Source organism: Aureibaculum koreense, from assembly GCF_034296135.1.
In the GTDB taxonomy this organism is placed as follows: domain Bacteria; phylum Bacteroidota; class Bacteroidia; order Flavobacteriales; family Flavobacteriaceae; genus Aureibaculum.
Map to the genome: position 1 here is coordinate 1 of NZ_JAXKVV010000006.1, position 57,671 is coordinate 57,671.

General features: G+C 32.9%; 57 protein-coding genes and 1 tRNA gene (1 of these 58 running past the window's edge). 19 read left to right on the plus strand and 39 right to left on the minus strand.

From position 1 onward, the window contains the following. The 5 genes from UMM65_RS07105 to UMM65_RS07125 all read right to left on the minus strand — a co-directional run. On the minus strand, positions 1–282 hold a 282-nt coding region (locus tag UMM65_RS07105; protein ID WP_321975802.1), incomplete at its 3' end, for a twin-arginine translocation signal domain-containing protein. Between the two features lie 103 nt (positions 283–385). Next, positions 386–1,312: a phosphodiester glycosidase family protein gene (locus UMM65_RS07110; RefSeq protein ID WP_321975803.1), complete on the minus strand. Its 927-nt coding sequence runs from the start codon at positions 1,310–1,312 to the stop codon at positions 386–388. Between the two features lie 2 nt (positions 1,313–1,314). Then, complete coding sequence (locus UMM65_RS07115; protein WP_321975804.1) at positions 1,315–2,562, minus strand: Gfo/Idh/MocA family protein; 1,248 nt, start codon at positions 2,560–2,562, stop codon at positions 1,315–1,317. Between the two features lie 597 nt (positions 2,563–3,159). Next, the gene (locus tag UMM65_RS07120) at positions 3,160–4,740 is read right to left on the minus strand and encodes a RagB/SusD family nutrient uptake outer membrane protein (RefSeq protein ID WP_321975805.1); all 1,581 of its coding nucleotides are present in this window, start codon (positions 4,738–4,740) and stop codon (positions 3,160–3,162) included. 10 nt (positions 4,741–4,750) lie between these two features. Beyond that, positions 4,751–7,831, minus strand: a complete 3,081-nt coding sequence (locus UMM65_RS07125; RefSeq protein WP_321975806.1) for a SusC/RagA family TonB-linked outer membrane protein — start codon at positions 7,829–7,831, stop codon at positions 4,751–4,753. A 180-nt stretch (positions 7,832–8,011) separates the two neighbouring features. On the opposite strand from UMM65_RS07125, the gene UMM65_RS07130 reads away from it, so the two are divergent. After that, positions 8,012–12,121: a hybrid sensor histidine kinase/response regulator transcription factor gene (locus UMM65_RS07130; RefSeq protein ID WP_321975807.1), complete on the plus strand. Its 4,110-nt coding sequence runs from the start codon at positions 8,012–8,014 to the stop codon at positions 12,119–12,121. A 182-nt stretch (positions 12,122–12,303) separates the two neighbouring features. On the opposite strand, the gene UMM65_RS07135 is transcribed toward UMM65_RS07130, so the two are convergent. The 3 genes from UMM65_RS07135 to UMM65_RS07145 form a co-directional block, all read right to left on the minus strand. After that, positions 12,304–12,633 (minus strand): YegP family protein, encoded by a 330-nt coding sequence (locus tag UMM65_RS07135; RefSeq protein ID WP_321975808.1) that lies wholly within the window; start codon positions 12,631–12,633, stop codon positions 12,304–12,306. Positions 12,634–12,842: 209 nt separating this feature from the next. Next, the gene (locus tag UMM65_RS07140) at positions 12,843–14,054 is read right to left on the minus strand and encodes a site-specific integrase (protein ID WP_321975809.1); all 1,212 of its coding nucleotides are present in this window, start codon (positions 14,052–14,054) and stop codon (positions 12,843–12,845) included. Between the two features lie 272 nt (positions 14,055–14,326). Beyond that, positions 14,327–14,411, minus strand: a tRNA-Ser gene (locus UMM65_RS07145). A gap of 109 nt (positions 14,412–14,520) precedes the next feature. On the opposite strand from UMM65_RS07145, the gene aroC reads away from it, so the two are divergent. The 5 genes from aroC to UMM65_RS07170 all read left to right on the plus strand — a co-directional run bounded on the left by aroC (position 14,521) and on the right by UMM65_RS07170 (position 19,479). Further along, the gene (gene aroC, locus UMM65_RS07150; protein ID WP_321975810.1) at positions 14,521–15,582 is read left to right on the plus strand and encodes a chorismate synthase; all 1,062 of its coding nucleotides are present in this window, start codon (positions 14,521–14,523) and stop codon (positions 15,580–15,582) included. A gap of 55 nt (positions 15,583–15,637) precedes the next feature. Beyond that, positions 15,638–16,711: a PA0069 family radical SAM protein gene (locus UMM65_RS07155; protein ID WP_321975986.1), complete on the plus strand. Its 1,074-nt coding sequence runs from the start codon at positions 15,638–15,640 to the stop codon at positions 16,709–16,711. A gap of 250 nt (positions 16,712–16,961) precedes the next feature. Further along, entirely contained in the window at positions 16,962–17,783 is an 822-nt protein-coding gene (locus tag UMM65_RS07160; protein ID WP_321975811.1) for a T9SS type A sorting domain-containing protein, read from the plus strand. A 108-nt stretch (positions 17,784–17,891) separates the two neighbouring features. Next, the gene (locus UMM65_RS07165) at positions 17,892–18,824 is read left to right on the plus strand and encodes a peptidylprolyl isomerase (RefSeq protein WP_321975812.1); all 933 of its coding nucleotides are present in this window, start codon (positions 17,892–17,894) and stop codon (positions 18,822–18,824) included. Positions 18,825–18,933: 109 nt separating this feature from the next. Then, entirely contained in the window at positions 18,934–19,479 is a 546-nt protein-coding gene (locus UMM65_RS07170; RefSeq protein WP_321975813.1) for a YfiT family bacillithiol transferase, read from the plus strand. Between the two features lie 71 nt (positions 19,480–19,550). Here the strand turns inward: UMM65_RS07170 and UMM65_RS07175 are convergent, their stop codons facing one another. From UMM65_RS07175 to UMM65_RS07235, 13 genes are all read right to left on the minus strand, one after another. Next, on the minus strand, positions 19,551–21,020 hold the full coding sequence (locus UMM65_RS07175) for a M14 family metallopeptidase (protein ID WP_321975814.1): 1,470 nt from the start codon (positions 21,018–21,020) through the stop codon (positions 19,551–19,553). Positions 21,021–21,030: 10 nt separating this feature from the next. After that, positions 21,031–21,687 carry a peptidoglycan recognition protein family protein gene (locus UMM65_RS07180; RefSeq protein ID WP_321975815.1) on the minus strand — a complete coding sequence of 219 codons (657 nt, stop codon included), beginning with the start codon at positions 21,685–21,687 and terminating at the stop codon, positions 21,031–21,033. Between the two features lie 288 nt (positions 21,688–21,975). Then, positions 21,976–22,581 (minus strand): hypothetical protein, encoded by a 606-nt coding sequence (locus UMM65_RS07185; RefSeq protein ID WP_321975816.1) that lies wholly within the window; start codon positions 22,579–22,581, stop codon positions 21,976–21,978. Between the two features lies 1 nt (position 22,582). After that, on the minus strand, positions 22,583–23,068 hold the full coding sequence (locus UMM65_RS07190) for an RNA polymerase sigma factor (protein ID WP_321975817.1): 486 nt from the start codon (positions 23,066–23,068) through the stop codon (positions 22,583–22,585). Positions 23,069–23,125: 57 nt separating this feature from the next. Continuing rightward, positions 23,126–23,539, minus strand: a complete 414-nt coding sequence (locus UMM65_RS07195; RefSeq protein WP_321975818.1) for a 3D domain-containing protein — start codon at positions 23,537–23,539, stop codon at positions 23,126–23,128. 98 nt (positions 23,540–23,637) lie between these two features. Then, positions 23,638–24,759, minus strand: coding sequence for a DEAD/DEAH box helicase (locus UMM65_RS07200; protein WP_321975819.1), 1,122 nt, complete (start codon positions 24,757–24,759; stop codon positions 23,638–23,640). Between the two features lie 154 nt (positions 24,760–24,913). Further along, the gene (locus UMM65_RS07205) at positions 24,914–26,227 is read right to left on the minus strand and encodes a carboxypeptidase-like regulatory domain-containing protein (RefSeq protein WP_321975820.1); all 1,314 of its coding nucleotides are present in this window, start codon (positions 26,225–26,227) and stop codon (positions 24,914–24,916) included. Positions 26,228–26,325: 98 nt separating this feature from the next. After that, positions 26,326–27,843: an alpha-isopropylmalate synthase regulatory domain-containing protein gene (locus UMM65_RS07210; protein ID WP_321975821.1), complete on the minus strand. Its 1,518-nt coding sequence runs from the start codon at positions 27,841–27,843 to the stop codon at positions 26,326–26,328. 89 nt (positions 27,844–27,932) lie between these two features. Then, positions 27,933–28,529: a 3-isopropylmalate dehydratase small subunit gene (leuD, locus tag UMM65_RS07215; protein WP_321975822.1), complete on the minus strand. Its 597-nt coding sequence runs from the start codon at positions 28,527–28,529 to the stop codon at positions 27,933–27,935. 29 nt (positions 28,530–28,558) lie between these two features. Further along, entirely contained in the window at positions 28,559–29,956 is a 1,398-nt protein-coding gene (leuC, locus tag UMM65_RS07220; protein ID WP_321975823.1) for a 3-isopropylmalate dehydratase large subunit, read from the minus strand. Between the two features lie 331 nt (positions 29,957–30,287). Then, entirely contained in the window at positions 30,288–30,707 is a 420-nt protein-coding gene (locus tag UMM65_RS07225; protein ID WP_321975824.1) for a DUF1801 domain-containing protein, read from the minus strand. A 64-nt stretch (positions 30,708–30,771) separates the two neighbouring features. Then, positions 30,772–31,002 (minus strand): hypothetical protein, encoded by a 231-nt coding sequence (locus UMM65_RS07230; protein ID WP_321975825.1) that lies wholly within the window; start codon positions 31,000–31,002, stop codon positions 30,772–30,774. 75 nt (positions 31,003–31,077) lie between these two features. Next, positions 31,078–31,449 (minus strand): hypothetical protein, encoded by a 372-nt coding sequence (locus UMM65_RS07235; protein WP_321975826.1) that lies wholly within the window; start codon positions 31,447–31,449, stop codon positions 31,078–31,080. A 317-nt stretch (positions 31,450–31,766) separates the two neighbouring features. Between UMM65_RS07235 and UMM65_RS07240 the strand changes: the two genes are divergently transcribed. Continuing rightward, entirely contained in the window at positions 31,767–32,933 is a 1,167-nt protein-coding gene (locus UMM65_RS07240; RefSeq protein ID WP_321975827.1) for a dipeptidase, read from the plus strand. On the opposite strand, the gene UMM65_RS07245 is transcribed toward UMM65_RS07240, so the two are convergent. Beyond that, a complete protein-coding gene (locus tag UMM65_RS07245) occupies positions 32,930–33,346 on the minus strand; it encodes an acyl-CoA thioesterase (protein ID WP_321975828.1) in 417 nt (138 codons plus the stop codon). The genes UMM65_RS07240 and UMM65_RS07245 overlap by 4 nt on opposite strands. Positions 33,347–33,450: 104 nt before the next feature. Here UMM65_RS07245 and UMM65_RS07250 point away from each other — a divergent pair, with 104 nt between their 5' ends. Then, on the plus strand, positions 33,451–34,713 hold the full coding sequence (locus tag UMM65_RS07250; protein WP_321975829.1) for a mechanosensitive ion channel family protein: 1,263 nt from the start codon (positions 33,451–33,453) through the stop codon (positions 34,711–34,713). 2 nt (positions 34,714–34,715) lie between these two features. Here UMM65_RS07250 and UMM65_RS07255 read toward each other — a convergent pair whose 3' ends face one another. Genes UMM65_RS07255 through UMM65_RS07270 form a run of 4 tightly spaced genes read right to left on the minus strand, consistent with a single transcriptional unit; the run spans position 34,716 to position 37,387 of the window. After that, positions 34,716–35,108 (minus strand): acyl-CoA thioesterase, encoded by a 393-nt coding sequence (locus tag UMM65_RS07255; RefSeq protein ID WP_321975830.1) that lies wholly within the window; start codon positions 35,106–35,108, stop codon positions 34,716–34,718. Position 35,109: 1 nt separating this feature from the next. Then, positions 35,110–36,000 carry a DUF72 domain-containing protein gene (locus UMM65_RS07260; protein ID WP_321975831.1) on the minus strand — a complete coding sequence of 297 codons (891 nt, stop codon included), beginning with the start codon at positions 35,998–36,000 and terminating at the stop codon, positions 35,110–35,112. 3 nt (positions 36,001–36,003) lie between these two features. After that, positions 36,004–36,732 (minus strand): DUF3307 domain-containing protein, encoded by a 729-nt coding sequence (locus tag UMM65_RS07265; protein ID WP_321975832.1) that lies wholly within the window; start codon positions 36,730–36,732, stop codon positions 36,004–36,006. Position 36,733: 1 nt separating this feature from the next. Next, positions 36,734–37,387: a SatD family protein gene (locus UMM65_RS07270; protein WP_321975833.1), complete on the minus strand. Its 654-nt coding sequence runs from the start codon at positions 37,385–37,387 to the stop codon at positions 36,734–36,736. A 554-nt stretch (positions 37,388–37,941) separates the two neighbouring features. Between UMM65_RS07270 and UMM65_RS07275 the strand changes: the two genes are divergently transcribed. Further along, positions 37,942–38,292, plus strand: a complete 351-nt coding sequence (locus UMM65_RS07275; RefSeq protein WP_321975834.1) for a GIY-YIG nuclease family protein — start codon at positions 37,942–37,944, stop codon at positions 38,290–38,292. 88 nt (positions 38,293–38,380) lie between these two features. Here UMM65_RS07275 and UMM65_RS07280 read toward each other — a convergent pair whose 3' ends face one another. Beyond that, positions 38,381–39,058: a DUF2461 domain-containing protein gene (locus UMM65_RS07280; RefSeq protein WP_321975835.1), complete on the minus strand. Its 678-nt coding sequence runs from the start codon at positions 39,056–39,058 to the stop codon at positions 38,381–38,383. 136 nt (positions 39,059–39,194) lie between these two features. Here UMM65_RS07280 and UMM65_RS07285 point away from each other — a divergent pair, with 136 nt between their 5' ends. Beyond that, a complete protein-coding gene (locus UMM65_RS07285; protein ID WP_321975836.1) occupies positions 39,195–39,611 on the plus strand; it encodes a hypothetical protein in 417 nt (138 codons plus the stop codon). A 128-nt stretch (positions 39,612–39,739) separates the two neighbouring features. Here UMM65_RS07285 and UMM65_RS07290 read toward each other — a convergent pair whose 3' ends face one another. The 10 genes from UMM65_RS07290 to UMM65_RS07335 form a co-directional block, all read right to left on the minus strand. Further along, the gene (locus tag UMM65_RS07290; RefSeq protein WP_321975837.1) at positions 39,740–41,203 is read right to left on the minus strand and encodes a magnesium chelatase; all 1,464 of its coding nucleotides are present in this window, start codon (positions 41,201–41,203) and stop codon (positions 39,740–39,742) included. Between the two features lie 40 nt (positions 41,204–41,243). Beyond that, a complete protein-coding gene (locus UMM65_RS07295; RefSeq protein WP_321975838.1) occupies positions 41,244–42,365 on the minus strand; it encodes a vWA domain-containing protein in 1,122 nt (373 codons plus the stop codon). 45 nt (positions 42,366–42,410) lie between these two features. Beyond that, positions 42,411–43,010: a bifunctional phosphoribosyl-AMP cyclohydrolase/phosphoribosyl-ATP diphosphatase HisIE gene (gene hisIE, locus UMM65_RS07300; RefSeq protein ID WP_321975839.1), complete on the minus strand. Its 600-nt coding sequence runs from the start codon at positions 43,008–43,010 to the stop codon at positions 42,411–42,413. 43 nt (positions 43,011–43,053) lie between these two features. Next, positions 43,054–43,809, minus strand: a complete 756-nt coding sequence (gene hisF / locus UMM65_RS07305) for an imidazole glycerol phosphate synthase subunit HisF (RefSeq protein WP_321975840.1) — start codon at positions 43,807–43,809, stop codon at positions 43,054–43,056. 187 nt (positions 43,810–43,996) lie between these two features. Next, positions 43,997–44,776 (minus strand): 1-(5-phosphoribosyl)-5-[(5-phosphoribosylamino)methylideneamino]imidazole-4-carboxamide isomerase, encoded by a 780-nt coding sequence (hisA, locus tag UMM65_RS07310; RefSeq protein ID WP_321975841.1) that lies wholly within the window; start codon positions 44,774–44,776, stop codon positions 43,997–43,999. A gap of 233 nt (positions 44,777–45,009) precedes the next feature. Then, a complete protein-coding gene (locus UMM65_RS07315) occupies positions 45,010–46,014 on the minus strand; it encodes an AAA family ATPase (protein ID WP_321975842.1) in 1,005 nt (334 codons plus the stop codon). Positions 46,015–46,016: 2 nt separating this feature from the next. After that, the gene (locus UMM65_RS07320) at positions 46,017–47,210 is read right to left on the minus strand and encodes a DUF4350 domain-containing protein (RefSeq protein ID WP_321975843.1); all 1,194 of its coding nucleotides are present in this window, start codon (positions 47,208–47,210) and stop codon (positions 46,017–46,019) included. A 1-nt stretch (position 47,211) separates the two neighbouring features. After that, complete coding sequence (locus tag UMM65_RS07325) at positions 47,212–47,937, minus strand: DUF4129 domain-containing protein (protein ID WP_321975844.1); 726 nt, start codon at positions 47,935–47,937, stop codon at positions 47,212–47,214. Next, complete coding sequence (locus UMM65_RS07330; protein WP_321975845.1) at positions 47,934–48,629, minus strand: glycerophosphoryl diester phosphodiesterase membrane domain-containing protein; 696 nt, start codon at positions 48,627–48,629, stop codon at positions 47,934–47,936. Before UMM65_RS07330 ends, UMM65_RS07325 begins: the two co-directional genes overlap by 4 nt. 169 nt (positions 48,630–48,798) lie before the next feature. Then, positions 48,799–49,770, minus strand: coding sequence for a stage II sporulation protein M (locus UMM65_RS07335; RefSeq protein ID WP_321975846.1), 972 nt, complete (start codon positions 49,768–49,770; stop codon positions 48,799–48,801). 104 nt (positions 49,771–49,874) lie between these two features. On the opposite strand from UMM65_RS07335, the gene UMM65_RS07340 reads away from it, so the two are divergent. The 6 genes from UMM65_RS07340 (at position 49,875) to UMM65_RS07365 (ending at position 53,348) form a co-directional block, all read left to right on the plus strand. Further along, the gene (locus UMM65_RS07340) at positions 49,875–50,591 is read left to right on the plus strand and encodes an RDD family protein (protein ID WP_321975847.1); all 717 of its coding nucleotides are present in this window, start codon (positions 49,875–49,877) and stop codon (positions 50,589–50,591) included. 140 nt (positions 50,592–50,731) lie between these two features. Continuing rightward, a complete protein-coding gene (locus UMM65_RS07345; protein ID WP_321975987.1) occupies positions 50,732–51,334 on the plus strand; it encodes a trimeric intracellular cation channel family protein in 603 nt (200 codons plus the stop codon). A 76-nt stretch (positions 51,335–51,410) separates the two neighbouring features. Beyond that, on the plus strand, positions 51,411–51,662 hold the full coding sequence (locus UMM65_RS07350) for a type II toxin-antitoxin system ParD family antitoxin (RefSeq protein ID WP_321975848.1): 252 nt from the start codon (positions 51,411–51,413) through the stop codon (positions 51,660–51,662). Beyond that, entirely contained in the window at positions 51,655–51,954 is a 300-nt protein-coding gene (locus UMM65_RS07355) for a type II toxin-antitoxin system RelE/ParE family toxin (RefSeq protein WP_321975849.1), read from the plus strand. Before UMM65_RS07350 ends, UMM65_RS07355 begins: the two co-directional genes overlap by 8 nt. A 176-nt stretch (positions 51,955–52,130) precedes the next feature. Then, positions 52,131–52,664, plus strand: coding sequence for a hypothetical protein (locus tag UMM65_RS07360; RefSeq protein ID WP_321975850.1), 534 nt, complete (start codon positions 52,131–52,133; stop codon positions 52,662–52,664). A gap of 63 nt (positions 52,665–52,727) precedes the next feature. Beyond that, complete coding sequence (locus UMM65_RS07365; RefSeq protein WP_321975851.1) at positions 52,728–53,348, plus strand: tetratricopeptide repeat protein; 621 nt, start codon at positions 52,728–52,730, stop codon at positions 53,346–53,348. A 235-nt stretch (positions 53,349–53,583) separates the two neighbouring features. On the opposite strand, the gene UMM65_RS07370 is transcribed toward UMM65_RS07365, so the two are convergent. Then, on the minus strand, positions 53,584–54,429 hold the full coding sequence (locus UMM65_RS07370; protein ID WP_321975852.1) for a transketolase: 846 nt from the start codon (positions 54,427–54,429) through the stop codon (positions 53,584–53,586). A gap of 237 nt (positions 54,430–54,666) precedes the next feature. Here UMM65_RS07370 and corA point away from each other — a divergent pair, with 237 nt between their 5' ends. The 3 genes from corA to UMM65_RS07385 all read left to right on the plus strand — a co-directional run bounded on the left by corA (position 54,667) and on the right by UMM65_RS07385 (position 56,716). Further along, positions 54,667–55,746, plus strand: a complete 1,080-nt coding sequence (corA, locus tag UMM65_RS07375) for a magnesium/cobalt transporter CorA (protein WP_321975853.1) — start codon at positions 54,667–54,669, stop codon at positions 55,744–55,746. A gap of 138 nt (positions 55,747–55,884) precedes the next feature. Next, the gene (locus tag UMM65_RS07380) at positions 55,885–56,256 is read left to right on the plus strand and encodes a hypothetical protein (RefSeq protein ID WP_321975854.1); all 372 of its coding nucleotides are present in this window, start codon (positions 55,885–55,887) and stop codon (positions 56,254–56,256) included. A gap of 43 nt (positions 56,257–56,299) precedes the next feature. Continuing rightward, positions 56,300–56,716 carry a hypothetical protein gene (locus UMM65_RS07385; RefSeq protein WP_321975855.1) on the plus strand — a complete coding sequence of 139 codons (417 nt, stop codon included), beginning with the start codon at positions 56,300–56,302 and terminating at the stop codon, positions 56,714–56,716. A 21-nt stretch (positions 56,717–56,737) separates the two neighbouring features. On the opposite strand, the gene UMM65_RS07390 is transcribed toward UMM65_RS07385, so the two are convergent. Beyond that, positions 56,738–57,671 carry the 3' portion of a sodium:solute symporter family protein gene (locus tag UMM65_RS07390; RefSeq protein ID WP_321975856.1) on the minus strand. 794 nt of this gene lie beyond the right edge of the window, so the window shows 934 of its 1,728 coding nt (coding positions 795–1,728); its start codon lies off the right edge, out of view; it ends in the stop codon at positions 56,738–56,740.

The window sequence follows — 57,671 nt, forward strand, 5'->3', positions numbered from 1 at the left end:
ATCGTTCTTGCCAAAAACCTGGGCTTTCGGGAAATTTTTGTCGCTGATATGCTTTTCCGCTATTTTAATCCTTGCAGGGTCTATGTCGCAAATGGCCGAGATTATAACATCCTCCCTATTCAAAAGGTTTGTCAGGTGGTTGGTACCTCTTAAACCAACACCAATCATACCTACTTTTAATTTATCTTTCATATTAGATATTCCAAATGTTAGGTTGGGTATCAGACTTATTCCTGCTCCGGCAATGGCAGATTTTTTGATGAAGTTTCTTCTAGAGTTCATATTGAAAAATTTTTATTTATACATTAAATTAATTACAGAGAAAGCTGTAATTGTTAAATTCATTTCGAATTTATTTTGTTAAGCTTAATGATTTTTAAGCTTGTCATATGTTTTTAGGTTTAATTATAAGTGCCATTGAAACACTTCTGGACCCATCATGATCAAACTTACCATTGTCTGTTGGGTAATTAACGACACCATTATAGGGCTGATCTTTAATCCACATCGTAGAAGATCCTCCTCCGTCTAAATTTATGCCCTTATAGCATTTTAATTCGTCAAATAATAAAGTTGTTATTTCTTGTGCATTCATCCCTTTTGCTTGTTCACTTCGACCATCAACCACCACCATGACCAGCAGATTGTCTTTAGTAATACCTATAGCTGTTCTTGGATGGCGAAAACCTTGATGTCGGTTTTGATCTTCATAATCTAATTTCTTTAATTCATTATCAGAATATTCATCTTCAATAAAATATTTTCCAATTGGTATACCTTCTTGAATTAGTACTGGTGACGAACTCATAATATATGGCATATCGAGATGCTCATACAACGCCTTATTTCCTAATCGAATATCTATTTCTCCTTGACTATTAATAGTAATACAGCCCTCAGTTTTCCAATACAAAGGATGATTTTTAGGATATTCTATTGTTTGATAAATAGAATCTTTTCGTTTAAAAAAACTACCCCATAGACCTTTACTATCTCTATCTGGATATGTGCCATTTATGGCTATCAAAGCACCTGAACCTTCAACTAATTTGTAAACAGGCATAAATTCATCTTTGGAGTTTACCCAATCAAACTCAAGTTTTGATTTTTTCAAATCAACAACAATAACATTGATGGTTTGATTTGAATTAAAAATTGGGTAATATCCCTGGTATTGTTTCCAAACTATTCCTTTCTCCAAATTCTGTTTAGAAATCCAACCATCCTTAAATTCAATTTTAAAATTTCTGTTTGAAGAACAAGATGTTAAAATTAGGAATACCAGTAGACAAAAAGATAGTTGTATTTTCATAATTAAACATTTTTTATTATTCCTAATTCTCTGTAATTTTTCCATTTACCTCTAGTGAAATCTGGAAATTTAACTGGAATACTCCCTAGTTCTACCGATATTTTTGATAATGGTCCTACAACTGACCAAGCAACTCCATCATATACATCTATATCTAAAGACCATCCTTTATTGAAACATTCTATCAATCGATATGCCATTACAAAATCCATACCTCCATGCCCTCCTTTATGCATATCTATTTTTTCTTGAAGCTGGTTCCAAATAGGATGACGGTATTTTGCACGCAATTCTTTGTACTCTGTTCTATTTAGAAAATGATGTCCTTTACCATCTAAAGAAATTTTACTTGGATATCCCTGATGATATGCCTTGGTACCAGCTAGGACATTTTTACGATCATAAGGTCGTGGTGTTACTACATCATGTTGAACTAAAATAGAACGCCCTTTATTGGTTTTAATTAAACTATTGTTCATATCGCCATGAGCAAAATTCGTTTTCCCATAAAACTCATTATCTTTATCTACTGTTTGAGCGTATTCTGATAGTGCTGCTTGAGAGCTACTCATAGAAACCAAAAAGTCAAATTTATCACTACGCTGAATATCCATATATTGAGCTACAGGACCCAAACCGTGCGTTGCATATAAATTACCATCTCTTTCTACATGATGCTTCATACGCCAGTTATTGAAGGTAGCTTTATTAAATAAGCCACTTCTTAAATCATGTATATAGGCTGCCTCTGCATAAGTTAATGTCCCAAAAACACCAGCCTGTGCCATATTTAGCAACCATAATTCCTCATCGCCATAACATACGTTTTCTAGCATCATACAATTACGTTGGGTTGCTTCTGCTGTATCAACTAATTTCCAGCAGTCCTCTAAGGTATATGCCGCAGGAACCTCGACTCCAACATGTTTTCCATGCTCCATGGCATATACGCTCATTGGCACATGGTCTTCCCAAGGTGTCGCTACAATAATTAAATCTAAGTCATCTCGTTCTACCATTTTTTTCCAAATCGTAAGGTTCCCTGTATATGTTTTGGGTTTTTCATTTCCGTTCTTTTTTAAATATTCCAAAGAACGATTTATCATATTTTCACGCACATCACATATCGCAGTTATTTCAGCCATTTCTGGACATAAAGCATTAAATTGGTATAATAATCCTAAACCCCTGTCACCACAGCCAATTAAACCTATCTTTACTTTTTCTATAGGAGCAACTTTTAAACCCATTACTGATTTATTAGTTGATGGTCTTACTTTAGAAATTTCCTCTTGCAAACTTTCCTCAGAACCTTTCGGGATTAAACTGCACGCTGATGCACCTATAAATGCACTTAAATATGCACTTTTTCTTAAAAATTTTCTTCTTGAATTATTTTCTTTCATTTTTTATGTTTTTATAAATTCTATAATTTTATTGTTTGAGCATTTATAAAAATATACACCAGAATCTAAGGACAATAATTCTTCTAACCGATAGATTGTGGAAGAATATAATTGTGCTGATGTCGTTTTTTTATAAATCTTTTTATTTGTCATTTTTTAATTTAAGTTGGTTACTTTTTACAAACCCTATAAATTTTACTTCAAAAAGTTTTGGATATCATTATTTCTTTTTCGCCCATAAATAGATATGGTTTTGAAGAAAAAAGAGTTAAAGGATTACTCCAATAACTCCTTTCTCAAACTAACTCAAATAATACTTACTCTAATAAACTAATTTTACAGTGATTAAAAACTCTTTATGTAGATTGTTTGTTTTGATAATTATATACTAATTCTCGACCTATTAATTGAATGGAGAGTCCATATCATTTTTAGAAATTTTCAATATCCAGGATTCTGATTAAGCACATCTGACCCTACTAAATCAATTTCTCGTTGAGGGATTGGCCATAAATAATGTTTGGACGCATCGAAACTTAGGTCTTTTATGAACCTATAATTACCTGTTCCATCTTTTGCACCGTTTAAATCACCGTTTAATACCGTTTCTGCTATACCCCATCTACGGATATCATTAAATCTAAAATCTCCATGCTCCATACCTAATTCAACACGACGTTCTCTTCTAATTATTTCACGAAGTTCACCTTGGTCTGTTGTTGTTATGGCTGGATAATTAGCAACATCAGCACGTGTTGTATCATATGCTCTTGCCCTAACATCATTTATTGCATCCAATACAGATTGATCAATTGAACCGTTTTCAATTTTTGCCTCTGCATAAATCAATAACACCTCTGCGTAACGCATTAATACAATATCCCTGTCATAGCGTCCCCAACCCACAAATTCAGGATCAATTAATTTACGAGCATAATATCCTGTATTGTTGGATGCATCAACAGTGCTTCCTGACAAAGGGTTACCTGAAAGTATATCGCCTTTTTTTAACACAGCCATATTTAATCTAGGATCTCGGTTATCAAACTCATTTAAAGGGTCAAAGATTGATGTAGCATCATCAATGGTTTTACCATCGGTAGTTTCGAAAGCATTTACAAATGATTGTGCTATTTTTACGCCACCATTTTCTCCACCAGGATGTGTATGATTAGGAGGATACACCCTAACTAAATAATAATGGAACGTATCTGGGTTGTTATATCTCACAGCAAAAATCACTTCTTCATTATCTTCATTTGGTTTTTGATGCACGTTTAAGTACCCTTCTCCAGCTGCATCTTGATAGAGACTATATCCTAATGCCATTACCTCTTGTGCTGCTATAGCAGCCTCAGCATAATTTCCAGCATATAATAATGTACGTGCTTTTAATGTTAGTGCTGCTCCTTTTGTAACTCTACCTAAATCATTTGCTCCATATGATGCAGGTAATACAGTGGCTGCATCAGTTAATTCTGACACAATAAATGCGGTTACATCGGCTGCTGAAGATCTTGAAACTTTTAATCCTGAGACATCTAAAGGTTCTTTTATTAGAGGTACACCACCCCAATTATTTCTCAATATTGAATAATAAAATGCTCTAATAAACCTTGCTTCTGCAACAAACCTTGTACGTAAATTTTCGTCCATTTCTGGCTTATCTATATTGGCTAAAAAAACATTACAAATTCTAATATTAGTATATAACTCTTTATAAAGAGCTACTACTACGCCGTCTGTAGGTCCTACTGACCCATCCTGAAAACTATTGTAAGTACCTTCTGCATCATCAGTCATAGTTCCAGCAGCAAAAAGGTATGTATTCCAAGTACTCCAAACACTTCCACGTTCTGCAAAAGTTGCATAGGCAGCCGTGAGAGCATCAAATGCCTCTCTTTCTGTTTTCCAGAATGATACATCTGTTAATTTATCTCCAGGAGCTACATCTAAAAAATCGTCATTACAACTCGTAATTCCTATAGCCAGTAATATATATATTATAATTATTTTTTTCATTTTTTTTGTTTTAAAAAGTTACATTAAACCCAAGAAGAAACTGTCTGTTTGTTGGATAGTTATTATTATTCCAAGCAAAACCATTACCATGTGCAAATTCAGGATCAATATCTTTTAACTTGGATATGTAAAATAAATTTTCGCCGGATACATAGATTCTAAATTTGTTAATTCCTAAAGAAGTTAAGGTGTTATGTGGTAACGTGTAACCAATTTGCATGTTTCTCAACTTCGCAAAATCCCCTTTATTAACCCAATAGGTACTGCTTTGGTAATTTCTTCCTTGATTTGCAAAACCTAACCTAGGAAAATCTGCATTTGTATTTGATGGTGTCCAAAAATTACCAACCATACTCTGGATTGGTGCAGAATTTCCACCCCAGAAAGGGCGTACTGTCGGTCCATTTGTTAATACCTTATGGCCTGCAAATCCTTGCCAAGCCATAGAAAAATCAAAACCTTTCCAGTCAAAACCTAGATTAACTCCAAAATTATATTTTGGAAAATAAGTTCCCAACGATTGTCTATCATTAGCATCGACAACACCATCTGGTTGTCCAGTTAATTCCCCATTAGCATCACGACCGTTAATATCTTTATATCTAATATCTCCTGGTTCTGGTGTACCTGCAATGTTATGTGTTGGTGCTGCATCAATTTCAGCTTGCGAATTAAACAACCCATCAGCTACATATCCAAATATGTTTTGTATGGGGTCTCCTATATCTTTTCCAGGACTTTCTGTACCTTTTAAATCAGTTATTTGGTTTTTCACATAACCAACATTTGCATTTACGTAATAACTAAAACTATCACTTGTTCCTCCATTATAACCCAAGTTAAATTCCCATCCTTTGTTCTCAACCGACCCTGCGTTTACAGTTGGTGGATTTGCCCCTAAAATATATGATTGATCTAGACCAAGCAGAATATCGTCTGTGGTTTTTATGAAGTACTCAGCGGTAAGGGATAATGCATTATTAAACAATCTAGCATCAATACCAAAATTAGTAATCGTAGTTGTTTCCCATAAAATATTGGCATTTGCCAAACGTGCATTTTCAAGCACCCCATTACTTGAATTACTTCCAAATGTATAATTGTAATTATTTCTTGGACCGAATGTGTTAAGGAATTGGTAGTTTCCAATTTCTTGATTTCCTAAGATTGCCCATGACCCCCTTAACAAAAGGTGATTTACCGTTTCTAAATTAAAGAAATCTTCGTTGGAAATTTTCCATCCCCCTGAAAATGATGGAAAATAATCAAACCTATTTTCTTTAGTAAATCTGGACGTTCCATCATATCTTAAAGTCCCTTGAATAAAGTAAGTATCTTTAAAATTATAATTAATTCGTCCAAAAGCAGATCGAAACTTAAACTCTGAAGAATTACCATTTGCACCATCTGAGGTATCAGCAACACCATCTATTTCTGACAATTCGTTACTAGATGAAAGACTAAACCTTCCAGCTTGACTATAAGACCATTTTTGATCTCGCTGCTCAAAACCTAATAATCCTTTTAAATTATGGTTGTTAAATGATTTTTCATAAGTTAAAAGTAGATTTGAAGTATAGTCCCAAACCGTTTCATTTCTTCTAATTAAATATCCGCTTGCTATATTACTGCCATTGTAGCTATCTGTTGCAGCGTCATATCTATGCCATTGTACTACATCTCTTTTTCTATTTTGAAGTCTATTGTCGTTTCTCGCAGAAAATTGTCCTCTCAATTTTAATTCAGGAGTAATTTTAAATTCTGCAAAAACACTACTCACATAATCATTATTTCTATCTACATCAGTTCCCAGAGGTAATTCTAAATACGCCAACATATTTCTTTGTCCAACACCAAACTCTCCCATATTTTTCCAAAGACCGTTTTCAAACTGATCCAGTTCTCCTGGAAATTCTCTATATGATTCTGTAATTATTTGACCTACTGACTGAATGTTTCCTAATGTTTTTCCAAAAGAACCTGCAAGTTTAACACCTACATCTAATTTATCATTTATCCTTTGATCTACATTTATACGGAAATTCTTTCTGTTATACCCAAATGTTTTTATTAAAGACCCTTCATCCAAATATCCAAATGATAAGCTATATTTTGTAAATTCTGTACCTCCAGAAATATTTACATTATGAAAGTGTTTTGTTGGGTTTCCACTTTTTAATAATTTTTTAAAATGATCTATGTTAGCGTGCGTTTGAGGGCTTGTACCATCTCTAAATTTATTTAAATCATCATCTGAAAATAAAGGAGATCCTCCATCATTTATTCTAGCTTGATTGTACATTCTGGCAAAATCATAAGAGTTAACCCTATTTGGCACTTTAAAAGCTTCTTGAGTACCTATACCTCCGTGATACATAATTACGGGAACTCCCAGTCGTCCTTTTTTTGTTGTAACCAAAATAACTCCATTGGCGGCTCTTACACCATAAATGGCAGCTGACCCGTCTTTCAATACAGATATATTTTCAATGTCGTTTACATCTACATCTTGTAAATCGGCTTCTATACCATCAACCAAAATTAAAGGATTGTTTTTAGCAGCATTTCCTAAAGTTCCAATTCCTCTAACTCTAAGCTGTCCAGCACTTTGACCTGGTCTACCAGATTGTTGTATAACCGACAGACCAGAAACTTGTCCTGCAAGTAATGATGAAACATTTGGTGCGGGTCTGTTTTCAATATCTTTGACACTTACTGACGATACAGCTCCAGTTAAATTAACTTTCTTTTGTGTACCGTAACCCACTACAACGACCTCATCTAATTTGGCGGCATCTTCTTGCAGTGTTATGGTAAAACTTGTTTGATTATTAACATTTACCTCTTGAGTTAAAAACCCTAAATAAGATATTACAAGTATAGCATCTCCGTTTGTAACGTTTAGAGAAAATTTACCATCAAAATCTGTTTGAGTTCCATTTTTGGTTCCCTTTTCTAAAATATTTGCACCTGGCAGTGGTTGACCAGACGCATCATTAACCGTTCCTTTAACTTCGTTTTGAGCTAATATACTTGTGGTAAAAAGTATAAGAATCAAAATCAAATTTGTTTTAAAATAATTTTTTTTCATAAATGTGAATATTAGATTAAGTTAATATTTTGTAAAACTATAGAATGAGTACTAAAAGGTAGTTTTGTTTTCTCGTCAATATATTTTAATTTTTCGTCAATGGTGTAGAATTCAGTATTTTGATAACAATCATAACCTACGTATTAATTATATTGCACAAATAAATTATCATTTAATAATATGTTTATAAAGCATTTTATATCAATTATAGTAACAAGTAGTATTCTATTTATACCTTCGATTGCCTCTTCTCAAAACCACAATTTAAAATTTGAAGAATTTGTTATTGAAGATGGTCTTGCTTCTGTAAATTGTATTTTAAAGGATAGTGAAGGCTTTATGTGGTTTGGTGGTACACATGGTCTTTATAGGTATGATGGTTACAAGTTTAAAATATTTAAGGCGAATACGAATAATCAATTTTCGCTTAGCACTAATAATATAGTATCTTTATATGAAGATAATGAAGGCTTTATATGGGTAGGAACAATGTATGGCGGTATAAATAAATACAATCCGAAAACAGAAACTTTTTTAAATTATAAAAACACCACCAATTCTATTTACAAAAGAAACTACATTACTTGTATTACTGGAACAACGGACAACGAAATTTGGATGGGCACTTTTGGTGATGGAATGTATGTTTTTGACAAAGACAATGACTCCTTTATTAAATATTCATACAATAAGAACGGAGAAAATTCAATTAGTAATGATTATGTATTCTCAATAGCTATTGACAACGACAACGTATGGATTGCCACTAGAGTTGGAATACTTGATAAATACAATAAAAAAACAAGCTCCTTCTTACACTATATATATAATAATGTTAATTACCAAAGTACAAGAACTGGGCAACGCATTTGCTTAGATGCATTAAAAAACCCTTGGATAGGAACAGAAAGTGACGGTCTCTATAAATTTGATTTAAAAACGGAATCTTTTAGACATCTTAAACGTAGTGATTCCCCAAATTCCATTAGCACAAATGCCATTACAGATATAAAACATTCACAATCTGGAGAAATCTGGATAACTACGTATAATGGATTAAATTCAATTAACACCAAGACCAATAATGTTACCATTTACCAAAAGGACAATTACAACCCGCACGGTATTACGTATAATTTATCTTACTCATTGTTTATAGATGACAATACTACAATCTGGTTAGGGATGAATGATGGAACGGTGAACAAAACGATTACTTCTCCTTTTGAAATTTATCAAACATCCATGTCCAAAAAATTAAGCAGTTTAAGTTTTAATGGGGTTACATCCTTATATATGGGAACCGATTATTTATGGATAGGCACGGGTGCAGAAGGTTTGGATAGGTTTGATCTAAGGACAAAGACATTTTATAACTATAAAAATAATCCAAACGATGACAAATCCATACCATCAAACATTGTCATGAATGTCTTTGAGGACAATGATAAAAATGTTTGGACAGGTAACTTTAAAAATAGTATAGTTGGTTATAAAAAAGAAAAATCGGATGATTTTTTAAAAGCCAAATTAGCAAATCCTTTTACGCAACATTTTAATGCATTATCTATATTTGCCATGCTTGAGGATGCTATCCATAATATATGGGTGGCTACTTACAACCATGGTTTGTTCAAGTACAATAAACAAACATTTAAATTTGAACATTTCACAAAGTCCAATACTAACAATCAATTAAGCTCAGACACTATTTTAAGTATTTTTGCCGATAGTTCAAACAATTTATGGATTGGTACTTTAGATAAAGGCATCCAGATTTACAATCAGGAAACCAATACATTTTACTCGTTATCAGATATTGGCATCACCTCTGAACCCAACCTTAACTTTCCAATAAAAGATATTTATGAAGATGGTAATGGCATTATTTGGATTGCAACAGAAGGTGGTGGTCTTTTTTACATTGACAAAAAAGAAAAATCTATAAAAAACTTAAATACGGAAAACGGTTTTCCAAGTAATTCTTTCTATGGTATTATACAAGATGATAATGAGATTTATTGGTTTAGCACCAACAAAGGTATTGTATCTTATAATTTAGAGAACAACAGAATATATACATATAATACAAACGATGGTTTACCTACCAATGATTTTGAGTCTGGTGCAAATGCCAAATCTAATGATGGTAAATTATTTTTCGGAAGTAAAAAAGGCTTAGTTGCTTTCTACCCCGAACAGTTGATAAGTGACTCAAAGCCTATAAATCTAAAATTAACAAACTTAAAAGTGTTTAATGATGTTGTGAACGTATTAGATAAAATTGAAAATTACCAACCTTTAGATTCATCCATCTCCTATAAAAAAACTTTAAAATTACCCTATTTCCTTAATAATTTTGGATTTGAATTTGCCGTTCCAGGTAATAATTCTCCACATAACATAGAATATCAATATAAATTAGAAGGCATTGACAATCGTTGGATCACAACATCATCTGAACTCCATTTTGCAAACTATTCAAATATTCCGTACGGAAATTACACCTTTAAAGTAAAAGCTTTTGATGAAAACAATTATGACTCTGATACAATTTCTGAAAGACAGATAAACATTATGATTACCCCTGCTTGGTGGCAGACAAACACAGCTTACCTTATCTACATTTTGTTCATTAGTGGTCTTATTTACTATATATACAAGAGTGTAAGAGACCGTATTCAATTGAAAAACGAACTAGTTCTTGAAAAATATAAATCTGAAAAGGATGAAGAATTACATCATTCAAAAATTAATTTTTTCACAACCATATCTCATGAATTAAGAACATCCTTAACACTCGTTTTATCCCCACTGCAACAATTATCTATCATAAAAACAAACAATAAAGCATCAAACCTAATCATGACCATGAATAGAAATGGTCAACGTCTTTTAAGTTTGATTAATCAAATCCTTGATTTTAGAAAATTAGAATCTACCAGTACACAATTAAACATTAAAGAAATTGACCTTAAGGCCTTTTTTAAAGAATTATGTATTCCATTTTACCAATATGCGAAAGAAAAAAACATTAAATTTCAATTATCCGTGCCAAATAACTGCGAAACAGGATGGATTGATGCCAATAAATTAGAAATAATCCTTTATAATATACTATCGAACGCTTTTAAACATACCAAAGACAAAATTGATATTAATATTGATTTGGACGAAAAAGACGAACGCCTTATTATAAAAATTAAAGATAACGGTAAGGGAATAAACGAAGAGGAGCTTACCAAAATCTTTGATAATTTTTACCAAATAAATGACAACATTAATTATACATCTGGAACTGGTATTGGATTAGCTATAGCTAAAAACCTAATAGATGTTCATAGTGGCGTAATAACAGTAAAAAGTGAACCCAATGCATATACCATATTTAATGTTATTATTCCTATTTTAAAATCATTTTATAATGAACAAGATATTAATAATCTTGACTCTGAAATCATTTCTCTAAATGATCCCAGTGAAAATGAACTTACGCACATAGATGATACTAAAGATGATACTTTAAAAATTAAGCCAATTCTCCTTATAATTGAAGACCATTTTGAAATTAGAACCCTCATTAAAGACAATTTTTCTAATCATTTTAAAGTCTTTACCAGTACAAATGGTTTAGAAGGTAAAGAGAAAGCTTTTGAAATAATACCCGATATTATAATATCAGATATTATGATGCCAAAACTTAATGGGCTAGAACTATGTAAAACCCTTAAAACTGACAATAGAACATCTCATATACCTATAATTCTTTTAACTGCCAGGGGTTCACATAGTTTTAAAATTGAAGGATTTGAATATGGTGCTGATGACTATTTAATCAAACCATTTAATATTGAAATACTAAATGTTCGAGTTGAAAATCTTATAAAAAATAGGCAAATTTTAAGAGAAAAATTCAAAAAAGAAACTTTAATAAAACCTAAAGACATTGCTATTAATAATATTGACGAAATCTTTATTGAAAAAATAATTAATATTATAGAAGAAAATTTAGCAAACTCTAAATTTTCAGTGAAAGACTTTGCCTCAAACATTGGTATGAGTCACTCAGTTTTATATAGAAAAATCTTGGCTCTAACAGGGCAAACAGTCACAGAATTCATCAAATCTATTCGACTTATAAGAGCGGAAGAGCTTCTTCTTAAAAGTAGTTATAATATTAATGAAATTAGTGATATGACGGGCTTTTCTAGCCTAAGTTATTTTAGTACTTGTTTTAAAAAGAAGTTCGGTATAACACCGAGTGAGTATAAAACAAAGTTTAAACTTTAGGGAAAAGGATAGTGAAAGAACGAATTATGTTTCTTTTTTGCGGTTTGGGAAGAAGAAAAATGCAGCTTAAAAGATTATATCAAATTACGATAATAATGCTCATATAAAATTAGCTAGAATTTATTATGAAAATAAAGCAAAATTCTAGCCATAATTTTTATGAAAGGATATTATGAATTCTATTAGGTCAAGTCATCAACACTCGCCTTGGGTGAATTTGTTTTAACAGAAGCAATACCATTTTCCATAGCACTTGTTGAAGAGTACATCTCACTTGTTCCGATTACTGGCCCGTTAGAAGCTTTTAAGTTAAAATAAGTGCTTCCGTTTTTAGAATTTAGACGTTCATAATTGCTATCATCTTGAGAATTCTTTCTAACTGATTCAATCCCATTTGTACACCCTGATTTTGCTTTATAACCCTCACTAGCCAGAATGTTTTGTCCATTTCCAACTTTTAGTCTAAATCTAAACTCATCACGTTTGTCATTGTAAATTTCAAATTTTGCCATTTTTTAGTATCTTTTTAAATTAGCTATAAATTTACCTTTCAAAAGGCAAAAAAAGTGATATAAAAAAAGCCGATAGCAGCCAAGGTTTAATATTTATTATGTGTGAATAGAAAGAATAGCTGTACGTTAGGTGTTGAACCAGTATACCTTGAATTAAAAACTCAACTATCTTTCTATTTGTAAATTTAGAAAAAAAACGTTAAGTTTATTTAGCCATAAACATTTTTGTCTTTATTTGTAGATTGGCCAAGTTTAGATTTTAAAATGGTCATATCTTCAGAGACTTTTCTATCTAAAATTTTAGCGTAGTGTTGGGTGGTTTTTAATGACTTGTGTCCTAACATTTTACTTACTGATTCGATAGGTACTCCGTTTGAAAGGGTTATTGTAGTTGCAAATGTATGCCTAGCAAGGTGTGTCGTAAGATTCTTAGATATACCCGATAAATCAGCTATTTCTTTCAAGTAAGCATTTGATTTTTGATTGCTAAGGACAGGTAGCAATATATCTTTATTAATAACTTCAAGATGATTTTTATACTTTTCTAAAATTTCCATTGCCGTTGGAAGTAAAGGAATATTACTCGGAGTATCCGTTTTTGTTCTAAACGTTTTTATCCACATTTCACCATCAATGCCCTTAACTAAATTATCTTTTGAAAGCTTTTTAACATCAGAATAGGATAGACCTGTATAACAACAGAATATAAAAATATCCCTTACTTGTTCAAGTCGCTGTGTATGTAATTTCTTATCTAAAATGATTTGAATTTCTTCCTGGGTAAGGAATTCTCTATCCACAACTTTCAATTTTGCTTTCCAATTAAAAAATGGGTCTTTGTCTATCCATTCATTAGCATAGGCTATACGTATTATCTTTTTAAAATTTGTAATATATTTAATTGTAGTATTGTGAGCACAGTTTCTAACCGTTTTTAGATAGTATTCTAAACCACTAATAAACTTATGGTCTATATCCTTTACACGAATGTCTTCACAAGCATATTCTAAATTTATGTAGTCCTGAACGTGCTTTCTTGCTGTTCTATACCTCTCTGCGGTTCCGTGCGAAAAATCTTTACCAATGAGCTTTTCTACTTTGTCGTTATGATCTTGGAATAGACTAAGTACCATTTTTTCATTATCACTCTTTCCGATATAACTATTTTTGATATCTAAAGCAGAGAAGCTCTTATTATCATCAAGAAACTTTTTCTGAATTCCATATAATTTAAATCTTATAGCCTCTAAATAGTTGTTTAATTCTCTTGCGGCTATTGAATTTCCGATTGTTGTACCAGTTTTACTATTCCATTTTTCCAAATCTATTTTTCTCTTTATACTTAGATGACATCGTTTGCCATTCACAGTAATTCTAAGGTATACAGGTGCTTTCCCATCACTAGAGACTTTGTTTTTCATTAGGAAGAAAAGTATGGAAAATGTATTATACATAGGTTACCTATTACAATTTGGTATTAAATATACGATAAAATAATAAAAAACACCCTTTGTAAGACATTAATTATCAACAAAATACACCAAATTCGGTTACCTATTTAAAAATAAAAAAAGGTAACCGAATAGGTAACCTTTATAATGCTAATAATTGGCAATAAATGGAAATAAATAAAATTAAAAACCCTGTAAACATTTAGTTTACAGGGTTTTGGTGATTTTTGATATTCACCTAGCGGAGAAAGAGGGATTCGAACCCCCGGAGGTGTGACCCTCAACAGTTTTCAAGACTGCCGCATTCGACCACTCTGCCATTTCTCCTAAGCGGACCTGCCCGAACAGGCAAGGCGGGTGCAAATATATAAAGCTTTTTTAAACTATTTTATAAAATATCATAAAATTTACTCAAAATCTTTGCTACTTTTGTGCTATGAGCAATTCTATCGGAAAATTATTTAGACTAACCACTTTTGGAGAATCGCACGGTGTTGCTATTGGTGGTGTTTTAGATGGCTGCCCAGCTGGGTTACAACTGGATTTTAATGCCATTCAAGATGAGCTAGACAGACGTAAACCTGGGCAATCAGCTATTGTAACCCAACGTAAAGAGCCAGATCAGGTTGAGTTTTTATCAGGAATTTTTGAAGGGAGAACAACAGGAACGTCTATCGGTTTTATAATTAAAAATACCAATCAAAAGTCAAAAGACTACTCAGATATTAAAAATACTTTTAGACCTTCTCACGCCGATTTTACCTATACGAAAAAATATGGTTTACGTGATTTTAGAGGTGGTGGACGCTCCTCAGCTCGTGAAACCGCTAATTGGATAGTAGCAGGTGCCATTGCAAAACAACTTTTAAAAGATATAAAAATTAACGCGTTTACAAATTCTGTGGGTAGTATTCTCTTAGATAAATCATATGAAGAATTAGATTTAGCACAAACAGAATCGAATGCGGTACGTTGTCCAGATGTGGAAACGGCAGAAAAAATGATAAATCATATTAAGGCTATAAAAAAACAAGGTGACACTATTGGTGGTACAATTACCTGTGTAGCTCAAAATGTACCCTTAGGTTTTGGCGAACCTATTTTTGATAAATTACATGCCCGTTTGGGCCAAGCAATGCTTACCATTAATGCCGTAAAAGGTTTTGAATATGGTAGCGGGTTTGCAGGTACTAAATTAAAAGGCTCTGAACATAATGATGCTTTTAATACAGATGGAACTACCAAAACAAATCTTTCCGGCGGCATTCAAGGAGGTATTTCCAACGGTATGGACATTTACTTTAATGTAGCCTTTAAACCCGTAGCCACACTGCTCCAGAAATATGATACCATTGATGCCGATGGCAATGCCGTAAATGTACAAGGCAAGGGCAGGCACGATCCTTGTGTAGTGCCTAGAGCAGTGCCTATTGTTGAGGCACTGACCGCTATGGTTTTGGCAGATTTTTATTTGTTGGATAAAACAAGAAAACTTTAACATTTTTTCTTAACCGCAATCTTTCCTTTTTAAAAATTCTGATGTAACTTTAGGCATCGAAAATCTAAATTACATAAAAGGAAGAGGAGCCCAGGTAAATACTCATAATCGCTTTTTACAGCATCAAAAAGTTATTGAAAACGACTTTTTAAACTATTGCTTAAAAGAAGGTGATGATTATGAAAATTCTAAAACCCAATATCTAGAAATTTTTCCGAAAACAATTTTAAACAAAGTTACCAGTACTGATATTGGTTTGGCGTATTCCATGAACCCTTACCAAGGTTGTGAACATGGTTGTATATATTGCTATGCAAGAAACACGCACGAATATTGGGGTTATAGTGCCGGATTGGATTTTGAGAGAAAAATATTATATAAAAAGAATGCTGCCAGTTTATTAGAAGATAAATTAAAAAGTAAAAATTGGGAAGCCGAAAATATAATGCTGTCGGGTAATACCGATTGCTACCAACCAATCGAAAAAAAATTAGAATTAACCCGAAATATTTTAAAAGTCTTTTTAAAATATAAACACCCAGTAAGCATTATTACTAAGAACACATTGATTTTAAGAGATTTAGATATACTTACTGAATTAGCCGATTTGAATCTTCTACACGTTAGTATTTCAATAACCTCTTTAAAAGAAGAAACCAGAAGGATACTAGAGCCCAGAACAGCCTCAATACTAAAAAGATTAAAAACTGTTGAAGTTTTATCTAACAATAACATTCCCGTAAATGTAATGATGGCTCCTATTATTCCTGCAATCAATAGCCATGAAATTTTTGATCTTGTAAAAAAAGTAAGTGAACTGGGGGCAAAATCAGCTGCCTATACCATTGTAAGGCTCAATGGTGCCATTGGCGAAATTTTTACGGATTGGGTAAAAAAAACACTACCCGATAGAGCAGACAAAATACTCAACCAAATTGCCGATTGTCATGGTGGTCAACTCAACGATAGCCGTTTTGGCACTAGAATGCGTGGCGAAGGTAAAATTGCAGAACAAGTAAATCTCCAGTTCAGATTAGCTAAAAAAATGTATTTTAGCAATACTTCTTTAACACCCTTGGATTATTCGCTTTATTCCAAAAATAAGAACCCTCAATTAAAGCTTTTTTAAAACCATCAATTTAGGTTAGCCTAATTATCTTTTAATATTCGCCAACACCTTTTATATATTCTAAATTGGTAAAAATAAAGTCGCAAACTAAGCGTTATATTAAATACCCTATTTAATTTGTTGTTATTGGCATTCAATTTTATTTAAAATTGAGCTTGACTAAAACAAAAGATATGGAAAAAAATTACTACTTAAAAGACATATATCAGTAGAGTTCGGATAGATGAAGTGGAAATTAAAATTTAATGCAATGCGAAAAGCAATTTTACTGTATATGTTATATTGTGCTTGCCAAATAAGCAATGCACAAATACAAGAGGAAAATTTTGACGCTGCGTCAATACCTTCTGGTTGGTCCGCAACAGCTGGTCCAACAGGTTGCACTTGGGAGTTTGGCTATACCGGTTCTTTAATTGGTAGCGGATTTTCAAATCCTGCCAGTTTTTCTAGTGGTGGTGTAATCTTTAACGATAACAGCTGCGGAAGTTTTGTGGATAATTTTGTGGAATTAGAAGGGCCGGCAATAGACCTGATAGCCGCCAATGTTGTAAGTGCCGCTATAGAAATTGTATATAATCATCAGGCGTTTGGCAATAGCGGTAATTTTATGATAGATGTTTGGGATGGCTCCATTTGGCAAAATGTATTGTTTGTTAATGCTGATGATCCCGCACCTAACACTGCCACAAATCAAACCACAACCATTGATGTAACAGCTTATATAAACAATGCCTTCAAAGTAAAATTTATTTACGATGATGAAAACACCTACACATGGGGAGTTGGTATTGATCATTATAAATTATTAAATACAGCTACAGCAAGCATTACGGATCTGGCCGAAGTAGGCTTTATTTATTCACCCAATCCCGTGACAAATAATGTACTATTACTTAAAGCGGATGAAAACATATCTGTTGTAAATATATACAATACAATTGGCCAAAGAGTACTATCAAAAAAACCGGTAGCCCTAGAATCTAAAGTATTTATGGATAACTTACCTAACGGAGTGTATTTAGTACAAGTGGAAATTGGTGAAAGAAACGGTACTTTTAAGATTATAAAATAGCTGTTCTGGTAAAAAGGGGTAAAATTCTAACCTGAATTTTTTCTTTAAAATGAAATTGTAAAATTCTATTATATAAAGTACATTTGCCCTTCATTCTAAAAACATAAAATGAACGACGGATTATATGCTAAATTCAACACCGAAAAAGGTGAAATATTGGTTGAGTTAACTTACGATAAAACCCCCGGAACTGTAGGTAATTTTGTTGCCCTAGCAGAAGGCAACTTAGAAAATAAAATACTTCCACAAGGAAAACCTTATTATGATGGTTTAAAATTCCATCGTGTAATTCCAGATTTTATGATTCAAGGTGGTTGCCCTCAAGGTACTGGTACCGGAAACCCTGGTTACAGCTTTGATGATGAATTCCATCCTGATTTAAAACATGATAAACCCGGCATGTTATCTATGGCCAATTCTGGTCCGGCAACCAATGGTAGCCAGTTTTTTATCACTCACGTACCTACACCATGGTTAGACAACAAACATACCGTTTTTGGTGAGGTAGTTAAAGGTCAAGATGTTGTAAATAATATTCAACAAGGTGATAAGATCGAAAATATAGAAATTATTAAAGTGGGAAAAGAGGCTGAAAGTTTTAATGCTATTGAAGCATTCAGAACTTTTGAAGGATCCAGGGCTAAACGTGAAGCAGAAGAAAAAGCAAAACATGAAAAATTATTAAGTGATGCTTCTAAAGGTTTTGACAAAACCGATAGTGGTTTAAGATATAAAATACTAGAAAAAGGTAACGGAAAAAATGCCACCAAGGGTGCTACAGTTGCCGTACACTACAAAGGTCAATTATTAGATGGAACCGTGTTCGATTCGTCATATAAGCGTAATGAGCCTATCGAATTTGCCATTGGGGTAGGTCAAGTTATTCCTGGCTGGGACGAAGGCATTCAGCTCTTGCAAGTTGGTGATAAAGCACGTATGGTAATTCCTTCAGAACTAGCTTATGGGTCTAGAGGTGCTGGTGGGGTGATACCTCCAAATGCTCCATTAATTTTTGATGTGGAACTGATGGATGTGAAATAATCTATTCCTTGAAATAAGAACAAACGCCCCAAATTATTGGGGCGTTTTTTTATTGAATAATTTACCTATATTTGTTTTACGTTGTTGCTACTTAAAAATTGAAAAAGAAATGGAAGCAACAGACTTAGACACCTTAAAATATCCAATAGGTAAAGCTAAATTACCAACACCAATTACTTCACAACACATTAGAGACTGGATTAAAGTTTTAGAAGATTTTCCTGAACAGCTTACAAAATTAGTAATTGATTTGTCTGATCCACAATTAGACACCCCATACAGACCTGATGGTTGGACCGTAAGACAAGTAGTACACCATTTAGCCGATAGTCACCAAAATAGTTATATCCGCTTCAAATGGGCGTTGACCGAAGTAAAACCGGTAATAAAACCTTATTTTGAAGACCGATGGGCAGAACTCAGAGATTCCAAATCTGCCCCTATCCTACTCTCTTTAAATGTTATAAGTGCTCTACACGAAAAATGGGTATATTTTTTAAAAGGATTGAACGCCAATGAACTGCAACATACTTTTATTCATCCTGACAATAATAAAGAAACATCGCTAGCAGAGAATATAGGAATTTACGCATGGCATTCCGTACATCATTATGCACATATAGATGGTTTAAAAAAAAGAATGGGGTGGAAATAAAAACCAAAAGTTTTTATTTTCCCTCACCCAAAACTGCCAAAATTAGCAGTTTTGACAAAATTTTAGGGTAATTATTTATAGATCAATCCATTTTTAAAATTAGGATTTTCAGCGTTAAGGTCTATTAAAAATCCGTTGATTACCGCATAATCTATTTTTCCGTTTTTTTCCAATAAAAACGTGGGATTTGCACCTACCCTCACATTCAGTTCCGGCGTTGCTTTCGTTACTTTTAAAACCATAATAGGTTTGTCGGTATAATTTTTATCATCGGGTAGTTTGGCCATTTTAACATAAACATATCCTTTTTTAAGCATAGAAAGTTCGTTCAATCGTTCATAACTTGTAATAGATGGAATCATTGATGGATATAAAGTTCCTTCAACAATTTTGTATCCTCCGGCATCAAAAGTTTCATAACCATAATAGGTGGATAAATCACCTTGATCTACAATTCTACCTACATTATAAAAATCTGTGTTTTCTTTATTATCAACTTCTAATCTATTTATCCCCAAATCTATTGTGTAATCTTTTCCTAAAACATTATATGTTAAATTTTTAAGTTTTAGATCAAAAAGTTTACGATCGTTTTCAGGAATTTTGTTATAATCTTCAATGGGTATATCCTTATAATCGCCATTTGCAATAGTATAAATTGCCGAAAGAATGGAAACATAATTCAACTTTCTAATTTCCTGTTTTTCCACATCATTTGGATAACCGCCAGATTCTATTAAAATAGCACTTGTACCCCATTTTGTAATATTATCACCAAATGCCCTAGGTTCAAAATCGTCGTTATATCGCCCCACTTGCCCAGATGCATATTTTTGTATGATATTGTTCATAAATACAATGACTTTCATGGCATTTCCTCTAACTTCATTAATTTCCTTTTCATAATTATAAGCAGGTGCTAAGTAAGATATGGTTGCAGGCTTTTCAGTTCTCTCGGCATTATAATAAGTACTTTGATCGTGCAAATTAAAACCGAAGTCGGCATTTAAGCTATCCCTAACCCGTTTTAAAGTTTGCCCTTCAGGTGATTGTAATCGCAAGGCATCCCTATTAATATCTATCCCCAAAGCATTTCTTCTGGTAAACTCCTCTGCCCCATCTGGGTTTAGCATAGGTAAAAAATGTAAGGTCAATTTATTTAATATTTTCTTTTTCTCTTTAGAAAAATCATCACTGTCTAAAAAGTTTAAAATATCAAATATGGCTTGTGTAGCCGTAGGTTCGTCCCCGTGCATCTGCGACCATAAAAAAACGTTGGTTTTACCCGTACCTATACTAATCAATGATAAATCCCTGCCCTCAATGGATTGCCCAACTTTATTTACCGTGAATTTTGGATTTTTACGGAATTTTTCAATTAATGGTTTAATATCAGAATGTTTAATTCTTCGTTTGTCCAGGCTTGGTTCTTTAAACTTATTGTAAGTGTTATACAAATTGCTTGTCATTTCGTCAGATTGTCCTAAGATTATTTCTGAACAAAATAATGTAATTAATATCAGGAGAGCTTTTAATTTCATATTCTACTTTTTATTTTTTTTGAGGAGTGGGTTTAAAATTCAAATGTTTAGTGGCTTCTTTTACTTTAGTTAAAAAATCAATACCTGGATCCGTTTTTTCGGTTCTGTAACCATCATCTTTTTCTAACCATAAAGGATGATTTTCAAAGTTGGTATATTCGTAATGTCCTATTAAGTATTGAATATCATATTTTTTTGCCAAATACTTAACCAACCATATATTAGACTTTAGTTGAGCTTCGGTAAGCGGTGTGTCTTTTGTACCTCCTACATTTTCTATGCCAATTGCAGCATGGTTCAACCCTATTACATGTCGTGCCATTGTAGTTTCGGGCATTAATCGGTAAATAGTACCATCTTGATCTACTAAAAATTGTGCGGAAACATTCAATCCGCTCGTCTCGACGAGTTCTGGTCGCCAATTAGGTAATGTTGGATTCACAAAAGCTTCAAAAGATTTTTCTAACGTGGGTATTGCCGTCCAATGTAAAACAATAATCTTGGGAACTATAGTAGGCAAATCTTGCTCCAAACCATAGCGATCAGACAAATAATCGAGTGTTAGCATTTTCCTCTCATTATCAAAAACTATCGGTTTGTCAATAATTTTGTTAGCGGTTTTGCAAGAAAAAGCTACTAAAGTAATTAATAAGAACAAATATCGCATAGCATGAAATTATCCACTTTTTACGATTCAAAAATACTAAAGTTTACTGTATTAATTGTAGAATTAAATAATGAACAAAAAAAAACTGTCTTAACTCACCAATGCGTTAAGACAGCTTTACCCCTTTTGTTCTATTAATCTTATAGTATATCTGATTTAAAATTAATGATTAATATTATTTCACTATTCATATACAAAACAACTTTCTCTCTAAAACTCCTACCTTTTTTTAAAAAAATTTTAACCTTTTATTTTAAATAATTGATAATCAGTAAAATAAATTCGAATTTATTTTGAATTTTTTTCTAAGTCATTTAATAATTCTTCACCTGACTGTGTAATATTTCCAACACATTTTATTGCCCATCTAGAAAATAAAAATAAAAATAGTATCATAATAGGTAAGTAGATATACCAAATAGTACTGTTTAGAAAAATATCTTTGTTATTAAATATTTTTCCAGCCAAAGGCATAGATGTAAAAATTAACAACAGACTAAAATAGATGCTAGATTTTTGAATTAACATATATCTATTTTTATTTCTTGAATAAATCATTAAAGTTTCTTTATAATCTTTATTATCTAGAGAAATATTTTTCATTTTATATAAACTTTGCATTGATAAAATAGGAAGTAAAATAAGATACAAAACTGTAAAAATTCCGCATGTAATAAAATACCAAGTATCTAGTTTATTAAAATTTATAAGTATAAATAATGCAAATGCAATACACATTATTGCCCCAATTGTTTCTGGAATCGCAATTTTACTCAGTTTTGAATTAAAGCGTTCTTTTGTCATTTCCATAATTAAATTATCGGTTAATATTTTTTGTTGTTCTACTTCTTTAGATAAATTAGTCCAAAGTGATTTCATTTCTTCTAATTCCATATTATTTTAAAATTTGTGTTTTTAATTTTTCTTTAATTCTTGATAGTCTTGTGCCAATATTTGTTTTTGAAAACCCTGTAATTTCAGCAATATTATCATAACTCTTCCCTTCCAAATAGAGTAAAACAATGCCCTTTTCAATTATGTTTAGCTTTTTTATTTGTGTATGTAACAGAGTGATTCTTTCTTCTAAAATGGTATCTTCTTGCTCCGTCTTATGTGTAAGTATTTGTTCAATTGGCACTCGTACCCCACTTTTTTTTCCTTTTTTCAAAAAAGTAATAGAAGTGTTTAAAGCTACTCTGTACATCCATGTGCTTATTTTAGAGTTTCCCTTAAAAGTTTTATAGGATTTCCATAATTGATATACAATTTCTTGATAGAGGTCTTTCTGATCTTCGGTATTATTAGTATAAATTGATGAAACTTTAAAAATAAGACCTTGATTCTTTTTAATAACTTCGGTAAATGCTTGTTGCTTGGTCATTCAAAATTAATTACAACCCATTAGTATAAGAAGAAAGAAAAAAATCACAGAAAAAGATTATTTTTTTATTTTTGTAGTATCGATAACCCCATATTGGATTTCAACTTTTTTACGCCCCCATTCTCTGGCCGCTTTGATATCCTTGCCCATATAAATATCAATTTTTTTTCGCCAACGGTAGTGCATCTTATCTTTTACAAGATAAATACCGTTTAGCCCTTCAATTTTTACGGGTGTATTGTGCTTTAGACCTAGTCGGAGTAAGTCTCTGGAAACAGCAATGTATGGCATTCCTGGTTTAAGGCTATCTCCCCATGCGGTTAATTGTGGACTTCCATCTGTTTGAGCTCTCGTTGAATTGTAAGCAGTAGCGGTAACTTTAATTGTTTTCCAAGTATAAGGGTCTTCCTCCTTATCCTTACAACCGATTAATGAGAACAGCACTATCAAAATGTAGATGGTTTTTAACATAAAAGTCTATTCATCATTAGGTTTTGATGAATGAAAATTAATAAAAAAAATCTAAATGGATAAGTTGCTGTTTTTAGAGTTGGATCAATAGTTTTGAACTATGATGGAAAAACTTCAGTAAATTTTATTCCCAAAGCCTTTTGAATGCTTTGTATTTGTTGTAATTCACTCGGTAAAATCAAAGCAATAGAAATACCCTTTTTACCCGCTCTGGCAGTTCTTCCACTTCTGTGGGTGTAATATTCCAATTGCTCTGGCAATTGATGGTGGATTACAAATACTAAATTATTAACATCTATACCACGTGCCGAAACATCAGTAGATATAAGTACTTGCAAACTTTCGTTTTTAAATGCTCTCATTACCTTATCACGATCGCGTTGCTGCATATCTCCTTCCAATGCTCCTACCGAGAATCCTTCTTCTTTCAGAATATGTGTGAGATTTTGTGTACCTGCTTTTGTTCTACAAAAAATAATACCTCTTTCTTCTGGCCTATTTTCTAAAAATTGAATGAGTACATCGGTTTTTTTCTTAATACTTGTAATTAAATATTGGTGATCAATATTGGCATTTACCAAGTTATTTTCATTAACCGCTATTTTTATAGCTTTGGGCGACATATATTTTTTAACAATATTTTGGATTTCTTCAGGCATTGTCGCAGAAAAAAGCCATGTATTCCGTTGCCCGCTTGTATACTTTAAAATGGTATTCAAATCTTGTTTAAATCCCATACTCAACATTTCGTCGGCTTCATCTAATACCAAAGTGTTTATATTTTTTAAATCAATTTCCCCACGTTCAATAAAATCTATCAATCTTCCTGGGGTTGCCACAACGATATGAGTAGTACGCTGTATCCTTTTTAATTGTATATCGATTTTTTCGCCACCATATATACCTTCAGAAAATATTTTAGCAGCGTGATATTTTGTAAACCTGAATAACTGTTTTTGTATTTGCTGCACCAATTCTCGCGTAGGAGCTAAAATTAAGGCTTGAATATAATCTTTAGTAGTATCAACAGAATGCAATATTGGTAATCCGTAAGCAGCGGTTTTACCGGTTCCGGTTTGGGCAAGGCCAATAAAATCGGTCTGAGAATTTAACAGCACGGGAATGGTTTTTTTTTGAATTTCCGTTGGAATGGTTATCCCTAATTCTTTTAAAGATTTTATGTAAGATGATTGGATACCTAAATCAGAAAACGTTGACATAATCATTATAATTTTCTGCAAAAATACGGTTTCAAAAAATAGTTTTTATATATTTGTTTACTTCTTTTAATTCCCAAGTTTAGCGACTATATTAAAAGAATGCCGTTACGCTTTTAGCATAACGGCTTTTTTGTGGCAGTATTTTCAAAAATGTTCATCCCCCTTTATTGGCTCTCTTTAACTGTTTTTTAATTTTATCAATTGCAGATTCAATTGACTTTTCAGGCTCAATAACATTGTAAGCTCCCCAAAATTCAGGGTCTGAAAATCCTGAAGCGGCATCACTAATAACAACAGATTTTTTTAACCTTTCCCTATTCTTCAATTTTTCGTTATCAATATTAAACTCCCAGTCCGTAACTGCCATTTCACTGGTTAACGAATAGTTTGAACTAAACCATTTTCGTTTGCGTTTTACTTTAAAACTCAATTGCACGTTTCCATAACCATAATACCATTTACCGTCTTTTTCACGATAATCAACCCTATACGCTGCATTGGTAGGATAAACGGTTATATCGTTTGGTTTTTTACGTACAAAGAGGTTACTGGTCAGTTCCTTATTTTCAACGTTTAGATTGTAAATGGCACTTTTTAAAGCCAATGTTTCCGAATCAATATATAATTTACCATAATACAAAGGTTCAGCAACAGTATTTAATTGTTTAAACTGAACTACATAAACCGACTTTCCATTAATAGTTGTTGATGGGGCAAAGCTAAACCTATATTTATCGATCATTTCCGAATTAAAAATATATTCCGGGTATTTCATCAAATCTATATACAAAGGGTTGTAAGGGCCACCCTGAAGTTTTAAGGCAATGGTGTCTAACCTATTATAATCTGTACTTTTTCTAGCTTTAAACAATTCAATATTATCATTTTTTGATGAGGTGTAAGGCTGCTTGTAAACATTTACAATAGCTTCTGCCAAAGATGCGTTTTTACGCCCCTTTTTAATAGTTTCTCTGTAAAAAGCGGTCATTAACACGTGCTGGTTCACGTTATTTTCAGCTTTCTTTTTTAATGTAGATCTAACCAATGCTTTAGCGTCACTAGGAAGCACCAGATTTATTTCACTTAATTCGATCATTGAATTTTTTAACAGGATCTTGTTATCTTCCTTTTTCAATTCACTAACTGGAATTTCTTTCGTATCATAGCCTAAATAAGATATTGTAACTTTGGCGTTGTCCATATCTTTCGGCACTTTTAGCAGAAAATTGCCATCAGAATTCGTAATTGTGCTGATATTTGTTTCGTTTACCGCTAATGTTGCAAAAACTAAGGCATTACCTGATTCGCTATCTGCGACTACACCACTGTATTCAACATATTCATCTTGATTTTGATTTGTTTCTTCTTGAAAAATCGCCAGTCCAAATGCGGTTGAAGTTGACATAACAATACATAATATGAAGAATAATAACTTTTTAATATTGGTAGAAATATTTATAGTAGCCATAATTGAAAACGTTAGAATTTTGGTAACTAATTTAGTGAAAAAAAAGGAATAAATGATTATCTATTAAACATTTAACTAAAAAATTCTTTGATTTTCAGTTAAATAATATTCAACATTTTCTGTGTAGCTTTAATGGCAGATACAGTTTGGTCAGAGTCCAACCCTCTTGTTTTAAAGGTTTTATCTTTAGTTTGCCAGCTAATTACCGTCTCGCACAGTGCGTCAGAACTAGACCCAGGAGGAATTCTAACCGCATAATCGGTTAATTTAGGTAGCGTGAGTCCTTTACTTTTATACACTTTTCCTAAAGCGTTCATAAAAGCATCAAATTGACCATCTCCTTGGGCGTGTTCTTCTATTAACTTACCATCTATTTTTACAGAAACCGTGGTAGATGGTTTTAAACCCTTAGAATGCGTTAAAACGTAAGATTCGATAGTAATGCGTTCTTCGTAAACATTACTATCCAAAACATCGGAAATTATATAAGGCAAATCCTCCTTAGTAACCACTTCCTTTTTATCACCCAATTCAATAATACGTTGGGTAACTTTCAACACATCTTCATCGTTCAACTGCAAGCCTAACTCTTGCAAGTTCTTTTGAATATTTGCTTTTCCAGAAGTTTTACCTAAAGCATATTTGCGTTTTCTACCAAACCTTTCAGGTAATAGATTATTAAAGTAAAGATTCTTTTTGCTATCTCCATCTGCATGTATTCCAGCAGTTTGTGTAAAAACATTATCTCCTAAAACAGGTTTATTGACTGGGATTCTAAAACCTGAAAAAGTTTCAACCAATTTACTGACTTTAAACAAAGCTTTTTCATTTACCGAAATCTCAACTTCTGGTAAAAAATCATTGATTACTGCCACTACACTAGCAAGCGGTGCATTACCCGCTCGTTCGCCCATCCCGTTCACGGTAAGGTGCAATCCATTTACACCTGCTTTTACGGCCTCCAAGGCATTGGAAACTCCTAAATCATAATCATTATGTGCGTGAAAATCAATGTGTGTTTTTGGATACCTAGAACGAATTGCCGATAAGAATTTAAACGATTCTTCTGGTGATAGCACACCTAATGTATCAGGCAACAAAACCCGTTGAATAGGTTGTATTTTTAAAAAATCTAAAAACTCATAAACATACTCAGGAGAATTACGCATACCATTGCTCCAATCTTCAAGATATACATTTGTTTTAATACCTGCTTCTTCGGCTAGTTCTATAACATTTTTTATTTCAGAAAAGTGCTGTTCCGGTGTCTTTTTAAGTTGATATTTTAAATGATTTAAAGAGCCTTTAGTCAATAAATTTTGAACTTTCGCACCCGTATCTTTCATCCATTTAATGGATAAGCCCTTATCAACAAAAGACAAAACTTCAATTTTATCTATATAGCCTTTCTCACTTGCCCATTCTGTAATACTCTTAACAGCATTAAATTCACCTTCCGAAACTCGTGTTGAGGCAATTTCTATGCGATCGACATTTAATTCTTCCAACAATAATTGAGCAATGGTTAATTTTTCAGTAGAAGAAAAGGATACACCACTTGTTTGTTCACCATCCCTTAAGGTGGTGTCCATGATTTCAATTTTACGTTTGCTCATAGAAGATTGTAAAAAGACCTCCCTTAATCCCTCCAAAGGAGGGAGACAGGCTCTGGGTTTTTAATATAATTCAGAAAAACATAAGTACTCTAAAAAGGGCGTGATTTAACAAACTCTTGAATTTCGCCTTTCATATTTTGCAAATAATCAATATCGTCAAAACCATTTAACATGTTTTCTTTTTTGTACGAATTGATTTCAAAAGACTCCGAATTACCTGAACTTATAAGCGTTACAGTTTGATTTGGTAAATCTACTTTAATCTCCGTATTAGGATTTTCATAGATTGCCTCAAAAATTTCCTGTAAAAATTCTTCACTCACTTGAACTGGTAATACACCAATATTCAAACAATTGTTTTTAAATATATCCGCGAAAAAACTAGAGATTACACATCTGAATCCAAAATCATATACTGCCCAAGCCGCATGTTCTCTTGAAGATCCAGAACCAAAATTTCTACCTCCAACTAAGATTTTGCCACTATACTTTGGGTCGTTTAACGGAAACTCCTTTTTTGGACTGTCATCAGCGTTATAACGCCAATCCCTAAAAAGATTATCGCCAAAACCCTTTCGCTCTGTTGCTTTTAAAAATCGTGCAGGAATTATTTGATCTGTATCTACATTTTCAATAGGTAACGGATATGCAGATGTTTGTAATATGTTAAATTTATCGTATGCCATTTTTAAGTTATTGTGTTATTCGTTCTTTATTATGCCATCAATTCTCTTGGATCGGTTACTTTACCCGTTATTGCTGCTGCTGCTGCAACCAAAGGGCTTGCCAATAAAGTTCTTGAACCTGGCCCTTGACGGCCTTCAAAGTTTCTGTTAGAGGTGCTTACCGCATATTTCCCCGCAGGGACTTTATCATCGTTCATTGCTAAACATGCAGAACATCCAGGCTCTCTTAAATCGAATCCGGAATCGGTTAAAATATCTAAAATACCTTCTTCTTTTATTTGTGCTTCAACCTTATGCGAACCAGGAACCAGCCATGCGGTAACATTTTCTGCTTTTTTTCTACCCTTTACAATAGATGCAAATGCTCTAAAATCTTCTATCCTTCCGTTAGTACAACTTCCCACAAAAACAAAATCTATGTTTTTGCCAATCATGGAATCTCCTTCGCCATAACCCATGTAATTCAAGGATTTTTCGTAAGTGGCTTTACCATCCTTTACTTCGCCTGATTTAGGTATATGATTTGAAATGCCCATCCCCATTCCTGGATTGGTACCATAAGTAATCATTGGTTCAATATCAGAGGCATTAAAAGTATATTCTTTATCAAAAACCGCATCTTCATTTGTTTTTAAAGTTTTCCAATATTCCATCGCTTTATCCCAATCATCTCCTTTCGGTGTAAATTTTCTGCCCTTAACATAATTGAACGTTTTTTGATCTGGAGCTATCATCCCTCCTCTTGCTCCCATTTCTATACTTAAGTTACAGACGGTCATTCTGCCTTCCATAGACATTTCTTCAAAAACATTACCTGCATATTCCACAAAATAACCTGTAGCTCCAGATGTAGATAATTGCGAAATAATATACAATGCCACATCTTTGGGTGTAACGGCTTTGCTAAGTTTTCCCTCAACATTGATTCTCATTTTCTTCGGCTTTGGCTGCATGATGCATTGTGTGGAAAGTACCATCTCAACTTCCGAAGTACCAATACCAAAGGCAATGGCACCAAAAGCCCCATGAGTTGAGGTATGTGAATCACCGCATACAATAGTAGCCCCTGGTAAGGTAATGCCGTTTTCTGGGCCAACCACGTGCACAATTCCGTTATTTTCATGGCCTAACCCCCAATGGATAATACCATGTGCTGCGGAATTTTCTTCTAGTGCTTTTAGCTGATTCGCTGAAAGCGGATCTTCAACAGGTAAATGCTGATTGATTGTCGGTGTATTATGGTCAGCCGTTGCAAAAGTCCGTTGCGGCTCCATAACCTTAATGCCACGATTCTTTAATCCCAAAAAGGCTACGGGACTTGTAACCTCATGTATTAAATGCCTGTCTATAAAAAAAACGTCAGGTCCACCCTCAATTTTACGGATAACATGGGCATCCCAAACCTTGTCAAATAAAGTATTACTCATAATATATTTCTATTATTTTAAAACGAATGCGAAGATAGAATTTTATAAAATAATGGTCAACTTTTTTGGGAAAGGATTACGATGTTCAACAACTAATTTTACGTTTAGTTTATTGGATTTTGGGTTGTTTGTTAGTGGTTGTTCTATTTTGACACAAATTTTACTAATTGGTACTGATTTATGATTATAAGCCGTAAATCTATTTGTCGTAGCGTAATACTGTCCCAAGAGATTTCGGGGTCGTTTCAGCATTACATTCCAATTGTAATGTGACCTCCGAAACAAGTCTGCCTGTCGGCAGACAGGTTCAGGGTGACGCACAGATTACGTTTCAGATTCCCAACGTTACCAATTTCTTAACATCATGATAGGTTAACGTAGCTTTAATACACTGTTTCAGTTCCTTTACTGGAATTTTGTCATCCAACTTAAATACAATGGCACGCTTTCCTTCATACTGGAATTTTTGATCAAAAACAATTTTAAAGGTTTCTACCAGCCGGCTTGTACACTTAAAGTACATGGCATACTGTTCAGGTGCTTTTGCTTTCCAATCCATTCGTAAAGTACTGCCATTTTTAGTTAAATAACTTGGCTCTCCCCATTTTAAAGTTTCTTCCAAACTGGTTATTGTTTCGATTTCTTCTGCCGTTTCAATTACCAGATTACGCATGTATTGCATTTTATCACGAACAGTGTCGGGATAATTTGCAAACACTTTTTCTACTTGAGGGTTTCTTGTTATTTTCAATTAGACTGTTTAAAAGTTCATCTGTTTGTGGTTTAATATTAATCTAATAACTATTTTTCAATAATTATTTCTCCCTCGGCGGAGTAATCATAATATGAGCACCTGCAGTTCCAGGAAACATTAACCAAGGATGACCGGGAGCATTTGGTTTTAAAGATAACCCGGTGCTCTCTTGTGTAGCGAACGGTGTGTAAACTACGTATCTGTAGTGAGTATTTACGTTTGTACCACTCTCAGGGTCAAATCCGCCTTTTTTACCTTGCAATACATGTAATGTCGAGGGATTTTTAGGCATTTGTAGCTTACCTTCTTTTGCTTCTGTTTCACGGATTGATCTGACATCTTGCGTACCTTTTCCTTTGGCCTTTTGTTACCTTCCCCTAGCCATAAAGGGTTCAATTTCATTATGATACGCCACTACCTGAAATCCATCTTTATTGGGGTCATCAGCAATACAAATCATATTGTTTGTTCCCTCACGTAAGGTTACAAACTTTCCTTCATCGTCATATCCATACACCTTTGCTCCTGCTCTTGTTTCTTCAGGTGCCGCCAGAATAGCGGATGCTATTTGCTGTTCTCTGTTCAATTTTTGATTGGGAATTGCAATTTCGGTTTCCTCTTTGGACTCTTCTACTTGCGAAGTAGCTTGTTCAGTTTCTTCTTTCGACTTGGCCTTATCACATGAAATAAAAATAACAGTTGATAAAAGAACCAGTAAAATATTTTTGACAAGTTTCATAGATGTAAAATTTTAACAATCAATCATTTATAGAGATCAAATTAGAATTTAGATTAATAAATACCAAGTATTGGCACTCAAATATAAATAAATATCCATATTTTTAAGACTTGAAATATAAAATTTAAATATATTGAAGTTTCCTAGGCATACTGAAAATGTTGTTGGAATTAATTTTTGACAAATTTTCCAAAACAGAAATTTTATATTTTTGCCTCACCCGAAACTGCCTAAATAGCAGTTTCGACCTCTCCCAAGGAGAGGTGAAAATTGGAAACCCGTTTGGGAATCTTTAAATTTAACTAAACTTATGTTTTATGAAAAATACGCTTATTTTAATGGCACTTATAATCCTTTCTTCTTGCAACATGAATAAAAAAACTGATGCTAAGGAAACCGAAATAGATTCTACTAAAACTAATCCTGAAGTCATTATACCTGAAATCAAAGATACACTTGCTTATGCAAAACAAATTCATGAACGGGTTATTACCTTAGATACACATGCGGATATTAATGTAGCAAATTTTACCAAGGATAAAAATTACACCCAACGTTTGGAAAGCCAAGTAAACTTGCCAAAAATGGAAGAAGGCGGACTCGATGTAGTTTGGTTTATAGTTTATACAGGACAAAAAGAGTTGAACGAAGCGGGCTACAAGAAAGCTTATGCCAATGCAATTTCAAAGTTCGATGCTATTCACAGGTTAACAGAAGAATTTGCACCTGACAAAATTGAGCTGGCATTGACTTCTGATGATGTTAGACGAATTAACGCGGCAGGTAAAAAAGTTGCCATGATCGGGGTAGAAAACGGTTACCCGATAGGTACCGATATTAATAGGGTAAAGGAATTTTATGATCTAGGGGCAAGATATATGTCTTTGGCCCACAACGGCCATAGTCAATTGGCAGATTCAAATACAGGTGAAAAAGATAATGTTTGGCTACACAATGGTTTAAGTGACCTGGGCAAACAAGTAATTGCCGAAATGAATAAATATGGAATGATGATAGACCTATCACACCCATCAATTGAAGCGAACAAACAAGCCATAGCACTTTCAAAAGCCCCTGTTATCGCCTCACATTCATCCGCCAGAGCAGTCTGTGACCATAGCAGAAATTTAACGGACGAAGTGTTGAAATTAATTAAAGAAAAAAAGGGTGTTGTACAAACAGTTGCATTTAAAGGATATACGCGATTAGAAAATTCCAAAGATGTTAATGTCTCTGACTTTGTAGATCATATTGATTATATGGTAAATTTAATTGGTATTGACCATGTGGGAATCAGTTCAGATTTTGACGGTGGCGGCGGAATTAATGGCTGGAATGATGCTTCTGAAACCTTTAATGTAACACTTGAATTAGTTAAACGTGGATATACTGAAGATCAGATAAGTAAATTATGGGGTGGTAATCTATTAAGAGTATTGGATGATGTGCAAAAAGTTGCAACAGAAATTCAAGAAAAAAGCTAGCTGCCAATTATAAATAGCTCGGCAATTTCATTTTCAATACGCTTTGGTTTTTGTGTTTCTGCATCTATTAAACACCAAGTGGTTTTACATTTTGCCAATAATTGGTCTTCACGATAGATATGGAACATCCTATTGGATCTTGCCCCTTTAACATCTTTAATCCATGTATAAATGGTTATCGTGTCATTTGCAAAAGCTTGTTGTAGGTAATCTATTTCGTGCCTTAGCACAAACCACATAACCTTTTCTCTAATATTGTCAGGAGCCAGTTTTTCCCAATGCATGTTGGCAACCATCTGTGTCCAACCCAAATAGGCAACATTGTTAACATGTCCCCTTCTGTCTATGTCTTCTAAAGTTACTTTAAAGGAATGCTTAAATGAAACCTTACTTGTCGGAAATTTATCATCCATAAAATGAAAGTTGAGCTAACGAAATTAAACATAAATAATTTACAGCAGTAATAGTTAGTGCTTTTTCTTTAGTTTTGTAGTAATTCCAAAAATTACTTTTAATAATGAACGATTACTTTAAATGGTTTTATAATATTCTGGTACAAAATAATGTTTCTGAAGAGGTAGCGACATATTTGAACTTAGTGGTAAATTCAATTATTTTAATCATTGCTCTTTTACTGATTGATTATGTTCTTAAAAGAATAATTATAAAAACGTTTGGTGTTTTTACCATAAAAACCAAAACTACTTATGACGATTTTTTGGTGAAAAGTAAATTCCCTAAGTATATAGCCCACATTATTCCATTTATCATTTTAAGAAAGTTAATTCCTTTTGTTCTCGCGGATTTTGAAGTATGGAAAACGTTTTTTACCAAAGCCACTGACGTTTATTTAATAATTTTAATGGTTTGGATTATCAGAAGTTTGTTAAACACCACAAAAAATTACCTAAAACAAAAGGAACATTTTAAGGACAAGCCTCTTGATAGCTACGCTCAGGTCATTATAATATTTTCATGGTTTGTTGGTGCCATTTTTATTTTTTCTGAACTTACAGGTAAAAGTTTGACAAACTTCTTTGTAACTTTTGGTGCCGCATCAGCCATATTATTATTAATTTTTAGAGATACAATTTTAGGTTTTGTAGCTAGTATTCAGGTTTCCATAAACGATATGGTCAGAATTGGTGATTGGATTACCATGGAAAAATACGGTGCTGATGGTGATGTTATTGAAATCAATCTGGCTACGGTAAAAGTTTCCAATTGGGATCTGACCATAACCACAATACCAACTTATGCTTTAATTTCTGATTCTTTTAGAAACTGGCGTGGTATGCAAGAAAGCGGGGGCAGAAGAATTAAACGTGCTTTTATTCTTAAAACAAACAGTATAAAATTTTTAAGCCCCGATGATCTGAAAAAGTTTTCTAAAATTCAAATTTTGGCGGATTATATAACCCATAGACAAAAAGATATAGACAAATATAATAAAGAACATAATTACGATAAATCTTTTATCGTTAACGGTAGGAATCAAACCAATTTAGGCCTATTTAGAAAGTATTGCGACCTGTATTTAAGCAACCATGCCGTTATCAACAAGGAAATGATGATTATGACGCGACATTTAGAACCCACTTCCAAGGGAATTCCTTTAGAGATTTACACCTTTTCGAGAGATAAACGCTGGGAAAACTATGAACATATTATGGCCGATATTTTTGAACATTTAATTGCAGCGGTTCCTCATTTTGATCTTGAGCTATTTCAGGAGCCAAGCTCAAAAGATATAAATGAATTAAGCACTAAATTAAAGTAAGTTTATCCTCTCTTTAGTCGATTCTCAACAAATTCAATTTCAGTTTTTCCATGTGGCTTTGGTTTGCCTTTACCATCTAAATTCGCCATGACAATACTTGAAATAGTTAAAATGGTTTCTTGCGTCATTATATTTCTAACCTCGCAGGCTAAAGTCAACGAAGCCATCCCAAATTTTACCACATCTATTCCAATTTCAATAATATCACCTTCTCTCGCAGAGCTTTTAAAATCGACCTGAGAAATACGCTTGGTCACAATTTTATTATTTTCCAATTGAATAATGGTAAACAAGGCGGCTTCTTCATCTATCCAGGATAATAATCTTCCACCAATTAAGGTTCCATTTGGATTCAAATCTTCGGGTTTTACCCATTTTCTTGTGTGGAATTGCATATTAAAATAATGTATTAGGTGAGGAATCAAGTTTAGGGATAGTCAAATTTGTAACCAACTCTTTGTTTAAGTTTTTAATGAAGTGTGCTGATAATAAAGGTGATGCCAATTCTAAATTCTGATGTACAAAGAAATGAATTTTATTCAAACCAAGTTCAACCCATTGTTTAAGACGGAATACCCAATCGTCGAGACGGTCGTAATCACTTTTATGATTCGCACCTACATATCTAATAAATGCTTCATTACTTGTTAAACGCATGTGCATTAAATCCCTTCTTCCAGCGGTATCTACTAAAACATTGGCTATGTTATTTTCTTCCAATAACTTATATAATTCCTCTGCTACTTTAGGATCATTATACCAATCGGTATGTCTAAATTCTATGGCCAAGGCAATGCTCTTGGGCCAATTTTCAGCAAAGGCAACCACTTTATCCATATCCTTAGGGGCAAAATTGCTATGCATTTGTAAAAAGATAGTACCTAATTTTTCTTTTAAGTTAGAGGCTGCATATATATAGTTTTTAACGGATTCTTCAACTTCGTTCAACCTTTTCCAATGACTTATTTCTTGATTCAGTTTTGGGAAAAATTTAAAATCTGTAGGTGTTTTTTCATACCATTTTTCAAATTGTTCCGGTGGAAAAAACCGATAAAAGGTAGCATTCAACTCAATACTGTTGAATTGAGTGGAATAATAAACCAATTCATCCTTTGTTCCTCTGGGGTAAAACCCTTTCAAATCTTGTCGGTTCCATTTTGCACAACCTACATAAACTTCTAAAGAGGAATCGCTTTTTGTTTTCTGAAGTATTCCCTTTGTTTTAGGATGATCTTTTGGGATGGTAAAATCAATGTTTTCTGGATGCTCTACTTTTCCAAACTTCATAAGCTATAACTTGATTATAAATGTAATAAATAAGCCTATAATAATGCAAATAGCAAAGCTCATTAATGTACCTATAAGCACATACTCTGTTTGCTTTCTTGCTCCTTTGGTATCGCTAAATCGCAAAATGGACTTCGCTCCTATCAAAAACCCTATGGCCGCAAAATTGTTGATTAAAATAAATGTCAACACCAAAATTCGTTCAAAAATACCAATATATCGTCCTGCTTTTTTCAAGCTGTTTTGCTCTCCTTCTTTAGCAATTTCTTGTTGCCAACGATCTGTTGCTTTTCCGATAATAAACCCCACCGGAAAAATAACGATAATATATCCTATTAAAATAGCCAATGCTGGTGTTGATGAAAAAAATGCTGCAATTGCAGGTAATACTGCTGAAAATCCGCTAATTAAATACAACCACGCAACTACAATTACAACTATGTGCAAAATTTGGTCAATTATAAAATACTTTAAATTGTCCTTTTTTTGGTGTAGTTTCCATAGGTCAATAAAAAAATGTGTTACGGTTATTGCTATAGGAATTAAAAACTGATTCCAATCCTGTAAAAAAACATAAGTCAATACCCCAGCTAATGCACTATGTACATATAAATACCACGATTTGCCTTTATAATTACGCTTATGCTTTACCATCTTTGTATTCTGGAATACAAAATCGGTCAGCACATGGGCTAACAATAGTTGGAGTAAAATGAGGATATTGGTATCCATTTTAGTTTTTATTAATAATATAATTCGAAATTGCCTCTTTGTAACGCTCTAACAACATTGCTACAGCGTCCCAATTAGCAGCTTTTTTACGGTGGTTAACGGCCGATTGGTTTATCCCTAAAATTTCTGCTACTTCAGTTTCTTTTTTCCCTTTAAGTAAATAATAGGCTACTTCAGCGGAAGCCACGCTCCATTTACTGGTTACACTATCCAATAATGCAAAATGCACATTAAATTCATCGTTTAAATTTTCATCTGCTGTTTTTAATAATAAACGCGGATAATCACCTTTCATAGTATCCAACGTCCTTCCTGAAAACTGAAAAGCCTCACCGTTGGATTCTAAAATAGATTCGCGTTTTAAATTGATATTACCTATACCAATGGCAATTCTAAAATCTGTTAATCCGCTTATTTTCTTACCTTTAGTGGGTATTTTATTTACTGCAGTTTTAAGGGTTAATACCAAATCAAGTGCTATTGATGAATCTAGCACTACGCCCTGAAAGCTATCTCCCCTAAATATTTTAAAATCGGCATCATAGACCTTTCTAAAATATTCAAACTCAGTGTTTACCACATTCAGAATAGCATCTAACTCTTGTGGTGTATAGTTTGTGGAGTCTATTAAATCTCCTGTAATCACAGTTTTCATGTGTTTGTTTTCATTGCCTGCTTGCCGCAGGCTGGTTTTTAATGGTCATCCCGATAGCCGGGACTGTTCGCAAATAATCATTCTATTTTGATATAGTACTTTTAACATGCTGGTTTCATATTGCAAATATATAAAAAATATTAGTCTGTAGGCTAATAATGGTGTAATATTAGTCTGTAGGCTAATAATGAAGTTATATTAGTCTGTGGACTAATAAAATTTCACTTTGCATTTTCCATAATAATTTTCCATTTTTAATACTAAAAAACTTAAAAGTCCGAACTTATCTAACTTTTAACTTACTTTCATTTTTTCCATTGATGAAAAAACGAAACAAAAAAATCTAGTCTGTACAAGGAAATTGCTTCGCAACATCCGCTCTCGAAACTTTATGCTTAAAGCTAACGTTTTGCAATTCCGTTTCTACACTCATTATTTCTAACGTACAGACCTTCCAAACGATATAACTTTTCTATAAAATATCATAATGCACAATCGGTAATAACAAGTATATCGCTATTTTTGGTGAAATTTTTTACGGATAAGATTACAAAATGGCAAAAACAGAATATTATGTTTATGTAATTGAGTTATCTAAGCGTATATTTACAGAAAATGCTCGGTTTAGAAATGCAAACCCACAATTTAATGGCGTACTGCAATGTTTATATGTGGGAATGACAAGTAAAACACCCGAAGAACGTTTTAAGCAACATAAAACCGGCTATAGAAATAAAAAAGGACATAAACTATCTTCTAATATTGTAGAAAAATATGGTATGTATTTACGCCCGAATCTGTACAATCATATCAATCCCATAAAAACCAGGGCTGAGGCTTTGGAAATGGAAGAAAAATTAGCGTTGGAATTGAGAAGAATGCGATATGCGGTTTGGTTTAATTAAACCCCTCCGCCGTCCCGATAGCTATCGGAACGGCACCTCCCCTTGAAAAAAGGGGAGGAATAAACATTTTGTCTAAATTAGATACATACTAATCAATCAAAGAAACACCGTTTAAATCAGTAGTTAATACTTCGCTCATATAATCAAAATACGGACGGATGGCTTTAAAAGCTGAATTTACTTCATTTATAAAATCAGGGGAAGTAACTTCTTTATCAGTATATTTTTTCGTGAAAATAAATTGCTTTTTCCGAATTAAATCAATATTCTCATGTTCTTTACTAAAACCTTTAGGTGCAGTTTTAACTTCTTCACCCACAAAATCTCCCCAAATTTGATTGAACTTTTTATTCTTTAGTATTGCCCTTATTTCGGTAGCATCCAGCTCAAATTCTTTACGGATACGGAATAAGTCTTCCTTTGCGGGTTGCCAAAAACCAGTAGCAATAAAGGAATCTCCTGGTGCAATGTGTACATAATAACCGCCTCTTAATTTCGGTTTTACACGATTGTAAGAACCGCCAAAATGTGTTTTATATGGATCTTTATTTTTAGAAAAACGAACATCCCTATAAATACGAAACATTTTTAATTTGTCAACCTCATCATGTTCTTGCAGTTTTTTAAGCAATTCCTTATAAAACTGTTTAACCTCTACTTCAATGGCTTTAAACTCTGGTTTATGTTCATTAAACCACTCTCTATTGTTATTCTTTTCTAGCGTTTTAAAAAATGTAATTGCTTTTTGTGGTATGGTAGTCGCCATAATTATCTTTAGTTTTATCCAAAGGTAAGAAAAAGATAATTTACACAAAAAAAAGCTATCTATCACAAAATTTTATATATTAGTATTCTTAAACAGCTATTAACCAAAACTTTATATTAACTAAACCCAAATCATTATGGCAAATTCAACAGTTAATAAACCACCTGTGTGGTTTTGGATAGTAAGTGTAGTTGCACTTATTTGGAACGGCATGGGCGTTGACCAATATTTAGGTCAAGCCTATCAAACTGAACGATGGAAATCTATGTACTCGGCTGAACAGCTAGAAATAGCCAATAACGTCCCAACATGGTATACAGCCGTTTTTGCTATTGCTGTTTTTGGTGGATTTTTAGGATGTATCGCTCTTTTATTAAGAAAGAAGTTTGCCTACACTTTATTTCTGATTTCATTAATTGCCATAATCGTTCAGATGAGTTACGTAATCTTTTCATTAAAAATGGCAAACGTTATGACACCGATGATTATAGTTGTAGGCGTTTTATTAGTTTGGTTGGCTAAAAGTGCAACCAAAAAAGGCTGGATTTCTTAAATTGTTAAGTTAAATAGTAAAAAAGACTTACTGAAAAGTATATTCAACCATACATTCGAGCGGAGTCAAGAATTTTCATATATAGAGGTTCAATATATCTCGACTTCGCTCGATATGATAAATTTTAATCATAAATCATTTATATAACTTCCATACAAATCATTAAACTTATAGCCTTTTGTAAATCGGCTTTTGTTTAATTTCTTATGTTCTACTAATGCCCAAAGCACGAATTCTTTAAAGAAATAACGATCTTTTTCAGAGACTTCGGGTTGATATTTATCAATCAAGATGTTTAAAGGTTCAATCTTATCAAGTTCATTCTTATACATATCATCGGTCATATCATCCAGTAAGGCAAAATCAGTTTCTTCGAAAAACCATTCAATGATTTTGTCATATGGAGTAGCTTCGTCTTTGTGTTGTAATTTTTTGATTTCAGGAAAATAATCTGAAAACAGTGTTTTTATGGCATCGGCAATCAACGTTTTGGCTACGAAAGAAGCTCCTTCCTGTTCTCCTTCATACACCAACTCTACTTTACCTGTAATTGCAGGAATCACTCCCAAAAAATCTAATAATCGTACCGTAGTTGTACTATCATTGGTTCTTATAATGCGTCGTTCAGCTGTGCTCAATAAATTCTCAAAAACAGTAATGCTCATACGGGCACTTACACCACTCTTTGCATCTATATATTCACTTTCTCTTGCTTCAAAACTAATTTGTTCTAACAACCCCCTTGCAAGGTTAGGAACATAAATTTTCTCCAACTGTGGCTTGTCCGCATTTGCTTCTTGATTTGTAATTTTTTGAGCAATGTCGATAGATTCAGGATAGTGTGTTAATATTTGTGAACCGATTCTATCTTTTAAAGGTGTTACAATACTTCCTCTATTAGTATAATCTTCGGGATTCGCTGTAAAAATGAATTGTAAATCTAAAGGTAAACGCAATTTAAAACCTCTTATTTGTATATCGCCTTCTTGTAAAATATTAAATAACGAAACCTGAATACGAGCTTGTAAATCGGGCAATTCATTGATCACAAAAATAGATCTATTGGCTCTAGGAATCATTCCGAAATGAATCACACGATCATCAGCATAACTCAATTTTAAATTCGCTGCCTTTATAGGATCAACATCACCAATTAAATCGGCCACAGTTACATCTGGGGTTGCTAATTTTTCATAAAAGCGGTCGTCTCTATGTAACCATATAATTGGAGTCTTATCTTGTTTTTCTTCAATTAAATCCGTAGCATAACGTGATAATGGTCTTAACGGGTCATCATTAATTTCTGAACCTTCTACCACAGGAATATATTCATCTAATAAATTAACCATCAAACGAGCCAACCTTGTTTTTGCTTGTCCGCGTAAGCCCAATAAATTTATGTTATGTCGCGATAGAATAGCAGTTTCCAATTCAGGAATTACAGAATTTTCATAACCCCAAACCCCTTCAAATACATTCTCGTCTAACTTTATTTTTTCAATCAAATTATCTCTCAATTCGTCCTTAATTGATTTTGATCGATAACCTGCTTTTTTTAAATCACCAAGCGTTTTTATATTTTCAATATTCATTTTTTAGTCTTAATTCTTTGTACTTAATTCTTAATACTTTTTATCCTTTTAACCTTTTCTTTCTGTTCTGTTCATAATCTTCAAAGATCATTTCGCCCAAACCTTTTAAGCCTGTATAAAATGCCTTACCTTGATTTGCCTTTGTAAAATGTTGTACAAACTTCATTAAATAAGGGTCTTGGGCAATCATAAATGTTGTAATAGGTATATGCAGCTTCCGTGCTTGGCTTGCCATATTATAACATTTCTCTACAATGAACTTATCCAACCCGTTACTATTTTTATAATACTGACCGTCTGGCAAACGAATACAACTTGGTTTACCGTCAGTTATCATAAATATTTGCTTATTCGTATTTCGTTTTCTACGAAGCATGTCCATCGCTAATTGCAAACCAGCTACGGTATTGGTATGATAAGGCCCTACTTTTAAATAAGGTAAATCTTTAATAGAAATTGGCCAGGCGTCATTACCGAAAACCAAAATATCTATAGTGTCTTTGGGATATCGTGTAGTAATTAATTCTGCCAAAGCCATAGCAACTTTTTTTGCAGGAGTAATACGATCTTCACCATATAAAATCATACTATGACTGATGTCGATCATTAAAACGGTACTCATCTGGGCTTTAAAATTGGTCTCTTCTACAACTAAATCGTTTTCATTTAATACAAAGTCTCCAATACCATTATTTATTTGTGCATTTTTAATGCTCTCGGTCATTGAAATATTATCAAGCCCATCACCATAATGATAATTACGAAACTCACCTGTATGCTCATCCCCTTGCCCAATGCTTTTTGCTTTATGATTGCCAGAGCGACTTTTTTTTAAGTTTCCAAAAATTTGATCAAGTGCCTTTTGGCGAATAGCACGTTCTGTTTTGGCAGTAATTGTTAAACCCCCACCTTTTTGAGGATCTATCTCATCACGCAAATAACCTTTCTTTTTTAAATCTTCTACAAAATCATCTAACGTATACTCAGGAGTAGTCAATTCGTACTGCTCATCTAATTGTGCTAACCAGTCTAAGGCTTCATCAACATCACCAGAAGTATGGGTAATTAACTCTTTAAAAATTTCAAAGAGTTTATCAAAAGGGGAAATATTGGGAGCTTCGTATTTTTCGAAACGTAAACCTTTTTTAAAGATGTTGTTCATCCTATAAAAATAGGTACAAAAAATAACAATTATTATAACAAAATGTTAATTATGTCTAGATTTTAATACCTCAACTATATCATTCAGGTTAAACCCTTTAGCTTGTAATAAAATAAGATAATGGAAAAGTAAATCGGCTGATTCATTTAAAAACAAGTCATCATTGCTATCTTTTGCTTCAATAACAACCTCAACGGCCTCCTCACCAACTTTTTGGGCAATTTTATTAATTCCGTCCTCAAAAAGTGAAGCCACATAGCTTTTTTTACCATCTGAATTTTCTTTTCTGTCTTTAATTATTTTTTCCAGTTCAGAGAGAAAACCGAAAGAAGCAGTATTATCTTCACCCCAACAAGTATCTGTTCCTTTATGACACGTTGGACCTTTTGGATTTACTGAAACCAATAAGGTATCATTATCACAATCCAACTTAACCTCTACTAAATTTAAAAAATTACCACTTTCCTCACCTTTTGTCCACAATCTGTTTTTAGTTCGGCTGAAAAATGTGACCTTTTTTGTATCAACGGTCTGTTGGTAAGCCTCCTCATTCATATAGCCCAACATCAAAACATTGTTAGTGATGGCGTCTTGAATTATTGCAGGTACAAGTCCGTCATTATTTTTGTTAAAATCGATATTCATTGGTCGGTGGTCTTTAGTATTTGGTCGTTAGTCTGTTGCGAAATTATAGTCTTACAGGAATATTATGCGATTGTAAATCCCTTTTTAACTCATTAATTTCAATTTCTTTAAAATGAAAAACACTTGCCGCCAATGCTGCATCTGCTTTTCCATCTACAAAAGTATCAATAAAATGTTGATTATTACCTGCACCGCCCGAAGCAATAATCGGGATATTCAATTCGGTTGATAATCTTGCCAATGCCTCGTTTGCAAATCCGTTTTTTGTACCATCATGATCCATTGAAGTAAATAGAATTTCACCAGCTCCTCTTTGTTCCACTTCTTTGGCCCATTCAAATAAATCTAATTCCGTTGGGACTTTACCACCTACCAAATGCACTTTCCATTTTCCTTTAATTTGTTTGGCATCAATAGCCACCACAATACACTGACTACCAAACTTAGCAGATAAATGATTGATTAAGTCAGGATTTTTAACCGCGGAAGAATTAATTGAAACTTTATCTGCACCACACTTCAATAAAACATCTACATCTTCAATAGATGAAATACCACCGCCCACGGTAAAAGGAATGTTTACTTTTTCCGAAACATGTAATACTAAATCCGCCAAGGTTTTTCTGCGTTCTTCAGTCGCCGAAATGTCTAAAAACACCAATTCATCCGCTCCGTTTGCAGCGTAAATAGCCGCTAGCTCTACTGGGTCTCCGGCATCTCTTAAATCGACAAAGTTTACACCTTTAACAGTACGTCCGTTTTTGATGTCGAGACATGGTATGATTCTTTTTGTTAGCATAGTATTTTTTCAATGTTTAATTAACAACGATTTTTGAATTGTTATTCTGAACGTGAACACCCCTAATGAGCTTCGCTCGGTATCTTCAATAAAAATATATTTTTATTTTAATAATCCTCAAGGGGAAAATTGTCATCAATAAAATTTGGTCTAAAATTTTTCGTACCTCGTATTTTGCACCTCTTACCTATTTACTCAAAATATAATCTTCTAACGCTTTCAAACTAATTCTGTTCTCATAAATGGCTTTACCGATAATCGTTCCTTCGCAACCCAATTCTGCTAATTTAGGGATTTCGGAGAAAGTGGATATACCGCCTGATGCAATTAGTTTTACATTTTGATTAGTTCTCTCCCGAATATCTCGTGACGCTCGAACGGACAGCTCTTCAGCATTAAAATTCTCAATAATTTTTTCATACAACTCGAACGAAGGTCCTTCCAACATACCATCTTTACTTATATCTGTACAAATTACATATTGAATTCCTTCCTTTTGATATTCTTTTATAAAAGGGATTAATTCTTTATCAGATTCTTCTTGCCATCCACTTATGGCAACTTTTTCATCTAGGGCATCCGCTCCTAAAATTATCTTTTTTGCTCCGTATTTTTTAATCCAACTTTTAAAAACATCAGGATTTTTAACGGCAATGCTACCTCCCGTTATTTGGTTGGCTCCACTCTCAAAGGCAATTTTTAAGTCTTCATCTGATTTTAATCCACCTCCAAAATCAATTTTCAACTTTGTTTTTAAAGCAATTTGTTCCAACACTCTATAATTGACAATGTGACTGGCTTTTGCACCGTCCAAATCCACTAAATGTAAATATTTAATGCCGTGGGCTTCAAATTGTTTGGCAACCTCCAACGGATTTTCATTATACACCTTTTTTGTAGCATAATCACCTTTGGAAAGGCGTACGCACTTACCTTCAATTATATCAATGGCTGGGATTATTCTCATTTACATTAATTCTTTTTATTAATTGTCTTTGCGAAGACATTAAACAAAGTTTAACCCCTCCACCCTTTAAAATTCTATAAATCTTAATATGTTGTTTGGGCACTTCCCCTTGAAAAAAGGGGAGGACTTTTCGCTTTTCCAATTTTATTAATTATGCCAACTGACATCCTTAAAGTGAAAAATCAATATCGACTTTTTCTAATTATTTAAGACAAATGACCAAAGTCCACCGACTATCTAGGCACTTCCACCGACTGTATTATCATTTCTACAACTTTATCGGTTGTCATACCTTCCATTTCGCGTTCTGGGGTTAGTATAATTCTATGCCTCAACACAGGAGCCATTGCTTTTTTAACATCTTCGGGAATTACAAAATCGCGACCTTGAATAGCGGCAAAGCCTTTGGCGGCCATCAATACTGCAATACTTGCCCTTGGTGAACCTCCTAAATATAAATGTGGATGGTTTCTTGTCTTGGTAATAATTTCCGCAATATATTTTACAATCTTTTCTTCTACTAGAATCTCAAATATCTTAGAACGGTATTCCGCTAAATCCTTTTCGGACAATACGGATTTAATCATGGTTTGCGGTAACGCTCCTTTTCGACTGTTGTGCTGCTGAATAATCAACACTTCTTCATCTAAATTAGGATACCCTACATTTATTTTAAACAAAAAACGGTCTAGTTGAGCCTCTGGTAAGGCATACGTTCCCTCCTGCTCTATTGGGTTTTGGGTTGCCAATACCATAAACGGTGGTGGCATCATGTATTTTGTACCATCAATGGTAATTTGACGTTCTTCCATAACCTCAAACAATGCGGCCTGTGTTTTTGCCGGGGCACGATTTATTTCGTCAATCAATACCAAATTTGAAAAAATTGGACCTTTTTTAAATTCGAAATCCGATGTTTTCATGTTCAGCACAGAAGTTCCCAATACATCAGAAGGCATTAGATCTGGCGTAAACTGAATCCTATTAAAATCAGTAGTAATAGTTTTTGCCAGCAATTTAGCGGTAATGGTTTTTGCCACTCCAGGCACACCTTCAATCAACACATGTCCATCAGCTAATAAAGCAACTAAAAGCAATTCCATAAATTCTTCTTGCCCAACAATTACTTGGTGCAACTGTTCTTTTATTTGCTCAACTGCCGTCTTTAGCTTGCTCAAATCTATTCTGCTATTAAATTGCAAGTTCTCTTCTTGGGGATTTTGTTCGGTGTTTTCCATGTTTATGCTGGATTTTTAAATTTTTCTATCAATGAATTGAGTTTTATCAATTCCTCTTTTGTAATATTATTTGTCTGATGAATTTTATCTACCTCTTTAAAAAGCTTTTTAACGTCTTCTAAACTGTGTCCACTTCTAGAAGCTACATAATTATAAAAATTATCATTAATGGTAACTGTTGGAACGTGTAATTTGGTGCGAATATACTCCAACAAATACGTAATTTTATGTTCCGCAATATTTTTATGTTCCGATTTTTCGTAATACATGTTAGCAATAGTTCTGGTAAACGCCAATGTTTGGTTTTTTAAAGGTGTAATTATGGGTATGTATCTTTGCTTTCGTTTTCCTTCAAATAGTATAAGTATCAATACCCCGAACAACGTTATATAATATGCCCATTTTAAACTTTTTGAACTTAACAAATATTGCATAGGTGATGTAATTCTGCTTTTACCAGTTTTATAATAGGCATCCCAAAGTATTGGTTTTGAACTATCTAAATACGATAGTACCGAAGCTGTATATTGTTGATTGGGTGATTTTAAGATAAAATAATTGGTAAAAGCCTCTGGAAATGTATGAAAATAAAAATTTCCGTTTCCATGCGGATGTTTTATAAAATTAATTCCTTCAGAAACACGTTTATTGTTTTCGTTTAGATATCCCGTTTTTCCCAAAGCAATCGTATTTAATGTATCTATTTCAGAAAATGTAGAATTATAAAAACCTCTATCAAAATGAAATTCTTTATTGCTCAAATTTTTATTGTAAAATTTGAAAAACGCTTTTTGTTCAAAAGCTACGGACGAAATAGGCTTTGTTTCAAGGTTTAAAGTATCAATATTTGCACCATGTGTTGAGATAAATACATCATTTCCCCTAGATACGAATTCCAATAATTTATTAAATTCATCATCGCCGAAATTAATACCGTCATCTACAAAGAAGTAAGTGCCTGCTTTGGTAGTATCTTGCAAAAATGTATAAGGTGGAATATCAACATTCTGAATTTCAGTATTAGGAAAAATTTTGTCCAGTTCATTGCGTAACACATAAGTACCATAGGGCATTTTATGTTTAGCTACATAACTAGGAAACCAGTTTAAGGGTTTTGGTTTTACGCTTTCCACATAAATAAAAGCCATAAAAACCAATATAGCGACACCCAACAGTATTTTTGATCTTTTGCTCAAACTATTTAATCAATTTTGTGAGTTCGTTAAATTGGTTTTCCGCCTTGGCGAATTCATTATCGTTAAGCTCAAAATTCCCATACCAAACAAAATCATATAAGTAGGTCCCAGAAGCAAATTTTTGTTTTAAAGGTGCTGATTCAATTTCACCTATATAGTCCTCATTGGTTTTTTGTTGTTGCCAATCAATTATATTAGAATTTGATAGCTTTTGTAGCACCAACAAATAATAATATCGTATCGCTAATCTGTAATTTTTTTGGGCAATGGCATTCTTTAACAATGTGGGCAAATCTTCACTATTTATCAATTCTTCATCGTCCGTTAGTTTTACCGTAGAAGTATTTGTTTTACCGGAAACAAGACTGTTGGTATTTACTTTTAGGAAAAATTTAATCAATAAGAACAACACTAAGGCAACAATGGCATAAGGAATAATTCTAACAATAAATGCCATAATACCTTGTGCTGCTTCGTTGCCGAAAATCCACCCTATAAGATTTGAAAATACCCTATACAACCAATTCCCTACTCTTTCTAAGAATGAGGGTTCGCTCTTTTTTATTTCGTAATAAAAATTTTTGTCTGTTTTGTATTCCTCTAAATTATCTGTATCGAACTTTTTGAGTTCAATGGTACTGTTATCCGACTTTACCTTGAGCGAATCTTGCTGTGCATTACTACAAATAGTAACTAAAACGAATATGTAAAATAAGAAATATTTCATTGACCTAAACTGTCAATTTTTTCAATGGTTCCTGTTAAGTTTTTTTGTTCGTTTAAATCATAATAAATAAAAACAACTGCAATCAACGGTATTGAATATAACATGAATTGGAATAAATAAGAAAGTACATTTAAGACAATGTAAGTTGTATCAAAAATATCACCTAAATTTTCTACTCCTCCTTGCCCAATAGTAGTTCCTAGTTTTATAAAATAATAAATTATTGCTGGTATAGAAAATGCTTGACCAAGTATCGCAATTAATAACCAGACAACTATTAAGCATCCAAAAGTATTCCACCAATTATCCTTTATAAGTTTAAAAGAATGGGATAAAGTATCTCCAACTGATTTATTTTCAAAAATCATAATAGGTGCCGCCAATGAAAATACAACCCCTAAATATATTCCAGGAACAAGGCACAAGTACATTCCAATCCCTGAAGCCATACCTATTATAATAGCTAAACCAAGAAATGACCAAATTTTTTTAAATACATTTGAACGTATTTCTGAAAAATTAACTTGCCCATTGTTATTTATATACGATTTTATAAAAAATAATGAGGTTAATGACAACACCCCATAAAGTATTACAAATGCAAGCATTAAGATAAAAAACCACCCAAAAAACGAACCGAAAAAATCAAAACTTGGTGGTTGACTTGAGTTAACATCAATACTACTGAACATTCGTGAAATCGATAAAAAATACATTACAAACAAAAAAATAGCAACTAAAAGAAAAGGCCCTACTATTTTTACAATTGTTAAAAAGTATTCCTTCCAATTCTCTCTAATAAATTTAAAAGTATCATTAATAATTGCCCCTAAATCTCTTTCTTTTTTAAATTCGATAAAACTATGATTCTGCATGTTCTTGGTTTTGTTTGGTTAATTTTATAGGATAAATTACATAATAGTAAATAATAATAAATAATGAGGCTACAATTATAAGAACTGCTAACCAATCGGGCATTTCGGTATGTCGGGTTACAAACCCTTCTAAAAATCCTGCTACGATGAAAAACGGAATGGTACTTACCATAATTTTTAATCCCGCTTTTATACTTCGTTTAAAGGAATCTAATCTTGAATAAGTTCCAGGAAAAAGAATACCGTTACCTAGCACCATACCCGCACAAGAGGCGATTACAATTACCGAAATTTCTATAGTTCCATGAATCCAAATGGTTCTGGTCGATTCCCATAACAAATCATGGTCATAAAAGAAATATAAAAACGATCCGAGCATAATGCCATTTCGCATCATAATGTATAATGTACCAACTGAAAATAATATACCCAGTACAAATGCGTACATAGCCACTCTAATATTGTTAAGCGTTATGGCAACTGCCATTGCCATTCCTCCTTCTTGTTTATAAACCGCCATAGGATCGCCCTTTGCAATATTTTCCAAGGTCATGTTAACATATGAATCACCTAGAATCAATCTGACAAAATCGCCATCTTTGGCAGCCGAAAATGCCCCAACTACGGCAAAAAAAACAAACACTAAAAAAGCTATTAACAACTGTTTGTGATGCTTGTAAAACTCCAACGGAAACTCTGTTTTAAAAAAACTAACGAACCTGTTTTTCCCTTCTTTTTTGGTTTTGTAAATTTTTTGATGAGCGTTAGACGCTACTGAATTCAAATATTTTACGGTATTGCTGTTTGGATAAAACGTTTTGGCATAACTTAAATCATCAGTTATTTGAATATATAAATCGGACAACCTATCGGGCGAAATCTGTTGTTTGTTCGAGAGCACATTTTCAAACAACTGCCAACGTTCCTTATGTTTTTTTACAAAAGCTGCCTCACGCATCTACAATAATTTATTCAATAGATTAAAAGAAAAAGTAATAGTTTTTTTATAATTTCGTTTGCTTTAAAAAATGCACTTAGTATTTAGTACAAATAAAGGTAAAAATGGATAATTTTCAAATAGAAACCGCCCAAAATGTAAGCATCAATCAAAATGTGGCTAATGTGAGTACAAGAATAGGTTCTTTTTTGTTAGATTTATTGATAATTGCTGGGTATGTTATCATTATGATTTGGATTTTAAATGCTATTGGACTAGTAGCGGATATGGAATCTTGGATGATCTATTTGATAATGGGATTGCCCATTTTTTTTTACAGCTTGTTGTTCGAAGTTTTAATGAACGGACAAACACCAGGAAAGTATGCCAATAAAATACGTGTGGTTAAAATTGATGGTTCTAAACCCACTTTTGGCAGTTATTTATTGCGATGGATGCTCCGTTTAATTGATATTGATATTGCAAGTGGTTCAGTCGCTTTACTAACTATTTTATTAAACGGAAAAGGGCAACGATTGGGCGATATTGCCGCTTCTACTACCGTAATTTCAGAGAAAAAACGTGTTACAATCCATGATACCCTAGTAGCCGATATTCCCGATGATTATGTTCCTACTTTCTCTCAAGTTACAATGCTTTCAGATGCTGACATTCAGTCCATTAAAGAATTGTACCGATCTGCCAAAAGAAAAGGAAATCACGGTGTTATTGTTAAATTACACCAAAAAATTATTGAAATAACCGATATTAAAACAGAATTAAAACCCATTGATTTTGTGGATGTGGTAATTAAGGATTATAATTATTATACACAGAATTGAAAACAAGCACCAAATTCAAAATAATAAACAATATTCAAATCTCAAATTCCACACATTAATTAAAAGAAAGCACATTTATTTGGAATTTGTTTTTTGATTTTTGGAGCTTGTTTTTTGTCATTTACCTTTAACGTATGACTATATTTTACACTTTAGACATTTTAGGTACCATCGCATTTGCCATTTCAGGTACTTTAGTTGCTATTCATAAAAAATTTGATCCTTTTGGGGTATTTATTATTGCCTTTGTAACCGCTGTTGGTGGCGGTACATTGCGAGATGTTCTAATTGGCCGAACACCCGTAGGTTGGATGCAAGATTTAAACTATGTTTATGCTATTATAGGTGCTACAATTTTCGCCATTATCATTAGAAAAAAAATAGATTATTTAAGTACTTCGCTATTTTTATTTGATACTATTGGTTTGGGAATTTTCACCATTGTAGGAACGGAAATTGGTATTCAGCAAAATTTACACCCCATAGTTTCAGTAGCCTTGGGTGTTATGTCCGCTACTTTTGGTGGGGTTATTAGAGATATTTTGTGCAACGAGATTCCCGTTATTTTTAAAAAGGAAATTTATGCCAGTGCCTGTATTTTTGGTGCTATCACTTTTTTAGTATTGACAGAATTTAAGATTCCAGTAAATATAAATTACATTATTACTTCCTTAATTGTAATTACTATCAGATTGATAGCAGTTAGGTTTAAATTGAGTTTACCTACGTTTTATTCCAAATAACTTTTGGGTTCTATATTTCTTAATTTTTATTGGTAATTTACCAATTTTTGGTATATTTGAAATAAATAGTAATAAAATGAGTAAGAATACATCAATATCACTCGGAGATTATTTTGAAGAATTTGTTCAGAGTAGCATAAAAGAAGGTCGCTTTAAGAATGTTAGCGAAGTTATTAGGGCAGGATTAAGACTTTTAGAGGAAGAAGAAAGTAAAGTGATTGCCCTTAAAAACGCAATACAAGAAGGAATCGACAGCGGAATAGCTCACGATTTTGACTCAGAAAAACATCTTGAATCTTTAAAAGCGAAAAAGCGTTTGAATGGCTGAATATAAACTGACCAACAAAGCCGTAGAGGATTTATCAAAGATTTGGGATTATTCATTTGAGGTTTGGTCTGAAAAACAAGCCGACAACTATTACGACGAACTAATTTCTAGCTGTCAAGAAATTGCCAAAAATCCAGATTTAGGAAAAAACTACGAGGGAATTTCAAAACAACTTAGTGGAATAAAAGTAAATAGACACATAATATTCTACAGGACTTTAGATGAGAATTATGTTGAAATAACAAGAATATTACATGAACGAATGGATTTAAAGAAAAGGATATTGGAATAAAGAATTACTTTAAGAAACTAACAATGTATCATACTACAAGTTTATAAAACTGCCCTTATAAATTAAAAATAGTGAAGCCCGTTAAATAATTTACTTAAAAATATAACATATCGCAGTTATAATGATAAGACCACAGTGAGGTTATAACTTGTCGTGTGTCAAACAGAAAAAACCGAATGGAAATAATAATTTTCTTTTTAATTGCAATAATTCTTATAGTAGGAATACCAATCGGAATTTCCAATATCATTTATAAATGGATTAAGAAAAAAGGATATGATGAAAGATTAAGATTTCTCGCCTTAATCCCAATTCTTATAGTTGGTTATTTCATTTATGATGCAACTTATCCATCATCTGATTTTTATAAAACAGATTTTAAAGAAGTTACTAATATGGAATTCCCAGAAAGCGGAAAGATAAAATTTAAAACGGCATCTTTTCCTGATCATTTTGGAGACTACACTTCATCATTTTTAGTAGAACTTGAACAAAACGATTTAAAAATACTTGAAAATCAATTAAAGAATAATGGATTTCAGGAAAAGAAAAATAATACAAGTACAGGTGAACTTGATTATATTGAGCGAAAAAAAGGCAAGAAAGAATATTTAAAACAATACCTTAACGAAGAGGAAAATGACAAGCATTATTCTGTTGGATTTTTGGACGATAAAAAATCAGTGATAATAACAAGAATAAGTTGGTAAAAAATACAAATACATGACTATATATACCAATTCTATATAATTTCATTAAACAAAACAATAATTATGGGTGGCGAAGGAAGCATGCAAAGTATGATTACTATTTTGCGAAACAACAGGAACTTGTTACGCAAAAAAAGTATATTCAAAAGAGAGCGTACTTTTATAAGTACTAGAAAAGAATATTATAAAGCAGCTAAAGGAAAAATTGACATAAAAAATGCAAGTAAACAAGATTTAAAGATATTAAGGGAAAGGATAATAAAGCAAAGAAAACGTGAAAATATTAGAGCCTGGGTCGTTACTTTTTCAATTCTGCTGCCGATTATTGTTTTCATACTTTATTCATCAAATGAAACTAGAAAGGACAAAACTAAAAGTATAGAAAATCAGAAAGAGATGTATTTGAATGAGCATTTTAATGAATATAGCTATTTTCTAGAAGAAGGTGATAAATGGATTGAAAAAAGACATTGGAATAACGCTATATATCGCTATCAACAAGCTGTAAAACTATTTCCAAATGAATTTGAAGCTAATTATCGATTAGCATTAGCATATAGTTACAATTGTAAATTTGAAAAAAAAGATTGTGAAACTGGAAAGAAACTTACCCATCGCCTTCTAAAGAATTATTCCGAAGATAAAGGCTTACAGGAATTAAAAATTGATTTTGGAATAAATTAAGTTTATTCAAATATTCCTTACTATTATAATAATAATCAGCAAATTAACAACCCTGCTCCCGCCATCCCGATAGTTATCGGGATGCAACTGGTGGTTTAAGTCAAAAAAATCAATAACCTGCAAACAGAAAATATAGTAAGTAATTGCAAAAAATTATAACGGTTTCACTCATTCTTGAGCCAGAAATTACTATAAATGCAACTGCCAACTGAACACTGCCAACTGCCTACTATTTTCAATAATCCCCTAACGTCTCGGCATTCTGTTCCAACGCAACTACCAATTGCTCATCATTCGGTGCTTTTCCGTGCCAAGCATGGGTGTGCATCATAAAATCAACGCCATTGCCCATTACGGTATGTAATAAAATACAAACTGGTTTTCCTTTGCCTGTTCTGGTTTTGGCTTCATTTAATCCTGCTATTACCATCTCCATATCATTGCCTTTTTCAACTTCCAATACATCCCAACCAAAAGCTTCAAATTTAGCTTTTAAATCACCCAATGGCATTACATCGTGTGTTGCACCATCAATTTGTTGCCCGTTATAATCAACCGTAGAAATTAAATTATCAACCTTTTTACCTGCGGCGTACATTATAGCTTCCCAAACTTGACCCTCTTGTAGTTCGCCATCACCATGTAAGGTATAAATCAGTGAATCATCACCATTTAACTTTTTAGCTTGTGCTGCTCCAATAGCAACCGACATACCTTGTCCCAATGAACCCGAAGCTATTCTAATGCCCGGTAAACCTTCATGCGTAGTTGGATGCCCTTGCAAACGTGAATTTATTTTTCTAAATGTGGACAATTCAGATACTGGGAAAAATCCGCTACGTGCCAATACACTATAATAAACGGGCGAAATATGTCCGTTTGATAAAAAGAACAAATCCTCACCTTTACCGTCCATAGTAAAATCTGTGGAATAGTTCATTATCTCTTTGTAAAGGGCTGTAAAAAATTCCGTACAACCCAAAGAACCTCCTGGGTGGCCTGAATTTACAGCATGTACCATCCTTACGATATCACGTCTTACTTGTGTTGCAAAATCTTGTAGTTCTTGTATGTTGGGCATTTTATTTGGTTTAAAAAACGGTGTAAAAATACAAAACCAAAAGTAGATTAAAATTGATAGTGGCTAAATTTTTGGGGGAGTTATTAACAGTAATAAAATTAAAATCTAAAAGGTAGAAATTCCAAATTCCAACATAAAAATAGAGAAAAAGTTTCGGAATACCAATGCCTTTAAATTTAGTTAAGCTTTTATTCTCATTATTTTATATCTTTGAGACTGAACCTAAATTTTACCCTCTTGAAAATAAAACCCATCAGAAAAAGAAAATCAACCGCATCTAAAAAAGCTGGGTTACCACCCGGAAGTATTGTTTACGTCGGTAAAGAAAGATTGGAAGAGGCCGCCTTAGAGTTAATAAGCTATAATGCTACTGAATTATCTAAAAAAAATTATGAAAATTGCGAGGTTTTACAACAAAATTTACATCCGAATTCAGTAAACTGGATTAATGTGGATGGTATTCATAACGATTCTGTAATTCACGAATTTAATACGGTATTTGATTTGGATAGGTTGTTATTGGAAGATGTTACCAATACGAACCAACGTCCAAAAGTTGAGGAGTATGAAAATTACCTTTTCCTTTCACTTAAAATGTTACATTATCATGAAGCTACTAAAACAATTGATAGTGAACAAGTTAGCCTGGTTCTGGCTAAAGAATATGTTATTAGTTTTCAAGAAAAAACAGGGGACGTTTTTGGGCATATCAGAGAACGCATTGAAGTTCCGAAGGGGCAGATACGAGGTAAAAAGAATGACTATTTATTCTACTGTTTGATAGATTCCATAATTGATAATTATTTTGTGGCTATTGAAAACATTGGCAATGACCTCGAAGAGTTGGAAGATGAAATTTTTAGCGACCCATCCCAAAAATCATTGGAAAAAATACATGCCAATAAAAATATATTACTGGTATTGAGACGTTCGGTTTATCCTTTACGGGAATCTATCAATAAATTATTACGCGACAACGATAAATTTATCCACCCAAAGACCATCAAATACTTTAATGATGTTTACGATCATACCATACAAATTATTGATATACTAGAATCTTATAAAGATGTGGTTTCTGGTCTAAAAGATAGTTATTTATCTAGCTTAAGCTTAAAAATGAATCAGGTAATGCAAGTCCTGACCATAATGGCAACTATATTTATTCCATTGACTTTTCTTGCCGGTATTTATGGTATGAATTTCGACAACATACCTGAATTACATTGGAAAAACGGCTACTATTATTTTTGGGGATTTTCCATTTTCATATTTATCGTATTGTTGGTTTATTTTAAAAGAAAAAAGTGGTTGTAGCCTTTTTTAGATTTGTAAATATATTTTCTTACTAATTAATGCCCCCTGAAAACAGGGTAAGCTTTTTCACTAAAAACCATCTTTTGGGCGTATAGGCTTTCATATACTTTTGTTTTAAATAATTAAAAAACAAATATCATGAAAAACCTAACCACAATTTTAATCACTTTAATTTTAGTTTCTTGTAATACTAAATCTGTTGTAAATACTGACACTACAGCAGATAACATCCAAAAAGAAAAAGCCCATTTGGCCCATGTTAAATTTACCAATGCCATTCAAGTATATGGTGAACCGCAGATGAGTAACAAGATAAAAGTAGAAGAAAAAAACCTTTCTGAAGAGCAATTGACCATTGTCAATGAATATTTTCCGAATAAAGAATATAATTCTAAAAAAGTCTTTTTTCTAGAAGCACAATGGAAAAGACCTACAAATGCAGAACTTACCGTTTGGTATTTGTTTATTGAAAATGAGTGGAAACCTATTGAAGTTAGGGCAAAAGCATAATTTAGATATATAATTTGCGTTACATTAACCATAACCTTATCCAATGAATAAACTAAAGCATCTTATATTGTTCTGTTCTTGTTGCATTCTGTTTTTTTCTTGTGAAACTAAAAAGACAAATACAGAAACCTCGGTAGAAAAAATCAAAACTGATACCGTAGCACTAGATGTTGAAAAATTAAGGAATGATCAAGCACAACTATCACAATTGGATTTTAAAGTCGCTATTGCAAAACATGGAGAACCACAAGAAAAGGATTTTATCAAAATAAAAAAAGACAGTATTCCTTTTAATCTTGAATTATTGATTGAAAAACACTATCCGAACAAAGAGTATTTAACCACAAACATTGGAATTTTAGAAGCTTCATGGAAATTGCAAGACCAGTCGTGGATACAAGTTTGGTATAAGTTGGAAAATGACAAATGGATACCTATTGATGTTTTGGTTACGGTGTAATCTCTTTTTTATTGGTGTAAGTTATTGAGCGAAATTGGATTCGTTGTTTCCCTTAAAACTCTGTAATAAAATCGCAATACCCATTACTAAAGCACAACCGATTAAATTAAGCCACAAATAGCCCAACAAAGCTTTTTCACCTTGACTTTCAGGTAAGAACATGGCAAAATAATAAATACTTATAACGATTATTTGTGTAATAAGAGCTGCGGTAAAAACTGCGTTGCTCTTTACATATTTTATAAAAAATGCAAGTAGGAAAATACCCAATACATTACCATAGAAAATAGAACCAATTATATTTACCAATTGAATTAAGTTATCGAACAAATTAGCCACACAGGCAATTAATATTGCAATTATTCCCCACAATAATGTAAACCATTTAGAGGCATTTAAATAATGGTTTTCAGACTTTTCAGTAACCACATTTCGCTTGTACAAATCTAATGCAGTAGTTGAGCCTAACGCATTTAATTCGGACGCTGTTGACGACATAGCAGCAGATAAAATTACAGCCAACAATAACCCAATCAATCCCCTAGGTAGGTTATTTAAAATAAAATGAATAAAGACATAATCCTTGTCGTTATCCTCTACTTTTATTTCTTTCTCCTTAGCCGCTAGTTTAATTAAATCACGAGCAGCTGTTCTGTTTTCTTTATCGGCAATATTGGCTTTGGTAATTTGTTTGCTTATGGCCTTATCTTCCGATTTTATAAATTCATTGATTAAGATTTGTTTCTTGTTAAATATTAAATCTTGTTCATCTTGTAGGGCTTCGTAATCTTCGGCATAAGAAGAACTCATCACAGTTTCTGTGGCTGTGGGACTAAAGTTTAACGGTGTAACATTAAATTGATAAAACACAAAAACCATAACCCCTACCAATAAAATAAAGAATTGCATGGGTACTTTTAGCAATCCGTTAAACAATAAGCCTAATTGCATTTCT

What these genes read in the sequence shown, in the direction of transcription:
- UMM65_RS07110 (WP_321975803.1), bottom strand. Translation starts at nt 1,312, where the DNA reads ATGAAAATACAACTATCTTTTTGTCTACTGGTATTCCTAATTTTAACA.
- UMM65_RS07115 (WP_321975804.1), bottom strand. Translation starts at nt 2,562, where the DNA reads ATGGGTTTAAAAGTTGCTCCTATAGAAAAAGTAAAGATAGGTTTAATT.
- UMM65_RS07120 (WP_321975805.1), bottom strand. Translation starts at nt 4,740, where the DNA reads ATGAAAAAAATAATTATAATATATATATTACTGGCTATAGGAATTACG.
- UMM65_RS07125 (WP_321975806.1), bottom strand. Translation starts at nt 7,831, where the DNA reads ATGAAAAAAAATTATTTTAAAACAAATTTGATTTTGATTCTTATACTT.
- UMM65_RS07130 (WP_321975807.1), top strand. Translation starts at nt 8,012, where the DNA reads ATGTTTATAAAGCATTTTATATCAATTATAGTAACAAGTAGTATTCTA.
- UMM65_RS07135 (WP_321975808.1), bottom strand. Translation starts at nt 12,633, where the DNA reads ATGGCAAAATTTGAAATTTACAATGACAAACGTGATGAGTTTAGATTT.
- UMM65_RS07140 (WP_321975809.1), bottom strand. Translation starts at nt 14,054, where the DNA reads ATGAAAAACAAAGTCTCTAGTGATGGGAAAGCACCTGTATACCTTAGA.
- aroC (WP_321975810.1), top strand. Translation starts at nt 14,521, where the DNA reads ATGAGCAATTCTATCGGAAAATTATTTAGACTAACCACTTTTGGAGAA.
- UMM65_RS07160 (WP_321975811.1), top strand. Translation starts at nt 16,962, where the DNA reads ATGCGAAAAGCAATTTTACTGTATATGTTATATTGTGCTTGCCAAATA.
- UMM65_RS07165 (WP_321975812.1), top strand. Translation starts at nt 17,892, where the DNA reads ATGAACGACGGATTATATGCTAAATTCAACACCGAAAAAGGTGAAATA.
- UMM65_RS07170 (WP_321975813.1), top strand. Translation starts at nt 18,934, where the DNA reads ATGGAAGCAACAGACTTAGACACCTTAAAATATCCAATAGGTAAAGCT.
- UMM65_RS07175 (WP_321975814.1), bottom strand. Translation starts at nt 21,020, where the DNA reads ATGAAATTAAAAGCTCTCCTGATATTAATTACATTATTTTGTTCAGAA.
- UMM65_RS07180 (WP_321975815.1), bottom strand. Translation starts at nt 21,687, where the DNA reads ATGCGATATTTGTTCTTATTAATTACTTTAGTAGCTTTTTCTTGCAAA.
- UMM65_RS07185 (WP_321975816.1), bottom strand. Translation starts at nt 22,581, where the DNA reads ATGGAATTAGAAGAAATGAAATCACTTTGGACTAATTTATCTAAAGAA.
- UMM65_RS07190 (WP_321975817.1), bottom strand. Translation starts at nt 23,068, where the DNA reads ATGACCAAGCAACAAGCATTTACCGAAGTTATTAAAAAGAATCAAGGT.
- UMM65_RS07195 (WP_321975818.1), bottom strand. Translation starts at nt 23,539, where the DNA reads ATGTTAAAAACCATCTACATTTTGATAGTGCTGTTCTCATTAATCGGT.
- UMM65_RS07200 (WP_321975819.1), bottom strand. Translation starts at nt 24,759, where the DNA reads ATGTCAACGTTTTCTGATTTAGGTATCCAATCATCTTACATAAAATCT.
- UMM65_RS07205 (WP_321975820.1), bottom strand. Translation starts at nt 26,227, where the DNA reads ATGGCTACTATAAATATTTCTACCAATATTAAAAAGTTATTATTCTTC.
- UMM65_RS07210 (WP_321975821.1), bottom strand. Translation starts at nt 27,843, where the DNA reads ATGAGCAAACGTAAAATTGAAATCATGGACACCACCTTAAGGGATGGT.
- leuD (WP_321975822.1), bottom strand. Translation starts at nt 28,529, where the DNA reads ATGGCATACGATAAATTTAACATATTACAAACATCTGCATATCCGTTA.
- leuC (WP_321975823.1), bottom strand. Translation starts at nt 29,956, where the DNA reads ATGAGTAATACTTTATTTGACAAGGTTTGGGATGCCCATGTTATCCGT.
- UMM65_RS07230 (WP_321975825.1), bottom strand. Translation starts at nt 31,002, where the DNA reads ATGCCTAAAAATCCCTCGACATTACATGTATTGCAAGGTAAAAAAGGC.
- UMM65_RS07235 (WP_321975826.1), bottom strand. Translation starts at nt 31,449, where the DNA reads ATGAAACTTGTCAAAAATATTTTACTGGTTCTTTTATCAACTGTTATT.
- UMM65_RS07240 (WP_321975827.1), top strand. Translation starts at nt 31,767, where the DNA reads ATGAAAAATACGCTTATTTTAATGGCACTTATAATCCTTTCTTCTTGC.
- UMM65_RS07245 (WP_321975828.1), bottom strand. Translation starts at nt 33,346, where the DNA reads ATGGATGATAAATTTCCGACAAGTAAGGTTTCATTTAAGCATTCCTTT.
- UMM65_RS07250 (WP_321975829.1), top strand. Translation starts at nt 33,451, where the DNA reads ATGAACGATTACTTTAAATGGTTTTATAATATTCTGGTACAAAATAAT.
- UMM65_RS07255 (WP_321975830.1), bottom strand. Translation starts at nt 35,108, where the DNA reads ATGCAATTCCACACAAGAAAATGGGTAAAACCCGAAGATTTGAATCCA.
- UMM65_RS07260 (WP_321975831.1), bottom strand. Translation starts at nt 36,000, where the DNA reads ATGAAGTTTGGAAAAGTAGAGCATCCAGAAAACATTGATTTTACCATC.
- UMM65_RS07265 (WP_321975832.1), bottom strand. Translation starts at nt 36,732, where the DNA reads ATGGATACCAATATCCTCATTTTACTCCAACTATTGTTAGCCCATGTG.
- UMM65_RS07270 (WP_321975833.1), bottom strand. Translation starts at nt 37,387, where the DNA reads ATGAAAACTGTGATTACAGGAGATTTAATAGACTCCACAAACTATACA.
- UMM65_RS07275 (WP_321975834.1), top strand. Translation starts at nt 37,942, where the DNA reads ATGGCAAAAACAGAATATTATGTTTATGTAATTGAGTTATCTAAGCGT.
- UMM65_RS07280 (WP_321975835.1), bottom strand. Translation starts at nt 39,058, where the DNA reads ATGGCGACTACCATACCACAAAAAGCAATTACATTTTTTAAAACGCTA.
- UMM65_RS07285 (WP_321975836.1), top strand. Translation starts at nt 39,195, where the DNA reads ATGGCAAATTCAACAGTTAATAAACCACCTGTGTGGTTTTGGATAGTA.
- UMM65_RS07290 (WP_321975837.1), bottom strand. Translation starts at nt 41,203, where the DNA reads ATGAATATTGAAAATATAAAAACGCTTGGTGATTTAAAAAAAGCAGGT.
- UMM65_RS07295 (WP_321975838.1), bottom strand. Translation starts at nt 42,365, where the DNA reads ATGAACAACATCTTTAAAAAAGGTTTACGTTTCGAAAAATACGAAGCT.
- hisIE (WP_321975839.1), bottom strand. Translation starts at nt 43,010, where the DNA reads ATGAATATCGATTTTAACAAAAATAATGACGGACTTGTACCTGCAATA.
- hisF (WP_321975840.1), bottom strand. Translation starts at nt 43,809, where the DNA reads ATGCTAACAAAAAGAATCATACCATGTCTCGACATCAAAAACGGACGT.
- hisA (WP_321975841.1), bottom strand. Translation starts at nt 44,776, where the DNA reads ATGAGAATAATCCCAGCCATTGATATAATTGAAGGTAAGTGCGTACGC.
- UMM65_RS07315 (WP_321975842.1), bottom strand. Translation starts at nt 46,014, where the DNA reads ATGGAAAACACCGAACAAAATCCCCAAGAAGAGAACTTGCAATTTAAT.
- UMM65_RS07325 (WP_321975844.1), bottom strand. Translation starts at nt 47,937, where the DNA reads ATGAAATATTTCTTATTTTACATATTCGTTTTAGTTACTATTTGTAGT.
- UMM65_RS07330 (WP_321975845.1), bottom strand. Translation starts at nt 48,629, where the DNA reads ATGTTCAGTAGTATTGATGTTAACTCAAGTCAACCACCAAGTTTTGAT.
- UMM65_RS07335 (WP_321975846.1), bottom strand. Translation starts at nt 49,770, where the DNA reads ATGCGTGAGGCAGCTTTTGTAAAAAAACATAAGGAACGTTGGCAGTTG.
- UMM65_RS07340 (WP_321975847.1), top strand. Translation starts at nt 49,875, where the DNA reads ATGGATAATTTTCAAATAGAAACCGCCCAAAATGTAAGCATCAATCAA.
- UMM65_RS07350 (WP_321975848.1), top strand. Translation starts at nt 51,411, where the DNA reads ATGAGTAAGAATACATCAATATCACTCGGAGATTATTTTGAAGAATTT.
- UMM65_RS07355 (WP_321975849.1), top strand. Translation starts at nt 51,655, where the DNA reads ATGGCTGAATATAAACTGACCAACAAAGCCGTAGAGGATTTATCAAAG.
- UMM65_RS07360 (WP_321975850.1), top strand. Translation starts at nt 52,131, where the DNA reads ATGGAAATAATAATTTTCTTTTTAATTGCAATAATTCTTATAGTAGGA.
- UMM65_RS07365 (WP_321975851.1), top strand. Translation starts at nt 52,728, where the DNA reads ATGGGTGGCGAAGGAAGCATGCAAAGTATGATTACTATTTTGCGAAAC.
- UMM65_RS07370 (WP_321975852.1), bottom strand. Translation starts at nt 54,429, where the DNA reads ATGCCCAACATACAAGAACTACAAGATTTTGCAACACAAGTAAGACGT.
- UMM65_RS07380 (WP_321975854.1), top strand. Translation starts at nt 55,885, where the DNA reads ATGAAAAACCTAACCACAATTTTAATCACTTTAATTTTAGTTTCTTGT.
- UMM65_RS07385 (WP_321975855.1), top strand. Translation starts at nt 56,300, where the DNA reads ATGAATAAACTAAAGCATCTTATATTGTTCTGTTCTTGTTGCATTCTG.